Below are 57,671 nucleotides of genomic sequence, written 5' to 3'. Positions count from 1 at the left end.
GATGCGCCGTGTCGTCGTCGCCAGCCTCATCGGCGCCACCATCGAGTGGTACGACTTCTTTCTCTACGGGGTCGTCGCCGGCATCGTGTTCAACAAGCTGTACTTCCCCGGCAGCGATCCGTTGGTGTCGACCATGCTGGCGTATGGCACCTTCGCTGTCGGCTTCCTCAGCCGCCCGCTCGGTGGCGTGATCTTCGGGCACTTCGGCGACAAGCTCGGGCGCAAGAGCATGCTCGTCATGACGCTCACGATCATGGGCGTGGCGACGATGCTCATCGGCATGGTGCCCACCTACGCACAGATCGGTTTATGGGCGCCGGTGTTGTTGCTTGCCCTGCGCGTGCTGCAAGGCATCGGCCTGGGCGGCGAGTGGGGCGGCGCAGTCCTCATGGCGTTCGAATACGCGCCGAAAGAGAAGCGCGGTTATTACGCCAGCATTCCTCAGGTGGGTCTCGCCCTCGGCCTGTGTCTGGCCTCGGGCGTGGTAGCGCTGCTCTCGTACGTGCTCACCAGTGCGCAGTTCCTCGCGTGGGGCTGGCGCGTGGCCTTCTTCCTCTCGGTCGGGCTCGTCGCCATCGGCATGTACATTCGACTCAATGTCATGGAAACGCCGGAGTTCTCGAAGATCAAGAAGGCCGGCGCCGAGATCAAGATTCCGATTGCGGAAGTTCTGACGAAAAGCCCGGGCAACGTGCTCGCGGGCATGGGGGCGCGCTTCATCGACGGCGTGTTCTTCAACATCTTCGGTGTGTTCTCCATCGCGTATCTCACGCAAACGCTCAAGCTGTCGCAGACCGAAGCGCTCACCGGGGTGATGGCCGCCGCGTTCGTGATGATCTTTACGATTCCGTTCTTCGGCAAGTTGTCCGATCGAATCGGCCGCACGCGCATCTACTTCTGGGGGTCGCTCGCCACGGGATTGTCTTCCTTCGCCGGCTTCTGGCTGATGAAGGCCAGCGGCGGCAACGTGATGCTCGTGTGGCTGTCCATCGTGATTCCGCTCGGCGTGATCTACGCCTCGGTCTACGGTCCGGAAGCTGCCCTCTTCTCGGAACTGTTCGACGCGAAGGTGCGTTACACCGGCATCTCCTTCGTCTATCAGTTCTCGGGCATCTTCGCGAGCGGCCTGAGCCCGATCATCGCCACGTATCTGTTGCAGAAAAACGGCGGCGAGCCCTGGATGATCTGCATCTACGTGCTCATTGCCGGTCTCGTGAGTGCGCTATCCGCTGCGTGGATCGGCAGTCGCAAGCGCCGCCAGCACGTGTGGCACGGCGCGGGCGTGACGGAGCATTGAGCCGGCGCCGAGCCTGCGCTAGCGGGGACGCTGCGGCAGGGAAATCGGTGATCGGTGATCGGGGATCGGGGATCGGGGATCGGCGGCACGATCCGGGTCATCGCACGCCGTAGCCATCGCAGCCATCGCAAGGGCGTGTCCGTCATCGGGCACGCCCTTCGTTATTTCGCGCAACGCGTTCGCCATGACCATGGTCAGTACGCCTGAAGGTCATCTCGTGCGATGATGAAGGCTCGCGCAAGCCGCCTGCCTCCCACGACAGGCTGACAGGCTTTGCCCCGACTCTCTGGCCCGCGAGATCACAAACACGAATGCAGCGAGATCCGTCGCCCGATACCGCTATTGCCGAAGACGAACCCGACCGTCCGGGTCCGTTGTCCGAAGCTTCCCTGCTGGGCGCGCCTTCGACGCCGCCCGGCCCCGCGCCAGCGGACGCCGTCCCGCTGCCGATCAGCGTCTATCCCGCACTCATGGGCATCTTGCTGGGCTACGGCGTGCTCGTGGTCGGCAATGGCCTGTTCGTCACCGCGGTACCCTTTCACGCACTGAAGTACGGCGCCTCGACGTTCACCATCGGCGTGATCCAGTCGTGCTACTACGCGGGCTTCCTGCTCGGCGCGTTCTACAACCGCTCGCTCATCGAGCGCATCGGTCAGCATCGCGCGTTCGTGGCTTTCACGGCGCTCGCGGCGCTGTTCGTCATGGGCTTCGCCGTGAGCGAGTCCATGCTCCTGCTGTGCCTGTTCCGGGTGGGCACCGGCCTCGCGCTCATGGGCATGTACACCACCGTGGAGAGCTGGCTCAACGGCTCGGTGCCGAACACCATGCGCGGTCGGGTCTTCGGTTCTTACCTCACCATCAACTATCTGGCAGTCAGTGCCGGGCAGTTCCTGCTCAATATCGGCGAGGCGGGCAGCGAGGGACAGTTGCTGCTCGTGGCGGGTTTGTTCGTCGCGGCGATTCTGCCGATCACGCTCATGCAGGGCTGGCCCACGCGCGTGGCAGACGAGCGTCTCGTCAAACAACCGGCGATGAGTCTGTTCGACAGCATCACGGAGATGGCGCGCGCGACCCCGATCGCCATTCCCGGGTGCATTCTTGCGGGCTTTCTGTATAGCGCCTTCTACGCAATGATGCCCGTCTATCTGACGCGCATCGGATTTTCCATCGGCAGTCTCTCGACGTTGATGGGCGTGGCGCTGTTCGGCGCGCTGCTCATGCAATGGCCGGTCGGCCGTCTCTCGGACCGAATGGATCGGCGTACCGTGTCGCAGCGTCTGGCTGTGGTGTCTGCCGTGTGCTGTGCGCCGTTGATCTTCATTCAGGCGCACTGGCTCGTCTTCGCGCTGATGTTCCTGTTCTCCGCGGTCAATTTCACGCAGTACGGCCTGATCGTCTCGCACGTGAACGATCGCACGGAACCGGAACGGCGTATCGGTGTGAGCGCAACCTTGCTCATCCTCTTCTCGGTGGGCGGCCTGCTCGGGCCGATGGTCGCCTCCGTGGTCGTGACGGTGCTCGGTCCGGGCGGTCTGCATGTCTTCAACGTCGTGTGTGCGCTCGCGCTCGCCCGGGTGGCGCGTCGGGCACAGGTGCTCGCTCCCTGAGCGGATTGGGTTGGCCCGCCTCGACACCGCATTTACGCCCCATTTTGGTGCGACGACGACACGCTCTGGTGCGACGCGTCACAAGACAGGCGGAAATCGGCGGAAAAATCGGGGACAATAGCGCGCGCCTTTGAGCACGCTTCTTGCTCTCCTATTCTGTACATATCCTTGCCGCCGCGCCTGTCACGACCATGACCATGCTTGATCTCGACGCCCCCGGACTCTTGCCGCCCCGACTGACGGCGACCGACGATGGCCGGCGCATCGTCATTTACGGCGACTTCACGATATCCAGCGTGTTTCAGCCCGTGTTCTCGGTCTCGCACCGGCGCGCCATCGGCTACCACGCCTCGCTGCGCGCGCACGACCCGCAGGCACGCCACGTGCCCTCGCACGAGGTCTTCACCATGGCGGCGCGTCATGGCGACATGCTGGAGCTGGGCCGGCTCGCCGAGTCGCTGCATCTGGGGAATTTCCACGAATTCGACAGCCGCGACGCGTGGCTTTTCCTGAATCTGCACCCAGCGGCGCTGATGGACACGGTCTACGGCGACGCGCTCATCGCCACGCTCAAGGCCACCGGCCTGTCGCCGCAACGCGTGGTGCTCGAAGTCCCGGAGCAAGCCGGCGGCGACACGCCGCGCTTCGGCGCAATCGTCGGCAGTCTGCGCAAGGCGGGGTTCCTGATCGCGCTGGGCGGTTTCGGCGCGAAACACTCGAACATCGATCGGGTATGGGATCTGCGCCCGGATATCGTGGTGCTCGATCGCGGCATTCTGGCGCAGGCGACGGAGCAATCGCACCTGGCGCGCGTGCTGCCGGGGCTCGTGTCGCTGCTGCACGAGTCGGGACAACTGGTGATGATGGGCGGCCTGACAACCGATCGCGAAGCGCTCATTGCGCTGGAGTGCAACGTCGACTTCGTGCAAGGGCAATACTTCGCGGCGCCGGACTTCGACCCCGTTCCGCCGAAGGTCGCTGCCGAACGTATGGATGCGCTGTCGGCGGCATTGCGCACCCAGCTCGTGGAACGCGAGCGCGCGCAGCATGCGCGGCTGGCGCCGTATGTCGCGGGCATCGAATCGGCTGCCGCGCGTCTGGCGCAGGGTCAGGACATTCGTCAGGCAACCCACGACCTGCTCGCCCTGCCCGACGCGGCGCGCTGCTTCCTGCTCGACGCGGCCGGACGCCAGATCGGCGACAACGTCTTGCCGCACAGCCACTCGTCGCAACGGGCCAAGCGCTTCCGTCCGTTGCTGCATTCCGAAGGCGCGAACTGGGCGCGGCGTCCGTACTTCATCGAAGCCATGCGCGCACCGGGCGAGGTGCACTTCACACCGCCCTATCTCTCGATCAACGAAGCGCACCTGTGCGTGACGGCGTCCATCGCCTCGCCCGCCAAACAGGGGCTGCACGTGCTGTGTGTCGACATCAACTGGTGACAGCGGACGACAAGGTCGCATTCATGCGTGGCGACAGGTAGCTCGGGAGCGGGAATAAAGCGGGAATGAAGCAGCGGGAATGAAGCAAACATGACGCGGGGTCTGCATTACTGCCCCGCGCCATGCTTGTGTAAGACTCACCAATCGATCGGCGTTGCTGGCCCGACGGTGTCACCGTTGCCCGGACTCAACAATGTCATTGAGCTTCCAGGACTTGTCGAACCACGCTTGCAGCGGCCCATACAGGCGGAAGATGGTGAACCAGCTCTTGCCCGGAAGGGTTTGAATCCAGTTGGCTTCCTTGCCAGCGGGCGCTTTGGGACCAAAATACACGTCGTATGATCCGTCCGCGTTCTGGACCATGTTCCGCTGACTGGAAACGCTCGGGAATTGCTGGTCGGTCTGAAGCATCGATCGCGTTTGCGTGTCGTACACCACCACTGACCAGAAGTCTTTTACCGGCACCTTGGGCGGAACGTGCAACACATAGTTCTTGCCGCCATCGAACGGTTTTCCGGCGCTGTCCAGATTGACCGACGCATACTGCGATCCTATGCCGGGCATCGCTACCGCCATGGCGGGCGTGTCGACCGTTGCGGCGTAGAAGAACATGGTGCGTGCGTCGAAATTGCGAGCGCCGTTGTCTAACCACTGATAGCTACCGCCGATGAATGGCGTGTTCCATTGCCGGTCCGGATAGATGCGCGCCGCGGGGTCACGATTCGCAAAATCGAAGGCGCGTGCCGTGGCATTGCCGACCGCCACGGCGTCGGTGAGGATGCGTTTCATGCGTGCATCAGGCGCAAACGGCTTTCCTTTCTCGATACCGATGGCACGAAAAACACCCGTCATGTCGGGACCGTAGGCGCCCGCTGGCTCCTCCTGAACGATCTGGTTGACCTCGTCGTAGAAACTCAGGTCGTTCGCATGAATGGTATTGATCGGCACCCCGGACGAGTTCACGAAATTCGTCTTGGGGGGATTGTTTCTGGCGGCATAGGGATAAATGCGCAGCCGGGCCTTGATGCTGGCGACCGTCGGGGCCGGAGAACCGTTTTTCAGGAAGCCCCGACCAACCAGCAGGTTTCCATACGTTTCGGACTTCACGATGTAGTAACCGCTTTTCGGCAGTTCGCCCTTATAGCCGGGGGGCACCACCAGATACTTCCCCCCCTTGCCCTTATCCGGACCGGCGTTACCGAAGTCCGCGACGTAACGGAACCAGAAGTCGTCAATGACCCCCAGGACGTCGGGAGGCCCTTCAACAACGATAGGCCCGTCCTTCAGGTCGAGCCAGGCGAAGAAGTAGACGGATTCCGTGTTGGCGGTCAGCAGCAGCGTACGGGAATCGGACAGTGTCTCCGCGATGGCAACGGTGCTGTTGGAGGGACCGAATGCGCGCATTCCTGCGCGCATGGCCACAAGCGAAGCGCCGGGAATGCCGTTCAGGAACGCTTCGATGCCGCGCTGAAAGTCCAGATTGTCGTAGACGAGTTGTGCGGTTGCGGGCGTGGGCACGCCATCGACGTATTCCAGCTTGCCGATTCGCGTCTCCACCGACGCCGGCGTCAGGATTTGCGGAGGCAGCGGCGTTGTCATCTTGTACTGGGTCTGAGCGCTGGCGAGCGAGACGAAGTACGGAGAAGCTGCCAGCGCGGCCAAGACGATCTTGTGCATCATCGACGACGATTTCATTGTTTTCCCCTTATGCGGCGAAATCGAAACGTTTAACTCGGCAAAGGCAAAACCATCTGGCCGATGCGTAAATTCGGCAAGAAAAGCGAATACAAGAGTGCAAATAAGAAGAAGCCAGCGTTGACCCTGCAAGGTCATGCCAGCGTGCCGGGCGCATGCAGAGTGGGATTGGCCAGCCACTGGATTACAGCACTTGCGCGCGAAATAGCGCAACAATCGGATGAGGCTTCGTGCAATTTGGTAATTTTTATTACTAACAAATTGCTCGCGAATGTCAGCTGTCCGTCGCCTTCCTGTCGGATTCAAGCGACAGATCCACCAACGAGCGAAGGGTATTTCGGTCCGCTCACAAGACAAAACGCCCCCGGCGTCTTCCGACGTCCGGGGGCGTTGTCTTTGCGGCGACATTCAGCGCAAGTGCGCGCCGCTGCACGCACGCGCCGGCTTATGCAGCGCGCGGCGCGTGATAACGTTCGAGCCAGTGCGCGTACGGGGCGGGCAACACCCACGTCGGGCGCTTTTCATCGAGATCGCGCGCCGCGAAGTACGGCCAGTGCGGATTTGCCAGATGCGCGCGACCGACCATCACGAGATCCAGTTGGCCGTCGGCCACGACGCGGTTGGCGACCTGCGGGTCATCGATGCCCCACGCCGACGCCACGGCAATGTCGGCTTCGTTCCTGACGCGCTGCGCGATCGGTGCGAGAAAAGCCGAGCCCCAGGGAACCTTGGCGTCGGGGGTCGAGAAGCCCACGCTCACGCTGAGCAAATCGAGGCCGCCTTCGCGCATCTGGCGCGTCAACGCGATGGACTCGGTAAGCGTCTCTTCGTCACGACCGTCATATTCGAGAACGCCGAAACGCGCCGTGAGCGGCAGGTGCTCGGGCCACACTTCGCGCACGGCGGCGAACGTTTCCAGCAGGAAGCGGCTACGACCGGCGAGGTCGCCGCCGTAGGCGTCTTCACGATGATTGGCATGCAGCGAGAAGAAGCTCTGTGCCAGATAGCCATGCGCGAAATGCAGTTCCAGCCATTCGAAACCGGCGGCCAGCGCACGGCGGGCCGCCGCCACGAAATCGGCTTTCACGCGCGCGATGTCGTCGAGCGTCATGGCCTTGGGCACCTTGCCGAGATGACCCCCGAACGCCACCGCAGACGGCGAAATCGTCGGCCAGCCTCGCGGGTCGTCTTCACCGATGTGGTCGTCGCCCTCCCACGGACGGTTCGCGCTGGCCTTGCGACCGGCATGCCCGATCTGGATGCCGGGCACGGCGCCGTGCGACTTGATGGCTGCCGCAATCCGCGCCATGCCCGTCGTCTGCTCGTCGTTCCACAAGCCGGTGCACCCCGGCGTGATACGGCCTTCCGGCGAGACGGCGGTCGCCTCGACGATCACCAGGCCGGCACCGCCGCGCGCCAGACTGGCGTAATGGGCGAGGTGCCAATCGTTGGTCACGCCGTCAACGGCGCTGTACTGACACATGGGCGGCACCGCGATGCGGTTGCGCAGCTTCACGCTTTTGAGTTCGAACGGGGAAAACAGGGCAGACATGAGAATTCTCTTTACGGGGGGGTAGGTTTCGACCTTCATCGGTCGACGTCAGTCATGGTAGCCCCACCAAGCTATAATGGAAACCATCTGCAAATTATCGATTTGATAACAGTTCATTATGGTCAATCCCCAGTGGCTCAAATCCTTCGCCACGCTCGCCGAGCTTGGCAACTTCACGCGCACCGCGGATCGGCTGGGGCTGACGCAGGCCGCTGTGAGCCAGCACATCAAGCATCTCGAAGAGGAATTCGGGACGTTGCTGGTGCGGCGCCCGCGCGCCATTGAACTCACCCCTGCCGGGCAGGCGCTGCTCACCTATTGCGATCAGGTCGAGTGCGCCGCCCGACATTTGCGCTCCAGCCTGGAAGACGCCAACGAGGAATGCGGCAACATCACGCTCATCACGCCGGGCAGCATTGGGCTCTACCTGTGTCCGATCCTGCTGGACATGCAGCAGGCCAATCCGGCGATGGCGGTGCGCCACCGTTTCGCGCCGGACCGCGAGGTGCTGGAAGGGGTGCTGCAGAACCACTTCGAACTGGGACTGGTGACCTTGCGTCCCGACGACCCGCGCCTGAGCGCAACGCCGTTCACGCAGGAACCGCTCGAACTCGTCGTGCCTGCCGGGGAGGATGTCCACACATGGGACGACCTCAAGCGCATCGGCTTCATCGAGCATCCGGATGGCGAGGCGATGTCCACGCGCCTGCTCAGCCGCCGCTTCCCCGGCAACCCAGGGGTGCAAAGCCTGCCGAGCAAGGGCTGCACGAACCAGATCAGTCTGATTCTCGAGTATGTCGCCCGTGGCCTGGGATTCACGGTGATACCGCAATACGCGCGACAGGCGTTCCCGTTGCAGGACGCCATTCGTGTGGTCGATTGCGGCCCGCCTGTGGTCGATACGCTCTGGCTGATCCATCGCGCCGAATGGCCGCTCTCGGCCCGCGCGCAGCGCGCCGTAGCACTGTTGCGCGAGCGTGTCGATGCGCCACGTCCGCGAGCGTTCGGCGGCGAGAAGGTGCGAGAGGGTGCTGCAACGCGCAGCCGCGTGACGGCTTGATGCCTTGATGCCTTGATGGACTGACGGCGCGAGCGACGGTCGCCCTCCCCGTCGTGCCCGTTGTTTCGTGCCGGCACAATCTGCGGCATCACTGTCATTGCGATCTGTCGGCGCGAGCCGGTACGCTGCGGAATTCTCTTTCGCCCGGCCTTAGCACCACTTGCCACTCGCCGCCCGCCACATCATGCGTTTTCGTTCCTCGCTGCTCGCCGTCCTGCTTGGCCTCTGTCTTGTCGTTCCCCGTATGGCGCTTGCGACGCAAGACGCAGCGACGCAGGCCCGGCGCGAGCTGCTCGACGCCCTTGCGTCGCGCCCACGCCAGCCGGTCGTTGCCGTCATCGCTTCAAACGAGGGTACCGAGACGACCGACTTCCTGGTGCCCTACGCCGTGCTCAGGCGCGCCGGCATCGCGCAGGTGGAAGCCGTGGCAGTCGAGCCCGGCGAGGTCACGTTGATGCCAGCGCTACGCATCGCACCCGACACGTCGCTGGCGGACTTCGACGCGCGTCATCCGAACGGGGCCGACATCGTGATCGTGCCGGCGATGCATGTCGACGATGACGCTCGCGTGCTGGCGTGGCTGCGTCGTCAGGCGTCGCAAGGCGCACTGATCGTGGGCATCTGTTCCGGCGCCAAAGTGCTCAGTCACGCCGGATTGCTTCAGCGCAAACGCTTTACCGGCCATTGGTATGACCGGGACGACCTTCGCAAAGCCAATCCGGAGGGGCGTTATGTGCCCGACGTTCGCTACCTGTATGACGACGGCGTTGTCACGACCACCGGCGTGAGCGCTTCGTTACCGGTGGCGCTCACTCTGGTCGAGGGCATTGCCGGCGAGTCGCGTGCGGCGCAGGTTGCACGTGTGTTCGGCGTCACCGATACGTCGGCGCGCCACGTGAGCGCCGGATTCCGGCTCGACGCCTCGCGGCGCTGGACGATTGCGCGCCACTGGATAGCCTTCTGGCAACACGAGACCTTCGCCATTCCCGTTCGGGACGGTGTCGACGACGTGTCGCTCGCGCTGGTGTCCGACGCCTGGTCCCGAACGTGGCGCAGTCAAGCCGTGGCAGTCAATGCAGGCGTCACGTCGGGGCGTATCACGATGGCCAGCGGACTCCAACTGATCCCGCAAACCGCACAACAAGGCGGGACGCGCGCACAGACGCTGCCGCTCTCCCCGGATGGCACCGCGATGACCCGCTTCACCACAGCGCTCGATGCCATCGAGCATCGCTATGGCATGGCAACGCGCGACATCGTCTCGTTGACGATGGAATACGTCGACACATCACGCTAGGGTCGCGCTCTGCGTTTGTGCCGCACGCCGGTATTGCGACATCGGTACCCCGAAGACCTCGCGGAATGCCCGCTGCAAGGCATCGACGCTGCGAAATCCGCTGCGTTGCGCGATGCGCTCCTGCGGCCACGCCGTCTGCCGAAGCAGGGAATTCGCGAAGTGCACCCGGGCGCGCGTGACATAACGGGCGGGCGATACACCGGTGTCGCGAGAAAAGGCGCGCGAGAAATTACGCGGGCTCATGCGAGCGACGGCGGCGAGCGCATCGACGCTCAGATCGGCATCGAGATGACTCTCGATCCACGCGATGACGTCGCGCACCGGCGACGTCGCACCTTGTTGCAAGGTCAGCGAACGGCTCACCTGCGATTCCGCCCCGCCGCGCAACACGAACAACGCCAGATCGCGTGCGATGTCCATCGCGAGCGCGCGCCCGTGGTCTGCTTCGATCATCCCCAGCGCCATGTCGATGCCGGTGGTGACGCCACCGGAAGTCCAGACCTTGCCGTCGCGCACGAATACCCGGTCGTGCTGCACGTCGGTCGCGGCGCACATCGACGCGAGCAAGTCGCACGCGCGCCAGTGCGTGGTCGACTCACGCGCGTCGAGCAGGCCCGCCGCCATCAGCACGAACGCCCCCGTGCAGACGCTGGCCACGCGCCGCACGCGGGGCGCAATCGCGGCGACCCACTGCGCAGCACCGTCCTCCAGCACGGCGCGGCGTAACGCGTCTTCTTCGCCCCCGGCCACGATGACGGTATCGATGTCGTCAACGTGGCGACCGAAGGAACTGACCAGCGAATTTAGCGGTGTGGTATCGGCGATGGCGAGCCCGGCGCTGGTGCGAACGTTGCCCCCTTGCGGCGACGCCACCGTGAGACGGTAAGCGCCCGGCACGGCAAGCGAGGCTTTGGCGAAGGTACTGGCAGGGCCGGTGACGTCGATGGCCTCGACGCCATCGAAAGCCACGATGACGATGTGACGACGGGTGACGCTCGCGTCGAAAGATGGATCACTGGATGACACGCCAATTTCCCTGAGTCGACAGGACAAGGGACGGGCCACGCTGCCCGCCGGGTGGCGAGCATTGTAGCCCTGAGCGGTAATCCGGCGTGAAAGTGCGGGCTCTGCGAAATGCCTTATCGGGCCTTATTGGGCCTTATCGTGCCTTAACGCGCCGCCTGAGTGAACTTGTTGAACGACGTATCGAACAGACCGCGCACATCGAAACCCTTGGTCAGCGTGCCGGTCTTCACGAAGTCGTCGACGCTCTTTTGCGCTTCGGCGATGGCGCCGTCCGTGAGCGGCTCGTAGCGAATGCGCGACGTGCTGAACCATTGATGCGCGAGCTTGGGATCGACACGCGACTTCGCCGCCCACACGTCGGCATAACGTTCGATGTGACGCGGGTCCGCCAGCGACCACTCACGCGCACGCTGATAACGCTGAACGAAGTCGCCCAACAGCTCTCGTTTGCTGTCGATGACCTTCTGCGTCGTCGACAGATAGCTCTGTGCGGCGATCAGTCCACGCGCGGTGACCACGGTCTTGGCCCCTGCCTGACGCAAGCGTGTGACGTACGGCTCCCACGTCGCCGTCGCATCGACCTTGCCCGCCTGGAGGGCCGCGGCCGAATCGACGGACGCCAGATACGAGTACTTCACCGAATCGAGCGGCAGCCCGGCAGACGTGAGCGCCGCCTGCACCAATTGCTGGGACCATCCGCCTCGTGTCACTGCGACCGTCTTGCCCTTCAGGTCGGCAACCGTCTTGATCTGCGTGTGCGGCCCCGCGAGCAACACCACACTGTCGGGACTGTCGCGATAGATGCCGATTACCTTGACGGGCGCGCCCTGCGCGGCGAGGAACAGCACCGGGCCATCCCCCTGCAGGCCGATGTCCAGTGCGCCGGCGTTGACGGCTTCGATCACCGGCGTGCCTGCGGGAAACTGTTTCCACGAAACGGTGTACGGCGCGTCCTGCAATGCGCCGGACGCTTCGAAAAGGCTCTGGGCGTTGTACGCCTGATCGCCTACCACCAGCACCGGTTTGTCCGCCGCCTTGCTGGCGAATGGCAGAATGGCCGCCACGCTGAGCGCCGCGGCAGCGCCACGTCGCAGGCGGGCGCGCCAGGTCGGCCACTGTTCGCGGGCACGCGAGCGCAGGTCGCGCTTTGCAGCGCGTGCGAGCGTCGCACGCACCATCGCCGCACGCGACGGCGGCGAGACGTACAGACCGAGCGCGATGGCGGAGGCTGCAATGAATGCGTCGAGCACCGGGTTGTCCTGTGCAGCGGCATGGGAGGCAGATGTCGTCATGTCATGTCGCCACGCACGAACGCGGCCGAAAGAGTGGAGGATGTGCCAGTCTAGACACGCGCCACCGCATCCCCAACCATCGATTGATGCGATCCATAGCGCGCACTTCACGCGTTTGCTTATGTGCGTTTGCTTATGTTGGTTTGCTTATGTTGGTTTGCTTATGGAGTTTCGTTGTTTGCCGTGCGACGAATGGCTCGCTTATCGTGATCGTCTACCGAAATCGAACGAGAGCAAGCTCATGAGCCAACCTGCCCGCACGCTCCGGCTGGGCGCCTACATGTCGGGTTCCGGCGTGCAGGGCGACAGCTGGCGTCATCCCGACGCCGACACCGACGCCTATTCGCAATTCGCGCGCTACCGTCACTACGCTCAGGAACTCGAGCGCGGCCTGTTCGACGCGTTGTTCTTCTTCGACACCCCCTTTGTCTCGACAGACCCCGTCGCCCTGGCCCACAGCCCCGGCGCGCCGCGGTGGGACCCCGTGGTGCTGCTCGCAGGTCTGGCCGGTGCCACCGAGCACATCGGTCTGGTCGCCTCCGTGAGCACGACATACAGCGAACCGTACAACGTGGCACGCGCGTTTGCATCGCTCGACCATCTGTCGGGCGGCCGCGCCGGGTGGAATCTGGTCACCTCGACGGGCGGCGGTCAGAACTTCAACCGCGACGACCACGTCGACCATGCGGTGCGCTACGAGCGTGCCAACGAGTTCTACGACGTCGTGACCGGCCTCTGGGACAGTCATGCCGACGACGCCTTCCCGCGCAACAAGGCCACAGGCCAGTGGGCCGACCCGTCGCGCATCCGCACGCTCGACCATCGGGGCAAGCACTTTCAGGTGCGCGGGCCACTAAATGCGCCACGCCCCGTTCAGGGCTGGCCGGTGATCGCGCAGGCCGGGTCGAGCGAAGCGGGACGCGAACTGGCCGCGCGCGCGGGCGAGTTACTCTACACGGCCGCGCAGGATATCGAGGAGGCCCGCGCCTTCTATACCGACGTGAAAACACGCGCGCTGAAGTATGGCCGCAAGCCGGAACACATCTTCATTCTGCCGGGGGTGTCGCCCATCGTCGGGCGCACGCAATCCGAAGCGGAGGACATTTACGACAGCCTGCTGTCGCATCGCGATCCCGCCGTGGTGCTCAATGCACTGACCAACTATGCGAGCCTGGGCATCGACCTGGCGAGCCTGCCCTTCGACGCGAAGGTCCCGCTGCCCGACCATGTCCCGGAGACGAACTCGCACAAGAGCCGTCAGAAGTTGCTGGTGGACTGGATTCGACGAGAAGAGCCGACCGTACGGCAGCTCTACACGCGATTTACCGGCGGGGGGCACCGCGTACTGGTCGGCACGCCGGCATCGATCGCCGACGACTTCCAGCACTGGTTCGAGACGGGCGCGGCAGACGGTTTCAGCATCATGTTTCCGAGCGCGCCCGTGGGTATCACGTCGTTCGTGGATCTCGTGGTGCCGGAATTGCAGCGGCGCGGCCTGTTCCGCACGCGGTACGAGGGTCGCACGTTCCGCGAGAATCTTGGCGTGCCGCCGGTGCCCAATCGCTACTTCGACGACCACCCGCCGCACGACATTGCATCGCCCGCGGGTGCAGCGCCAGGGACATCGGCCGATCAGCCTGCCGAGACCACTGCCGCAATCGCCTGACCCACTTCGGTCGTGTTCGCGCGCCCGCCCATGTCGCCGGTGCGCGGACCGTCCTTGATCACCTGCGTGATGGCCGCCAGGATCGCATCGTGGGCGTCACGCGTGCGCGAGTCGCCGCGACCGATGAAATCGAGCATCATTGCGGCGGTCCAGATCATGCCGATCGGGTTAGCGATGTTCTTGCCCGCGATGTCGGGCGCAGAGCCATGTACCGGTTCGAACAGCGACGGGAACTTGCCTTCCGGGTTCAGATTGCCCGACGGCGCAATGCCGATCGTGCCGGTACATGCCGGGCCCAGGTCGGACAGAATGTCGCCGAACAGATTCGATGCGACGACCACGTCGAAACGATTCGGATTCAGCACGAAACGCGCGCACAGAATGTCGATGTGCTGCTTGTCCCACGTAATGTCGGGATACTTCGCGGCCGTCTCGGCAGCGCGCTTGTCCCACCAGGGCATCGAGATCGAGATGCCATTGCTCTTGGTCGCGACCGTCACATGCTTGCGCTGACGTTGCTGCGCCAGATCGAACGCGAACTTCAGCACGCGCTCGGTGCCGTGGCGGGTGAATACCGACTCCTGCACCACGAACTCACGCTCCGTGCCTTCGAACATCACGCCGCCGACGGACGAATATTCGCCTTCGGTGTTCTCGCGCACGATCATGAAATCGATGTCGCCCGCCTTGCGGTTCGCCAGCGGTGAAGGCACGCCATCGAACAAACGCGCCGGGCGCAGATTGATGTACTGGTCGAACTCGCGACGGAATTTGAGCAGCGAGCCCCAGAGCGAGATGTGATCGGGCACCGTGTCGGGCCAGCCCACCGCACCGAAGAGAATGGCGTCCACACCCGCGAGCTGCTCCTTCCAGTCGTCCGGCATCATCTGACCGTGCGCGGCGTAGTAATCGCAACTTGCCCACTCGATGTGCTGATACTCGACGGGAATGCCGAAGCGCTTGCTGGCGGCGTCGAGCACGCGCAGGCCTTCGGGCATCACTTCCTTGCCGATGCCATCGCCCGGGATCACGGCGATCCGGAACGGACGCTGGGCGCGTTGGGACGATTCGGTCATGGTCTGTCTCCTGAACGTTTGACGAATGTGCGTTAGGTTATTCCATTCCAACGCGGATAAAATCCCCCAATCGGTTAATCCACTATCCACGAATCGTGAATAAACCCCTGCCTGTCAATCCGAATCTTGACGACCTGCGCGTGTTCTGCCAGGTCGCCCGCCGCGCCAGCTTCTCGGCGGCCGCCGAAGCGCTGGGCGTCTCACCGGCCTATGTCAGCAAACGTGTGGGCATGCTCGAAGCGGACCTCGGCACGCGGTTGCTGCACCGCTCGACACGGCGCGTGGCGATTACCGACACGGGCGAGCGGGTCTACGCATGGGCAGAAAAGATCCTCGACGATGTGAATCATCTGATGGAGGACGTATCGAGCACGCGGCAGGTCCCGCGCGGCACGCTGCGGGTGTCGAGCAGCTTCGGCTTCGGACGTCACGTGGTCGCACCGGCGATGTCCCGACTGCGCGCGCTGCACCCCCAGTTGAACGTGCGCCTCGATCTGTTCGACCGGATCGTGGACGTCGCGGCCGAAGGCTACGACCTCGACGTGCGTATCGGCGACGACATTGCGCCGCATCTGATCGCCCGCAAGCTCGCCGACAACCATCGCGTGTTATGCGCCTCGGCCGCGTATCTGGAGACGCACGGCACACCGCGTCAGCTGAGCGATCTGGCCGGACACGCCTGCATCGTCATCAAGGAGCGGGACCATCCGTTCGGCGTATGGCGGCTACAGCAGCGCGGCGAATCCGTCTCGCTCAAGGTCACGGGGCCGCTCTCGACGAATCACGGGGAAGTCGCGGTGCAATGGGCGCTCGACGCGCAGGGCATCGTGCTGCGCTCGATGTGGGACGTGGGGGCGCTCATTGCGCGCGGGGATCTGGTACAGGTGCTGCCGGAAGTCACGCAACCGGCCAATGTGTGGGCGGTGTATCCGTCGCGCGTGGCATCGTCAGCGAAGGTGCGCGCCTGCGTCGAATTCCTTGCCGGGGAATTTCAGACGCAGGCATGAGCGCCAGGAGGCACTAGGAAGCGCTAGAAAGCGCGCTTAATGAAGGGTAAATGTCGCCTGTTCGACGTGCTGCGAATCGAGGCCGATCTGGACGTTGAATTCGCCCGGCTCCGCCACGTATTGCAGCTTCGCGTTGTAGAACTTCAGCAGGCTGGCGTCGATGGCGAAGTGCACCGTGCGCGACTCGCCCGGCTTCAGACTCACCTTCTGGAAGCCCTTCAGTTCCTTTATCGGACGCACGATCGAAGCGGCCACGTCCTGCAAGTACAACTGCACGACGGTCTCCCCTTCACGCTTTCCGGTGTTACGCACAGTGACGCTCGCGTCGAGCTTGCCGCTGGCCGTCATCGTCTTCGACGAGAGCTTGACCGGGGACACCTCGAACGTGGTGTAGCTCAGGCCATAGCCGAATGCGTACAGCGGACCGGCGTCTTCCTCGAAGTATTGCGACGTATAGTTCGCAGGCTTGCCCGGCGTAAACGGTCGGCCGATGCGCAACTGGTTGTAGTACGTCGGAATCTGACCGATCGAGCGCGGAAACGAGATCGGCAGCTTGCCCGACGGGTTGTAGTCGCCGAACAGCACGTCGGCAATCGCATGACCGCCCTCGGTCCCGGCGTACCAGGTCTCGAGCATGGCGTCGGCGTTGACGTTAGCCCAGTTCAGGTCCAGCGGGCGACCGTTCATCAGCACGACCACGAGCGGCTTGCCCGTGGCCTTGAGCGCCTGTAACAGCGCAAGCTGGCTGCCCGGGAGCATCAGGCTCGTGCGGCTCGATGCCTCGTGCGACATGCCGCGCGATTCGCCCACGGCAACGATCAGCGTGTCGGCATTGCGCGCGACCTGCACGGCTTCGTCGATCATCTGCTGCGGCGTGCGCTTGTCCTGCACGACTTCCGGATTGTCCCAGTCGAGGAAGTTGAGATATTCGACCACCCGCGAGTCGTCGGTGATGTTCGCGCCGCGCGCATAGGCGACCTGAGCGTTCGTGCCAAGCACGTCGCGCACGCCCTGGAGCAGCGACACGGCCTGCGCGTGTTTGCCTGCGGCCGACCAACTGCCCATCATGTCGAGCTTCGAGTCCGCGAGCGGTCCGATCACAGCGACCCTGCCGGCCTTCTTGAGCGGCAGCGTGTCATGCCGGTTCTCCAGCAGCACGATCGACTTGCGCGCGACATCGCGCGCTGCGTCGCGGTGCAGGCGGCTTTCGGCATTCACGTCCTTCGGATCGTTCTCGGCGCGGCCGATACGGCGATACGGATCGGCAAAGAGGCCCATGTCGTATTTCGCCCCGAGCACTTCGCGCACGGCGTTGTCGATATAGCGAATCGGCACGTCGCCCGACTTCACCAGGTCCGGCAACTGCTTGAGGTACTGCTGATCGGCCATGCTCATGTCGACACCGGCTTCGATGGCGAGCCTGGCGGCCTCACGGCCGTCCTTCGCCACGCCGTGACGCATCAGTTCCTCGATCGCGCCATGATCGCTGACCGTCACGCCCTTGAAACCCCACTCACCACGCAGCAGGTCTTGCAACAGCCACTTGTTCGACGTGGCGGGCGTGCCGTTGACCGAATTCAGCGCAATCATCACGCCGCCCGCACCCGCGTCGATCCCGGCGCGATACGGCGGCAGATAGTCCTGATACATGCGCATCGGGCTCATGTCGACGACGTTGTAGTCCCGTCCGCCCTCGACCGCGCCGTACAACGCGAAGTGCTTCACGAACGCCATCAGGCTATCGGGGTTGGCGGGCGACGTGCCCTGAAAGCCCTGCACGCTCGCACGTGCGCTTTGCGAGACCAGATAGGGATCCTCGCCGAAGCCTTCCGAGGTACGGCCCCAGCGCGGGTCGCGCGAGATGTCCACCATGGGCGCGAAAGTGGCGTCGAGGCCGTCGGCACTCGCTTCGACGGCGGACACGCGCGCCGCCTGGCGAACGACCGACATATCCCAGCTCGACGCCAGGCCGAGGCTGATCGGAAACACGGTGCGGTGGCCGTGCACGATGTCGTAGGCGAAGAAGATCGGAATCTTCAGGCGGCTTTGTTTGACGGCGGCGTCCTGCAACGGGCGGTTCTCGCTCGGGGTCACCGAGTTGAACGTGCCGCCAACACGGCCCGCGGCGATTTCCTTGATGAGTTGCGGCTGCGGCATCTCCGCGCCGATGCTGATCAGGCGCAACTGGCCGATTTTCTCGTCAAGCGTCATGCGCGCGAGGAGATCATCGACAAACTTTTGTTTGGCGGACGCCGAAGGCATTGCAACGGATGCAACGGGAACGTCGCGCTTGTCGGCGTTGTCGGAGGCTTGAGCGGCGCTGGCAAAGGCCGGCGCCACCACGAGACCGGCTGCGAGAGCCAGTGCGCGGAGCATTTGCATGTGATGGCGATCCAATTGAGTGCGACGCACGGCACGCGCAGCAAGGTCGCGAGCCCGGGCGTCCGGGTCGTCGTATCGGCAGGCGTCACGAGCCGAGCCAGGGCAAACTCGCGACACGAAGTGCGATACTTTGCCACAATTGGCGTTCTTTGAAAGAATTCCGTGCCTCGATGCGGTAATGCGCTGCCCGAAGTCAGCGCCGAGGCGAACTGCCCTTTCACTTCAGGAGCGACTTTTGGTTTTGTTTTCTCAGACCCCGTTCTGGCGCCGATACGCGTCGCGGCTCGTCGTCGGCGCCGCCCTGGTGGGCGCCGCGCATGCCCATGCGTTTTCCCTCGACGACGTGACCGCCCGCGCCAAGGCGCTCTCCGACAAGCCCTATGCGGCCCCGGTAAGCAACCTTACGCCGGCCTTCGCGAAAATGCAGTTCGGCGACTACATCAAGATTCAGCCGCGCCGCGAAGCGTTCGAATGGAACGATCAGCCCACGGCGTTCAAGCTCGGCTTTTACCATCAGGGCATGCAGTTCAGCACGCCGGTGAAGATCAACGAAATCGTCGGCAGCGGCGCCAACGCGAAGATCGACGAGATCAAGTACGACAGCAACCGCTTCGACTTCGGTGACCTCAAGCTCGACCGCAGCGCGACTCACAATCTGGGATATGCAGGCTTTCGCGTGCTCTATCCCATCAACGAACCGGGCAAGCTCGACGAGATCATGAGCGTGCTGGGCGCGAGCTATTTCCGCGTCATCGGCAAGGGCCAGATTTACGGATTGTCGGCACGCGGCCTCGCCATCGACACCGGTCTGCCCATCGCCGAAGAATTCCCGGCGTTTCGCGAATTCTGGATCGAGCGTCCCAATGCGGGCGACAAGCACCTCGTTTTTTACGCGCTGCTCGATTCCAAGCGCGCCACCGGCGCTTACCGTTTCGACCTGACGCCGGGCGAGGATTCCGTGCTCAAGGTGCAGGCCCGCGTGTTCATGCGCGACAAGGTGACGAAGCTGGGCATCGCGCCGCTCACGAGCATGTTCCTGTTCGGGCCTAACCAGCAGCGCGACCCTTACAACTTCCGTCCGGCCCTGCATGACTCGAACGGGCTGGCGATTCACGCGGGCAACGGCGAATGGATCTGGCGCCCGCTGAACAATCCGCGCAACCTCGCCATCAGCCAGTTCCAGGTGACGAACCCGCGCGGCTTCGGTCTGCTCCAGCGCGGGCGCGATTTCTCGCAGTACGAAGACCTGAAAGATCGCTACGACCTGCGCCCGAGCGCCTGGGTCGAGCCGCAGGGCGACTGGGGCAAGGGTCACGTTGAACTCGTCGAAATTCCGTCGCCGGACGAAACCAACGACAACATCGGCGCGTTCTGGACTCCCGACCAGTTGCCGCCCAAGGGGCAACCGTTACAGGCCGACTACACCATTCGCTGGACGATGAACGAGCGCGGCATCATCGACCGCAATCTGGCGTGGGTGAAGCAGACGCTTCGCACGGCCGGCGAGATCACACAGGCCAACCTGATTCGTCACTTCGACGGCAGCACCGGCCTGATCGTGGACTTTGACGGCGGCCCGCTCGCCACGTTGCCCGCCGCGTCGGTCACGCCGCAGGTCAGCGTCAGCGATAACGCCACCATCATCGAGCAAACGCTGCAACCGAATCCGGCCACACGCGGCATGCGCCTGAACCTGCGGGTCATGGTCAAAGACCCGGCCAAGGTGGTCGAGCTGCGTGCAGCGCTCGTCTCGGGGGGCCGTGCGATCAGCGAGACATGGAGCTATCAGCTCCCGCCCTTTTCGGTCGCGAAGCAATAAGTTGCATTAAATCAGTTCGTGCGGCGGCTACTCGCCGCCGCACCTCCCCTCCCGCCAGCCTCCTCTCTGCCCCGCAATTAAACAGGCACTTACGAGGGGTGTTTTCTCATGTAAAACCCTAGCCATCGCAAATTTGCCTTGCAGTCGAACGCCATTTCGCGTTTACTGCATGCACAATATTGCATAAATAACCACCCGTCGTTCATAGAGGTGGTTGGCGAAGCCCGGCCTCGATGCCGCTTGCGTCGGTCATAAACAATCCCAAAGAACTCTCCGCGTTTCGACGGAGGGCGGATTCGTTATGGAGACACCGCATGCGACATATCGACGTACATCATCTCGCCGACGAAGCGCGCTTCAACGGCTATCACGGGCGCATTCTGCTCTGGTGCGCACTCATCATCATCTTCGACGGCTACGATCTCGCGGTCGCGGGCATTGCCCTGCCGTCGATCATGAAGGCCATGAATGTCGACGCGACCAGCGCCGGTTTCATGGTCAGCGCTGCCCTCTTCGGCATGATGTTCGGCGCGATCGTCATGGGCATGGTGGCCGACAGCCTCGGGCGTCGCAAGGCAATCGCCATTTGTGTGCTGATGTTCTCTCTGTTCACTGCGGCTGCCGGCCTCACGCACGAGCCCATCAGCTTTTCCGTGACCCGCTTTCTCGCGGGCGTGGGCATCGGCGGCGTGATGCCTATCGTCGTCGCACAGATGACCGAATATTCGCCGCGCCGCCTGCGTGGCACGCTCGTCACGCTGATGTTCTCCGGCTACTCGGTCGGCGGCATGCTTGCCGCATTGCTCGGCAAGGGGCTGATCGAGTCCTATGGCTGGCAGTCCGTATTTCTCGCCGCGAGCCTGCCCGCCCTGCTCGTGCCTTTCGCCATGAGAGCGCTGCCGGAATCGATGCCGTTTCTGATTCGCACAGGACGCCTCGACACGCTCCGACAAGTGCTCGGCCGTCTGTCGCCCACGTATGTTGCGCAGCCGTCCGATCAATTCGATCTGCCCAATACCGACCGCAAGCAGGCGGCGCCGCTCTCGCGTCTGTTTCAGGATGGCCGTGGCTTCAGCACGGTGATGCTTTGGGTCGCGTTCTTCATGTGCCTGTTCATGGTGTACGCGCTCAGTTCGTGGCTCGCGAAGCTCATGGCAAGCGCCGGATACAGCCTCGGTTCCGCGCTCACGTTCGTACTCGTGCTCAACTTCGGCGCGATGCTAGGCGCCATCGGCGGCGGCTGGCTCGCCGATCGCTTCAACATCAAGTACGTGCTCGTGGGGATGTACGCGCTTGCCGCCGTCTCGATCACGCTGCTGGGCGTGAAGGTGCCCACACCAGTGCTGTTCGTGCTCGTGGGCCTGGCGGGCGCCTCGACCATCGGCACGCAGATCGTGACGTACGCCTACGCGGGTCAGTTCTATCCGATGGCCGCGCGCGGCACGGGCATCGGATGGGCGTCCGGTGTGGGACGCAGCGGCGCCATTCTCGCGCCCATCGTGATTGGCGTGCTCGTGAGCATGTCGTTGCCGTTGCAGCAAAACTTTATGGCAATCGCGATTCCTGCCGTCATCGCCGTGATCGCCGTGTTGCTCATCGACCACAAGAAATCGGCATCGGTGCAGCAACAAGCGGCAGCCCAATCGAGAAACAATTCGGCAGGATTGGCGAACGGCGCGGGAGAACCTGCGTAATCTCGCGCGTCAAGCTGGGTTCGGGGACGAAACGATGCCATTCGCATGACGGCACAGCCGTTTGCCGTCATGCGAGAATTCGCGCCGCAGCGGTCACGGGAACGACTGCGGCTTTCGGTGAAGCGCGCGCCGGTGCAGGGGCACAGCAACAATTGCCCGACGCAAAGCGCGACACGCGAAACATCATTCAACCCGAGCGCCTCAGGCGCCGTTATCCAGATATCCGTCCCAACGGACACTCTGGGGAAGACCAACATGCCGCGTCTCACTTTGCTGAGTTCTTTGGTGCTGGCCGCCGCCGCTGTCGTTCACGTTCCGGCCTTTGCTGCTCCCTCCGACGACGCCAATGTCGTCCAGCTCTCCACCCGCCAGACCCTTACGGGCGACGCCGTCTTCAGCGGTCAGTCAGCCGCTGTCGCCACGCTTGGCGCCGACGCGCTGCGCGACGCGCACGGCAACTTCGGCGTGAACGCCGCCGCGGGCGCGCTCAACGCACAATCGAATCAGATCGTGCTCGCCAAGGCGGCTCACATTTTGGTCGATACGCAACAGACGATCCGCAACGCGGCCGCCGTCACGGGCGCCATTACGGGCGCGATGCATGCGTCGCTCGGCGATCGGGCGCTGATGGGGGCATCGGGCAACATCGGCGTGAACGTGGTGGCCGGTGCCGCCAATGCACAAGCCAACGCGCTCGCGATTCACTGACCGTCGGCAGGGAAACGTTTTTGCAGATTGCCGAGCCAACGCGCCACGACGCGTAACTCCGCTTCGGAAAAGTCGTCGTGCAGCAGGTCGTTGAGCTCGGCAAGCACCTCGCGCGCACGCGCGATGGCCTTGTGACCGGCAGCGCTCACGCGCAAACGCGTGGCGCGACCGTCGGTGGCGTCGGCACGCCGGGTGAGCAACCCAGCGCTCACCATGCGATTGGCAAGTCCCGTCATCGACGACGGCGACAGTTGCAGCGCCGCTCCCACTTCGCCCACGAGGGCGTCGTCGTGATGCAGCAGATAGAAAAGGACACCCGCTTGCGCGGCGCTCACACCGGCGCTGTCGACCGAGCGCGCGTCGATCCACTGCTGCACGCGCCGTTGGCCGACGTTGAGCAGGAATAGCAAGCGACGGTCGGTGGCTTGCGCTGCGTCCGTGTTACCCGGTGTCGTTCCGGGCGTTTTCTTTGAGGCCTTCGCAGCAAGGGACGCTTGGCGTTTCGGCATGCCGTGATCAGTCTGAAGGATGGGATGTGGATGGCGCGGCGTGCGCTGCGGCGGTGTACGTCGACACGCTCGCCGTGCGTTCCCCGCTCGCGGGATTGCCCGCGCCCGTCGACAACAGCCAGTCGACGGTCTCCGGCCAGAGAAACGCGCCGGAGCGTTGGCGAAAGTATCCCATATGCCCGATCGCGCCGGTGTCCGAACGACTCGCCGGAATTTCACGTCGTGTCACGGGGGCGTGACGAAACCGGGATACGAGCATGTCGATGCCCAGACGCGTGGCCCACAGGTCGTCGTCAAATCCCAGAGAAAGAACGGGAGTACGAACCCGGGCGAAGCGTGCCCCGGCATCGAGCGTCGGATCATCGAAGAAATAGTTTGGCAAACGCGTCCAGTCGCTCCATTCGAGCAGCACATCCCTCGGAAGGTCCTCGCCGATGCCCAGACGACTGCCCGGCATGTATCCCGTCACGCGTGCCAGCGGCGGCGCGATCCAGTGCATGAGCAAGGTGATTCTGGCGCGTTCGCGACGGTTCGTGACGACGCGCATGGCCCCCGCATGGGAAGCGACCTGAACGGCGGCATGCAGCAGGTTCGAACTCTCGCACAACCCGATGGCATGTCCGCCAAAACTATGGCCGACGGCGTACAAGGGCAACGTGGGGTAATGCGTCGATGCCCAGCGGGTAACGCCCTCCACATCCAGATCGGCCCAGTCGCGCATTGTTGCCCTGAAGCCTCGCAACGATCCGCGGCGCGACCCGTCGACCCCACGATAACTGTATGTGACGGCGATCAGCCCACGCTGCGCAATGTATTGCGCGAACGCAAAATACAGCCGCTCCGGCACCGCCGTTGCCGGATGCACCAGCACGATGCCCTTCGCCGGCAAATCGGCGGGATACCACACGTGGGCGCCGAGCGGATAACCGTCCACGGCGGGAATTTCGACGGAAAGCGACGACATGGCATGACTCCCCGGCGCTCGCCAGCCCGAGGGGTACGGCGCCATTCAATTCAACGCATCGACCCATCGATGTCGACTATCCGACTCGATGGGATATTTAGTTCGTATGCGAAGTATATTGAGAATTTTATTTCGTACACGAACTAAATTAGAGAGAGTTTACGAGCGGAAGACGATGAGTGCGTTGCCGTGACGAAACGTTAGCGCGTCACGACCGGCGGAGGGCCGCAGTCCGATCTTCCGGATACGCGGAACGACACAGGTCCAGTACTTCCGCACGAAACCAGCGCTGCGCGGGATCGTGGTCGAGGCGCGGATGCCAGATCGCCGAGATCGTGAACTCGGGCACTGCGACTGGCAGTTCGAACCACTGCACGCCATGCGCGCCCAAAGGGTCCGGCACGAACACATTGCCAAGGCAGGAGCGCGGGATGACGGCCAACAATTCGGAATGGCGTACCAGTTGGACCGCGCTCGAATAGGACGGCACGACGATGGGAAGCTTGCGCTCGACGCCTGAAGCAGCCAGCGACACATCGACCGGATTTTCGGCGTCCCCCGAACGGGAGACCATGATGTGATCGTATGCCGCCCAATGCTCGACGCTCAGACGGCGCTTGCGCAACACGGGATGTCCCTTGGCACACACGCCGACATAGCGGTCACGAAACAGCACACGGGTGCGCACCTCCGGGGCCGACGCCTTGACGACACCGATCTCCAGATCGATCGTTCCGTCCCTGAGCGGTTGCGTGCTCCAGTCCGCCTTCGGAATGAAACGCAACTGAACGCTGGGGGCCGAGCGACGGATTCGCGACAGCAAGGCCGCACCGAGCACGTCGAGAAAGCCCTCGCCTGCGCGTAACGTGAAGCGTTGTTCGAGCGTGGCGGCATCGAATCGATATTCGGCTCGCCCCAGCGCCGCCGTGACGTCGCGGGTCAGTGCCGGAACACGCTCGCTCAGTGCTTGTGCGTAAGGCGTGAGCACCAGGGAGCGCCCCGCTTGCAGGAGCAACCGATCTCCGGTCGCCACACGCAGCCGGGCGAGCGTCCGGCTCATGGCCGAGACGCTGACGTTCAGACGTTGCGCCGCGCCGGTCACGCTACGTTCGCTTAGCAGGGCGTCCAGCGCCGTCAGAAGATTGAGGTCGATGCGCGACATGTGCGCAGCATAAACGAAATATGCCACCCATGGCGTCCGGTGCAACTGAGGATTGCATCCAAGGCGTCTGGTGCAAATGCATGGCCAGTTCGACAATTCAAGGACTGAATCGGCAAAACGGAAACCCTCATGGCTCACTTACCCACCGTCCTTCTCATTGGCGCGTCGCGCGGTCTCGGTTACGCAATGGCAGCGGAATTCATCGAACGGGGCTGGAACGTCGTAGGCACCGTGCGTGCCGCGAGCGGCAGGACGCTACTGCACGCATTGGCCGACGCACATCCCGACCGTGTCGAGATCGAAATCCTCGACATTACCCAGACCGATCAACTCGCGGCGCTGCATGCCCGCCTCGGGCACCGACGCTTCGACATGCTGTTCGTCAATGCCGGCACAACGAATCCCGATCCGACACAGACCATCGGCGAGGTGCCGACGCAGGATTTCGTCAATCTCATGATCACGAACGCCCTGAGTCCGATGCGGGTTGTCGAGCGATTTTGCGAGCTGGTGTCCGAGACGGGCCTGATCGGCGTCATGTCGTCGGGACAGGGCAGCGTCGCCGACAACGAGTCCGGCCAGCGCGAGGTGTATCGCGGCAGCAAAGCCGCACTCAACCAGTTCATGCGCAGCTTCGCTGCGCGTCAGGCACAGACATCGCGCGCGATGGCGCTGATCGCGCCAGGCTGGGTGCGCACCGATCTGGGCGGCCCGGAGGGAAGGCTCTCGGTCGAGGAAAGCGTGCCCGGTGTCGTGAGCGTGCTGCTTGGCAAAATGGCGCGACCGGGACTCGAATATCTCGACTATCGCGGCAGAACGGTCCGATGGTGAGCGTCGAGCGTCGCGCGTCGAGCGGACCGAACGCTACCCTCGCACCACACTGCGAAACGCGGCCGAGAGTGCGGCCAGCGCATCGTACGCGCGGCCGTCTCTGACGCGCGTATGCAGCAGGACTGGCAAGCGCGGTATCTCGGGCAGCCCGAGCCTGGCGCCGACATCCACGGCGCCGAACGGCAGCATTCGCGGCGCCAGTGCCGCAACGCCGAGACCGGCCATCACGGCAGCGGCCACCGACGGCACACCGCCGCCGACGAAGACCTCCCGCCACGGTACCGCCGCCGCGTCCAGCAGTCGGCCTGCAAGCACACGAACCCCGCACGGCTCCGCAAGCGTGGCGACCGGTAGCGGTTCGTCCGCACGATGTTGCCAATGCGGCGCAGCGAACCACCCGAGGGTCTCTTCGGCGAGCAGTTCGCCATCGCCGCGTCCGGCATGCAGGCGAACGATCACGGCATCCAGCTCGCGCCGGTCGAAGCTTTGCAGCAGATCCCCCGACGACGCAATCCGCACTTCGATCAGCAACTCCGGATCTTGCGCGTTCATTCTCGCGATCAGCGCGGGAAGCTCAGGCCCGGCAACGTGATCGCTAACCCCGAGACTCAGCCGCTGCCGCGCGCCGACGAACGCGCCAAGCGCCCGGTCGTGCGCATCGAGCAGTTCGCGCGCACGCTCAAGGAACGTCACGCCGTTGGCGGAAAGCTCCACATATCGGGGCGTTCGCTCGACGAGCCGCAGTCCCAGCCGGTCTTCGAGCCGTTTCAACTTCAGGCTGATGGCCGCCTGCGTCGTCTGCATGGCTTCAGCGGCGCGCGTGAAGCTACCAAGCTCGGCAACGCTGACAAACGCCTTAACGGCGTCGAGGTCGAGAGGGCGCACTGTCATTTCGAATTCTTATCTTTGAAATAAACGTCAATAAGAAAATAGAATAGTTAAGATGAAACGAGTCCACAAGAGGGAGATCCCACCATGCCACTCGTTCACATCGCATTGCGCGCAGGAAAGCCCGAGGTCTATCGTCAGGCCATCTTCGACGGCGTCTACGACGCCATGCGCGAGACGTTCAACGTGCCGGAAGACGACCAGTTCATGGCGATGACCGAGCATGACGCGGCGAATTTCCGCTACGGCGCGTCGTATCTCGACGTGAGTCGAAGCGATGATCTGGTGTTCATTCAAATCACGGCCAACAACACGCGTACGGTCGATCAAAAGAAAGCGCTGTTCCGACGCATTGCGCAGTTGCTCAGCGAACGCCCCGGCCTGCGCAAGGAAGACGTGTTCGTGAGTCTCGTGGAGGTGGAGAAAGAAAACTGGTCGCTGGGTAACGGGATTGCGCAATACGCCTGATGCACCGCACGTGGCGCCGCTTCAGGCATCGCATCAGGCATCTCATGAGGCATCCCACTACTGCGCCATGCCTTGCGTCGTCTTGACCGACTCTGTCCGGAAGGAAGTCCCGCCGCCCACGGCATCCGGCGTGAAGATCATGTCGACGTCGACCATCTTGCCGCAAACGCGAAACGTCCAGGTTTCTTTCCAGACGCCCCTGAAGGTCGTGCCGCCCTCGACGACGTCGTGCGGCGGCTGCTTCGCGCGCATGTCGAACGCTTCCACTTTCCGACACCCCGACTGCCCGGATTTGGCGATCGCCGTGCTCACGGCGACCATCATCGCGTCCTGAACCAGCACGGGGCCGCCGCGCGTGTTGCCCGGATAGAACGGTGTCGGCTTCGGATTGCCGCCCTCGGCGTCAGCGACGAAGACCGCGTTGTAGATCTTCGCGTCGCCGCAGCGTTCCAGTTGGTAGCGCGTGAGCCAGGCGCCCGACTTCGGGTTGCCTCCGCCGTCGGGAATCGTCATCGGTTTGAGCACTACCGCGCCAAGCGGACGGACCTGATACTTCGACTTGCAGTCCGTTTGCAGATTGAATCGCTTGTCTTCCTCGACACCGAGCTGGTACATCACGAGCATGGCCCTCTCGGAAAAGACGTACTGCATCGCGGGCTGACTTCTGACCAGTTCTTCGGTCGAGCCGACCGTCGTATCGGCGTGGGCCGATGGGACGACGCCGATAACACCGATAACGCCGATAAGGCCCGCAATGCACGACGTGGCAGCGGCTGACATGATTCGAATCATTTTCTGCATCGCTGACTCCCCCTTCCCGTGTGTGTTTTACTTCACGCCCTCCAGACAGCTCGGCGAGAGCGATGTCTTCACTCGCTGCGCAAACGTCGACCATTTGCAAGACTTCGCGTCCGGCCCTTCGGTGCAGTCGGCCATGGCCAGCGTTTCCCGTTTGGCAGGCTCGTCGAGCGAGAGCGCCGTGAGATGGCGCAACTGGTGCATCGACTGATACACGAACTCGACGCGAACGTACGGCTCACCGGCCGGATTGCGCCAGAGCGAGAAGACGAGCGCGCCGTCCGGTGGCGTGTTGTCCGGCTGATCGCTCAGGCGCCAGTCGAGCTTGAGCATGCCCGCGAGATTGGCGATGTTCGTGTCGTGGCCGGTGAGCACGTAAACGCGATTTCCCACGGGCACCACCGGGCCGCGCACCGATGCAGGCGGCGGCGCGCCCGTCGTCCCGGCGCGCGAGAGCGCATCGAGTACCGTCGCGAGCAGGGGCGTGCCGTTGGTCGTCGCGAGATAGGGAGTCTTGTTGAGCAGGTCACGCTGCGCGTTGTGCGCGTCGAGCAGCAACGCCCAATCCTTTTCGTCACGGATGCGTCCCCACGCGACCTGACTATCGGGCAAGCCTTCCCCGTACTGCAGCAGAAAAACTTCCGATGCCTTGGCCGCGCTGCCCAACGCGCCACGCAAGGTCACGCCGCTGCCATCGCCTTCCACGCGCAGACGCGTCGGCTCGTCCTCCAGCTTGCAGCCGCCGGGGGCGCCGCAGGCAGGGCTGTGCGCATAGTCGAGCACCTCGCCCACGCGGGCGATCGATGCGGAATAGCGCTTGTTCAGCCCGGCGACGCCGTCCGGCGCGAGACGCGCCTCGATGGCGCCACGCGCGGCTCCCGGGTCGAGCGGACAGTCGCCGGCAGCGACCGGCTGGAAGACGGCGTCGTAGGTCGTGAGATCGGCCTGATGCGACGTGCGCATCTCGCAGTCCGGTGCAATGCCTTGCAGCAGGGCGTTGCCCGACTCGCGCGTACGTTGATCGATGTCCGCCCAGCCATACACGGTGCCGGGCGACGGGCATGCATTGTCAGGCAATACGCGGCGTGCGCGCAGCCAGTCCCCGTAATAACGCCCCATGCGCTCCGCAAGCGAGCCGCCGCGTGCGGTCAGATAACCGGCGGGCACGGGCCAGCCGGGCCACGCGTCAGGGCTCAGTTTGTCCAGCGGGGGATGGGCGTGCGTGGGAGAGCGCACACCATGTCTGCTGACGATCACGGTCGCGACGAGCGTCCAGTCTGCGGGCATCCCGTCGATGCGGGCCGCCGATTCCGGTGGCTTTGCGGGGCCGGGTTGCGGCGCGCCGGGTGTCGTGCAACCGCTTAGCACGACCATGGCGACGATGGCAGCCATAGCGGCCACCGCTGTCATCGTCGCGAAGGACGCCCGCCGCCCTCGCCCCCCATGGCGCCCACCCTCGGCGTCACGTTGACGATTAGTTAGAACTTCGAGAGATCGAACGGGATCACGAGTCATCACGCGGGGCATGGCGGCAGTCATGGCAGCAGGTCGGGGTGACGGGGACAGCGTTGACGCTCATCTTACCGTGCGTATCCGGCATCACCTAAGCCCGATGGCGAGCGTGGCGGAAATACGTCGCTTCAGCCGCGGCGCCGGCCTGCGGGTCCGGCCGCGTCCGCTTGCGCCCAAGTCCGCCCGAGCCCCCCCCCCCGGGGCCGCTAATCCCCTCGCCCCACCGCGCCGAACCGCCACGACAGGCGACGCGCGGCGGCGCGCAAGGCTTGCGACGGCCCGGCGTCGAACGACGTCTCGAAGCTGCCCGTCGAGCCCATCAGTGCAAGCACCAACGTCACCTCGCCCGTATGGTCGAACACCGGTACGGAGATCGTGTCGATGCCGGGCACCGGATTGCTCAGCGCCGTATCGAAGCGCCGCTCACGAACGGCGGCCAGACGCGTGGCGTAATCGCTCGGCGGTTTCGCCGCGCGCCCCTCCACGCCCAGGCCCGCCATGCGCACCGGCTCTTGCGCGAGCAGACCGTCGAGCACGGCTTCGGGCAGGAATGCCGCAAACGTGCGTCCGATCGCGGTATTCACCAACGAAAGCACCGTGCCGATGCGCAGGCTCACGTGCTGCGGACGCATGGCTTCCTCCAGGCGCACGACCGTCGGCCCCACGGGACCGAGCACGGCCATGGCTGCCGAGAGTCCCGTCGCATGCGCCAGCGCGAGAATTTCCGGCTCGGCTTCGCCGGTCGGCGAGAGTCGCTGCAACGCCATTAGCCCCAGTTCGAGACTCAGGCCGCCCGCTTCGAAGTTGCCGTTCGCGTCGCGCGAGAGCAATCCAGCACGCTGCAAACTGACCAGATGCGGGTGAGCTTTTGCCGGCGCCATGCCAGCCTCGCGCGCCAGGGCGTTCAACGGCAACGGACGACCGGCCGCCACCAGCGCTTCGAGCAGAACACCTGTGCTCTCGAGCGCCTGAATGCCGCGCTGCGGCTTCGCGGTGGTGTCTGCGCCACTGCCGACGCCCGCACCGTCCATGCCGTGCCCGCCAACCACCCCTTCCTCGCCTGGGTTTCGCTTTGCCCTCATACCGGTGACTCCCTGTCGTGCGCCGATGCATCGATCTGCGCCGCAATATCGCGCGCGGTGGCGCGCAAGGCGTTTGCCGCCGCGCCCTCCCACGCCACGTCGAGCGCCGCCGTCGGGCCGATGGCCGTGAGGGCCAGACGCAGCCGCCCGCCGGCGTCCAGTACCGGGGCACACAGACTGCTGACCGACGGACTCGGCGTGTTCACGCTGCGCGACATCCCGTGCTCGCGGGTTTCGTCGAGCAACGCCTCGAAGTGCTTTCGCTCGGCGGCCACGCCGGGCATCTGTTCCTGCCACGCCGCCGGCCAGAGATCGGCGGGCGTGAACGCGCAAAACGCGCGCCCGGTCGACGTGGTCGTGAGCGACATCACGGAGCCCACGTGCAGGTTCACATGCAACGGGAATGCGGCACGCTCGAAATGCACGACGACGGGTCCCTGCGGCGCATGCGTGGAGATCGCCACGCAAAAGCCGGTCTCGCGGGCGAACGTCACGACACGGGGCACCGCCGCGCGATACGCCGGATCGTTCTCGAGATGCAACAGGGCAAGACGCAGCGTCATGGGCCCGGGCGCGTAGTCGCCCGACATCGGATCGCGTTTGAGCAACCCGAGTCGCGTAAGAGATACGAGATACGGATGCGCCTGCGCCGGCGGCAGCCCCGCGAGCGTCGCGAGATCACCCGGCCCCAGCGGTCGGCGCGCCTGCGCCACGGCCTGAAGCACGCGCGCCGCGACATCCACGCTTTGCACACCGCGCGAGGCGCGGCCGGGTTTACCTCGCTCACCGCTCACATCGGCCGTGCCGTCCATCGGAATTCGGTTCATGCAGTCTTGGGAGACGGGCTCCCTCGGAAAAATGGCCTAGATTTTAAACAAGTCATCGCGCGAATTTCGGATTCCCGCGCCCATTTATCAGGGTTAACCCGCGTCGAAAACTCGCCTCGATAGCGCTCGCCGCAACATTAGCAAATAACAATCAGATTTGTCATTGACAAATATTCTGAGCGTTTCGTAAGATGCCCTCATCGAGCAGCACCCTCCCCGCAGACGAGATAAGAGAGAGACAAGCATGGCCAAAGCATTCGCCTCGCAAGCCGACCTGGAAGCCAAGAAGGTCACGTTCACCCAACTGTCGGAAAACGCCTGGGCCTATACGGCCGAGGGCGACCCGAACTCCGGCGTCATCATCGGCGACGATGGCGTGATGATCGTCGACACCACGGCCACGCCCGCCATGGCGCAGGACCTGATCGCCAAGATCCGCACGATCACCGACAAGCCGATCAAGTATGTCGTGCTCTCGCACTATCACGCCGTGCGCGTGCTCGGTGCCTCGGCTTACTTTGCCGAAGGCGCACAGCAGGTCATTGCCAGCCGCGGCACGTACGAGATGATCGTCGAGCGCGGCGAAGCCGACATGAAGTCCGAAATCGAGCGCTTCCCGCGTCTGTTCGCGGGCGTTGAGACGGTGCCGGGCCTCACGTGGCCGACGCTCGTCTTCGAGAAGGAAATGACGCTGTTCCTCGGCAAGCTCGAAGTGAAGATTGCGCATCTGGGTTCGGGCCACACGAAGGGCGACACGGTGGTGTGGCTGCCGTCGCAAAAGGTGCTCTTCTCCGGCGATCTGGTCGAGTACGACGCGGCCTGCTACACGGGCGACGCACAACTCGCCGAGTGGCCCGCCACGCTCGACGCCCTCGCCGCGCTCGGTGCGGAGAAGCTCGTTCCGGGTCGCGGCCCGGCGCTGACCACGCCGGATGACGTCGCCAAGGGCCTCGCGTACACCAAGGATTTCGTAACGACGCTGTTCGAAGCCGGCAAGCAAGCCGTCGAACAGAAGCTCGATCTGAAGGGCGCCATGGCGCTCACGCGCAGCAAAATGGATCCGAAGTTCGGCCACGTCTTCATCTACGAACACTGCCTGCCGTTCGACGTGACACGCGCCTTCGACGAAGCCGCCGGCATCACGCACCCGCGTATCTGGACGGCACAGCGCGACAAGGAAATGTGGGCTGCGCTCCAGGACTGACCTCCAGCACCAGGAAGGGCGCAAGTTAGCAAGACCGTCGGCGCGACCGGAGCACAACGGCTCATCGCGTCGGCAACGCCAAGCAATACCGGGCAATACAGGGCAGCACCAAGCAAAACCAGAAGTAGAAAAACGTCACCCGCCGCAGCGCATGCGTCGGCGCGGTGTCGACGATGGAGACTTTGCATGAGCAGCATCGATTACCAGCGCCTGACGTTCGATTACCAGCCGTGTGCCGAACAGTCCGGCGACGCGGGCAGCGCAACGCCCGCAACCGCACCCGCAACGCATCCGGTCATCGTGGTCGGCGCCGGCCCGATCGGGCTGGCCACCGCGATCGACCTCGCGCAGCAAGGCGTGCGCGTCGTCGTGCTCGACGACGACTGCACGCTCTCGAGCGGTTCGCGCGCCATCTGTTTCGCCAAGCGCACGCTCGATATCTTCGACCGTCTGGGCTGCGGCGAGCGCATGGTGGAAAAAGGCGTGCGCTGGAACGTGGGTCGGGTATTCCTGCGCGATCAGGAAGTCTACAACTTCGACCTGCTGCCCGAAGCCGGGCACCATCGTCCGGCCTTCATCAACCTTCAGCAGTATTACGTCGAAGGCTATTTGTTCGAGCGTGCCCGCGAGCTGCCGAACATCGAGATTCGCTGGAAAAACAAGGTCGTCGGACTCACGCAACAGGGCACCCCCGGCTCGGCGGATGCGAGCGTCACGCTCACGGTCGAAACTCCGGACGGCGAATACCGCACGAGCGCTCGCTACGTCGTGGCCGCCGACGGCTCGCGCAGCCCGGTGCGCAAGCTCATCGGCGTCGACAGTCATGGCCGCACCTTCAAGGATCGGTTCCTAATTGCCGACGTGAAGATGACCGCGGACTTCCCGGCCGAGCGCTGGTTCTGGTTCGATCCGCCGTTCCATCCGAATCAGTCGGTGCTGCTCCATCGCCAGCCCGATGATGTCTGGCGCATCGATTTCCAGTTGGGATGGGACGCAGATCCCGTGGCCGAAAAAGCGCCCGAACGCGTCATCCCACGCGTGCAGGCGTTGCTCGGGCCCGACGCCAAGTTCACGCTGGAATGGGTCAGCGTCTACACGTTCTCGTGCCTGCGCATGGACGACTTCCGTCACGGCCATGTGCTGTTCGCCGGGGACGCCGCGCACGGGGTGTCGCCGTTCGGCGCACGCGGCGCGAACAGCGGCGTGCAGGATGCGGAAAACCTCGCGTGGAAACTCGCGTTGGTGTTGGCGGGTCAGGCCCCCGACGCACTGCTCGACACGTACGCCCGCGAACGCGAATACGCGGCCGACGAGAATATCCGCAACTCCACGCGATCCACCGATTTCATCACGCCGAAGAGCCCAGTCTCACGCGTGTTCCGCGACGCCGTGCTCACGCTCGCCCGCGATCATGCGTTTGCGCGTCAGCTGGTCAACAGCGGGCGTCTGTCCGTGCCCGCCGTTTTGCACGAATCGACGTTGAACACGGCCGATACCGACACCTTCGAGGGACGCATGACGCCCGGTGCCGCCTGTGTCGACGCCCCGCTCTCGCGTCACGCGCAGGCGGGTTGGCTGCTGCCGCGTCTGGGGGGACGCTTCGTCGCACTAGTGTTCGGCGCGCCGTCGTCGCTCGACGCCGCGACACTGGCTTCGCTCGAAGCAATGGCGAACGACGCCGTGCCCGTCATGCCGGTGTTCGTCTCACCGGACGCCGAAGCTGCACTCGACGCCCATGACACGCATAGCGTCTGGCACGACGCCGAGGGTCTGGCCGCACAGCGTTATGACGCCTCGCCCGGCACGGTATATCTGATTCGCCCGGATCAGCACGTCTGCGCTCGCTGGCGTGCCATCGACGTCAAGGCCATTGCCGCCGCACGCGAACGCGCGTTGGGCCGCACGGCGCCCGAAGTCGCGCCACTGCAATGCGCGGCCTGACGAGGCACGATGGACCAAGCGCGATAGACCAGGCACGACGCACCGGCATCGCGCCTCACCAGAACGGATTACGCAGCAAGGAGACACTGCATGGCACTCGATACACAGCCGCGTCTGACGCGCCCCGACGACTTCTACGAAGCGCTGATCGACATGCACCGCGATCTCGACGAAGCGCAGAGTCAGGCCGCCAACGCGCAACTGATTCTGCTGCTCGCGAATCAGGTCGGCGATCACGACACGCTGCTCTCGGCGATTCGTCTCGCGCGCGCGGGCGCACTGGGCAACGCGGCGGCACACTGATCGTTTGCGTGGTCGGCATTGCTGTCGCCGTTGCCATCGACGCCGCCATCGCCCCCACCCACGTAAAAAGGGGCGCTCGAAACCCGAGCGCCCCTGCGTCGTCTGCGGCAATCTACGCGACGTCGTGCCAACGGCGCGACGTCATCGACGTCATCGACGCCTCACACCACCACCATCTGTGAAATCTTCTGCGCCGCCTGTTGGAGCGGTGCGAGAAATTTCGCCTCCATTTCGGCCGCCGACGTTCGGTTCGCCTGTCCGCTGACATTCATTGCGGCAATTACCTGGCCGGCGCGATTGCGTATCGGCGCGGCAATCGAAATCAGCCCCTCTTCCAGCTCCTGATCGACGAGCGCCCACCCTTTGGCGCGCACGTCGAGAATGCGCGCGCGTAGCGTGTCGAGGTCGGTGATCGTGCGCCCCGTGTGTGCGCGCAGATCCGCACGGCGCAATACGGCGTCGAGGTCGGCATCGGGCAGCGCCGAGAGCATCACGCGTCCCATCGACGTGCACCATGCCGGCAGGCGACTGCCGATCGACAGATTGATCGACATGACCTTGCGCACAGGCACGCGCAACACGTACACGATGTCGTCGCCATCGAGCACCGACGCCGAACTGCTTTCCTGCACCTGCTGCACCAGGGCCTCCATGAACGGCTCGGCCAGATTCCAGAGCGGCATGGACGTCAGATACGAGAAGCCGAGATCGAGAATGCGCGGCGTGAGGCGGAATAGCCGGCCCTCGCTGCGCACGTAACCCAACGCTTCGAGCGTGAGCAGAATGCGACGTGCGCCGGCACGTGTCAGCCCGGACGCCTGCGCCACTTCCGAGAGCGTTTGCGCCGGGCGCGCGGCATTGAACGCCTTGACCACGGCCAGCCCACGCGCAAACGACTGCACGTAGGAGTCGCCGGGCTTCTTGTCGGTCGGTTCGGTCGCGTCGTTCGTCACTGGGGTCATGTATCGATGAGTTGGCAATCGGGCGTGAGCCGCAAGCGTACTGGATTTGCGGCCCCTGTTCTACCACGTGGCTACTGTGTGACTTCCGCGTGAGACGCCCGATCCCACAGATACATTCTCGGCAAATCTTCGGGACGCCCCTCGCTTGACGGCCGACGAGGTAACGCTTACGCTGTTCTTATAGCGAATATTTGTTCGCTATAAGAACATTGTGAACCAGACGATGCCGCCTGACAAGACGCCATCGCCGGGAGACAGCCCAGAAGGGCACGGGCACACCGCCCGACGGCCCGAGGATTTGATGGAAATGCCCAGGAGGCACGTGTGATCAACAAGATTTACGACTCGCTCGCCAGCGCGGTCGCGGACGTTCACGACGGCGCGACGATCATGATTGGCGGCTTTGGCAACGCCGGCATGCCCTCGGCGCTCATCGATGCCCTGATCGAACAGGGCGCGCGCGATCTGACCATCGTCAACAACAACGCCGGCAACGGCGAGACGGGTCTCGCGGCGCTGCTCAAGGCCGGACGCGTGCGCAAGATCATCTGCTCGTTCCCGCGTCAGACCGACTCGCAGGTGTTCGACGGCCTGTATCGTGCGGGCAAGATCGAACTGGAACTGGTGCCGCAGGGCAACCTTGCCGAGCGCATTCGCGCGGCGGGCGCCGGTATCGGCGGCTTCTTCACGCCGACCGGCTTCGGCACGCTGCTTGCCGAAGGCAAGGAAACGCGCGTGATCGACGGCAAGTCGTACGTGCTGGAGTCCCCCATCCACGCCGACTTCGCGCTCATCAAGGCGCTCAAGGGCGATCGCTGGGGCAACCTCGTGTACCGCAAGACCGCCCGCAACTTCGGCCCGATCATGGCTACGGCGGCGAAGTGCGCGATCGTTCAGGTGGACGAAGTCGTCGAACTCGGCGACCTCGATCCGGAAGCCGTGGTCACGCCCGGCATCTTCGTCCAACGTGTCGTCGCGGTGCCCGCCGCCCCGCGCGCCTGACCCCCATCTGACCGGAGCAAGACATGAACCGACTGACCCGCGACCAGATGGCCGCCCGCGTCGCCCAGGACATTCCTGACGGCGCCTATGTGAACCTTGGCATCGGCCTGCCGACCGCTGTCGCCAATCACCTGCCCGCCGAGAAGGAGATCATTCTCCAGAGCGAGAACGGTGTCATCGGCATGGGCCCTGCGCCCGCCAAGGGCGAAGAGGACGACGATCTCATCAACGCCGGCAAACAGCCCGTCACGCTCAAGCCGGGCGGCGCGTTCTTCCATCACGCCGACTCGTTCGCGATGATGCGCGGCGGCCACCTCGACTTCTGCGTACTGGGCGCCTTCCAGGTCTCGAAGACCGGCGACCTCGCCAACTGGCACACGGGCGCCCCCGATGCGATCCCGGCCGTGGGCGGCGCGATGGACCTCGCAAGCGGCGCGAAGCAGGTGTTCGTGATGATGGAGCACCAGACCAAACAGGGCGAGAGCAAGATCGTCGATCAGTGCACGTATCCGCTCACCGGTGTGGGCTGCGTTACGCGCATTTACACGGATCTCGCCGTGATCGATGTGACGCCCGAAGGGTTGCGCGTGATCGACATGGTCGAGGGCCTGTCGTTCGACGAACTACAACGCCTGACCGGTGTGACGCTGCTGCCTTCACCGGCCGTTGCCTGACACCACGCTGAACACCTTCGCCGGGACATGCCAGATGTCACCGGCGATTTTTTTGATTTGGTGATGTTGAATTCGACGAGGTACCCAAATGAGTGAAGTCTTTATCTGCGACGCGATCCGCACCCCCATCGGTCGCTACGGCGGCGCACTGTCGTCGGTGCGTGCCGACGATCTCGGCGCCATCCCCCTCAAGGCGCTCATGGCGCGCAACGCCAATGTCGACTGGACGCAAGTCGCCGATGTCATCTACGGCTGCGCCAATCAGGCGGGCGAAGACAACCGCAACGTGGCGCGCATGTCGTCGCTGCTCGCCGGTCTGCCGCAAGATGTGCCGGGCGCGACGATCAACCGTCTGTGCGGCTCGGGCATGGACGCCATCGGCACTGCGGCACGTGCCATCAAGGCAGGCGAAGCCGGTCTGATGATTGCGGGCGGCGTGGAGAGCATGAGCCGTGCCCCATTTGTGATGGGCAAGGCGGCGAGCGCATTTTCGCGCCAGGCGGAGATTTACGACACGACCATCGGCTGGCGTTTCGTCAATGCGCTGATGAAGGCGCAGTACGGTGTGGATTCGATGCCCGAGACGGGCGAGAACGTGGCGACGGACTTCGGCATCAGCCGCGAAGATCAGGATCGCTTCGCAGTGCGCTCGCAGGAAAAGGCGGCGCGCGCGCAAGCGGACGGCACGCTGGCCGAGGAAATCACGCCGGTGTCGATCGCCCAGAAGAAGGGCGAGGCGATCGTCGTGGATCGCGACGAACACCCGCGTGCGACGAGCATGGAAGCGCTCGCCAGACTCAAGGGCGTGGTACGCCCTGATGGCACCGTGACCGCCGGTAACGCTTCTGGCGTCAACGACGGCGCCTGCGCTCTGCTGCTGGCAGACGAGGCGAGTGCGGCCCGTTATGGCCTGACGCCGCGTGCCCGTGTATTGGGCATGGCGACGGCAGGCGTGGCACCGCGCATCATGGGCATCGGTCCGGCTCCCGCAACGCAAAAACTGCTCGCGCGGCTCGGTATGTCGCTCGATCAGTTCGACGTCATCGAACTCAACGAAGCGTTTGCGAGCCAGGGCCTGGCCGTGTTGCGGCAACTTGGCGTGGCCGACGACGATCTGCGCGTCAATCCGAACGGCGGCGCGATTGCGCTGGGCCACCCGCTCGGCATGAGCGGCGCACGTCTGGTCACGACGGCGATGTACCAACTGAAGCGAACGGGTGGACGCTTCGCGCTGTGTACGATGTGCATTGGGGTCGGCCAAGGCATCGCTATCGCCATCGAAGCGGTGTAAGACAACTACCCCGCCGAGGTTTGAGGGCCGGGAGCGCGTGCAGAACCGGTCAGTCCCGACTCGCCGCTCCCGAAATCCCGTGCGCACGATCAGTGCCGCGCGGGATTCGTCTGCCCAGGGTTGCTTCTGTCTCCTTCCATGCTTCCCACTGTCCTGCTGTCTTGCGGCGCTCGAACGGCTCAGACGGCTTTCGCCACGTCGCGCATCACGGCGTCGAAGAACGTGCCCTGCGCCTGCGCATCGCTGCGCTCGTAAGCGCGATTGATACCGCTGATGACTGCGCGAATCGATGCCGTCGTCAGATTGGCGTCGATCCCCACCCCGAACGCGCTACCCACGATCGTGTCACCCGCCATTTCGGCGATCGCGATCGCACGGGCATCCGCGCCTTGCGTCAGCGCGCGCTCCTCGTAGTGCTGCACGCGAACCGGCGTACGCATGGCGTTCATCAACGCATCGAGCGGACCGTTACCCGCACCCGAGACCGTCGTGCGCTGGCCGTGAATGTCCACGGTCACCGCAATGTGCTGACGCCCGTCGCGCTCGGAGAGCGAGTGACCGACATAGGCGAGCGGCGCCGTCGAGGCCACGTATTCCTTTTGGAACAGTTGCCAGATTTGCGATGCGGTGACTTCTGCGCCGGTCTCGTCCGTGTAACGCTGGACGGCCGAGCTGAAATCGACTTGCAGGCGACGCGGCATCTGCACGCCGTATGCCTGCTCCAGCAGGTACGCGATACCGCCCTTGCCCGACTGGCTGTTCACGCGAATGATCGAATCGTACGTGCGGCCCAGATCGCTCGGATCGATCGGGAGATACGGCACTTCCCAGATCGTGTCCGGCTTCTGCGCGGCGAAGCCCTTCTTGATGGCGTCCTGATGCGAGCCGGAGAATGCGGTGAAGACGAGATCGCCGACATACGGGTGACGCGGGTGCACCGGCAACTGCGTGCATTCTTCCGAGGTGCGGGCGACTTCGTTGATGTTCGAGAAGTCGAGGCCCGGATCCACCCCTTGCGTGTACAGGTTCAGGGCGAGCGTGACGAGGTCGACATTGCCGGTGCGCTCGCCGTTGCCGAAGAGGCAGCCCTCGATACGATCGGCGCCCGCCATCACGGCCAGTTCGGCGGCAGCCACGGCGGTGCCGCGGTCGTTGTGCGGGTGCACCGAGAGAATCAGCGAGTCGCGACGCGCGAGGTTGCGGTGCATCCACTCGATCTGGTCGGCGTAGTAATTGGGCGTACCGATTTCGACGGTGGCCGGCAAGTTGACGATGCTCTTGCGCTCAGGCGTCGGCTGCCATACGTCGAATACGGCGTCGCAGACTTCCTTCGCAAATTCGAGCTCGGTGCCCGTGAACGTTTCCGGGCTGTACTGCAACGTCCATTGCGTTTGCGGCGCGGCGTCGGCACAGCGCTTGATCGTCTTCGCGGCGGACACGGCCAGCGCCTTCACCCCCGGCTGATCGAGATTGAAGACGATGCGGCGGAATTCCGGCGCGGTTGCGTTGTAGAGATGGACGATGGCGCGAGGGGCGCCCTTGAGGGCCGCGAAGGTGCGTTCGATGAGGTCGTCGCGCGCCTGCGTGAGCACTTCGATGGTGACGTCGTCGGGGATATGCCCGCCTTCGATCAGCTCGCGCACGAAGTTGAAATCGGTGTCGGAGGCGGACGGGAACGCCACTTCGATTTCCTTGAAACCGATGGCGACGAGTGTCTTGAACATGCGCATCTTGCGCTGGGCGTCCATCGGCTCGAAGAGCGCCTGATTGCCGTCGCGCAAATCGGTGCTCATCCAGATCGGTGCGCGCGTGATGGTGCGGCTGGGCCACTGTCGGTCGGGAATGTTGACCGGGGTGAACGGGCGGTACTTCGTAGCAGGGTTCTTCAACATGGCGGTGTCTCGATTGTCAGCAAAGGTGTCAACCGGACGACGCACAGACGCAGATAAGCTACGACCTCCGGTTGGATGAACCGGGGCTCAGGTCGGCGTAACTGGGGAAAATCAGCGGTGCTTCAGTGAGGAATTCAGACGATGCACGCGCGCAGCAACGGACCAAGCCCGGTGGAGCGGGCTAGTAGTCGTAGCGAGAGGGAGAATTGCGCGGTGATCATGTGGCACATGAAATCACAGAATTTTGGCCCCTGTCAACCATGATGTGTCGCCTCGCGACATTTTTGCGTTGCCTGCGATCTCCCGCCCCAGGCGCGCATGCCATTACGTTTGCAGCGGCACGGCCGAGGTGCACTTGATCTCGTCGAGACAAACGCTCGACTTCACCGCACTCACGCCCGGAATGCGCATCAGCGTATCGAGCAGGAAATCCGACAACGCCTTGAGATCGCGCGCCACGACTTTGAGCACGTAATCGATGTCGCCTGTCACGGAGAAACACTCCTGAATCTGCGCCAGTTCCGCGACCAGCCCCTTGAAGTTCGACAGGTCGCGAATGTGACCGCGCTCCATCGTCACATGGACGAAGGCGACGACGCTGAATCCCAGGCGCTGCGCGTCCAGCCGGGTGTCGTAGCCCTTGATCACGCCCATCTCTTCGAGACGACGGTGACGCCTGAGCGTCTGCGCGGGCGACAGCTTGATCGCTTCGGCCAGTTCCAGGTTCGAAATTCGCCCGTGGGACTGCAAGATCCCCAGCAAGCGTACGTCAATCCGGTCGATCTCAATGTTTTGCACTTTAATTTCCAACCAGGTAATTTTTAAGAAATATTAGTGCATAACCTAGGGTTTCCCTAGCACTGTTACGAAATCCTATTTTGTCTCACCGCCCTTACACTGCCCCTCATGAAATGACGCAAATTCGCATGCTCGGCTTGCCATGACGAAGGTTCCACGGGTCGGAACACAGTGCGCACGATTTCCCGACCCACCGGTCCGATGAGCACAATTTTGTTTCGCTTATCGGGAAATCCTGTGCCGAGACGACGACAACGTCCGGGCAGCGTCTGCGTCAAAACGATTTGTCATCCTCCACATCACCTCACCCAGCCGAGACGATCATGGCCGACCTGTTTGAAAATCCGATGCAACTCATGGGCTTCGAATTCGTGGAATTCGCTTCGCCCACGCCGAACGTCCTCGAACCCATTTTCGAACAGATGGGCTTCACGCTCGTGGCGCGTCACCGTTCGAAGGACGTGCTGCTGTACCGTCAGGGCGACGTCAACTTCATCGTGAACCGCGAGCCGAACAGCGAAGCGGCTTACTTCGCCGCCGAGCACGGCCCGAGCGCCTGCGGCATGGCCTTTCGCGTGAAGGATTCGCACAAGGCCTACGCCCGCGCGCTCGAACTTGGCGCACAACCCGTCGAGATCGAAACCGGTCCGATGGAACTGCGTCTGCCGGCGATCAAGGGCATCGGCGGCGCGCCGCTGTATCTGATCGACCGCTTCGAAGAAGGCAAGTCGATCTATGACATCGACTTCGAGTACATCGAAGGCGTCGACCGTCACCCGGTCGGTCACGGCCTGCGCCTGATCGATCACCTCACGCACAACGTCTATCGCGGTCGCATGGCCTACTGGGCCAACTTCTACGAGAAGCTGTTCAACTTCCGCGAGATTCGCTACTTCGACATCTCCGGCGAGTACACGGGTCTGACCTCCAAGGCCATGACGGCCCCCGATGGTAAAATCCGCATTCCCCTGAACGAGGAATCGGCCAAGGGCAGCGGCCAGATCGAGGAATTCCTGATGGCCTTCAATGGCGAAGGGATTCAGCACATCGCCTTCCTCACGGACAATCTGATCCAGGTCATCGACAACCTGCAAATGGCAGGCGTCGAACTCATGACCGCGCCGAACGACTTCTATTACCAGGGTCTCGAGACCCGTCTTCCGGGTCATGGTCAGCCGGTGGGCGAACTGAAGTCGCGTGGCATTCTGGTGGATGGCACGACCGAAGGCGGCAAGCCGCGCCTGCTGTTGCAAATCTTCTCGAAGACGTTGCTCGGCCCGGTGTTCTTCGAGTTTATCCAGCGTGAAGGTGACGACGGCTTCGGCGAAGGCAACTTCAAGGCGCTGTTCGAATCGCTGGAGCGCGACCAGATCGAGCGCGGCACGCTCAAGGTCTGAGTCCGGGGGAGACACGATCGTCCGCTCGCACGGACGATCCCAAAGGACACGGCGACGGCGCCAAAAGCGCCGCGCCGTGGCGGCTCAACGGTTCCGGTTCGTTCCCATCGAACGAAAACAGAGAAGCGCGCCGCGTGGCAATAAAGGCAGGGTAAGGAAACAACATGTCCACCAATGCAGCACAAGACGGCTCGCTCCACCGCGGCCTGAAGAATCGTCACATCCAATTGATCGCGCTGGGTGGCGCGATCGGAACCGGCCTGTTTCTGGGCATCGCACAAACCATCAAGACCGCTGGCCCGTCCGTTTTGCTGGGCTACGCCATTGCCGGCATCGTCGCGTTCTTCATCATGCGACAGCTCGGTGAAATGGTCGTCGACGAACCTGTCGCCGGCTCCTTCAGCTACTTCGCCAACAAATATTGCGGTCAGTTCGCCGGATTCGTCTCCGGCTGGAATTACTGGGTGCTCTACGTGCTCGTCTCGATGGCGGAGCTCTCCGCCGTGGGCATCTACGTGCAGTACTGGTGGCCTGCGATCCCGACGTGGGTCTCGGCGCTCGTGTGCTTCGGCCTGATCAACGCCGTCAATCTTTCCAGCGTGAAGTCGTATGGCGAGATGGAGTTCTGGTTCGCCATCGTGAAGGTCGCCGCCATCGTCGGCATGATCGGATTCGGCGGCTACCTGCTCTTCTCAGGCAACGCCGGGCCTGAGGCCAGCGTCGCCAACCTGTGGCAACACGGCGGCTTCTTCCCGAATGGCGTGTCCGGACTCGTGATGGCGATGGCCGTCATCATGTTTTCCTTCGGCGGACTGGAGCTGGTCGGCATTACCGCTGCGGAGGCGGACGACCCGTCGCGTACCATTCCGCGCGCAACCAATCAGGTGATCTACCGCATTCTGATTTTCTACGTTGGCGCGCTGGGCGTGCTGCTCTCGCTGTATCCGTGGGAGAAGGTCGTGACCGGCGGCAGCCCGTTCGTGCTGATCTTCCATGAGCTCAACAGCAACTTCGTTGCGCACGTGCTCAACGCCGTGGTGCTGACCGCCGCGTTGTCGGTCTACAACAGCTGCGTGTATTGCAACAGCCGCATGCTCTACGGTCTGGCCGGTCAGGGCAACGCGCCGCGTGCGCTGCTCAAGGTCAATTCGCGCGGCATCCCGCTCGCGGCGCTCGGCGTGTCGGCTGCGGCGACTGCGGTGTGTGTGGTGATCAACTACTTCATGCCGGGCAAGGCGTTCGAACTGCTGATGGGACTGGTCGTGTCGGCACTGATCATCAACTGGGCGATGATCAGCGTGATTCACCTGGCTTTTCGCCGAGCGAAGGCGCGGGCCGGTCAGAGCACGCTTTTCAAGAGTCTCGGCTATCCACTGACGAACTACCTCTGCCTCGCGTTCCTTGCCGGCATTCTGGTCGTCATGTACCTGATTCCGGACCTGCGCATTTCCGTCTACCTGATTCCGGTGTGGCTGGTCGTGCTGGGTATCGGCTATCGCCTGCGCCAGAAAAACAGCGCCGCCGGGGTTCCGGCGAGTGCAACGCGGTAACGGTACGGCGGTTATCGACAGCTATCGTCAGCTATCGACGGCAGGCGACGCGTTACCTCACGAAGCGCCGGGCGTTCTGCGTCCGGCGTTCACCCCGGGGCGCCGCACTAGCGGTATCATCAGATGTTTATGACGTTGCGCCGGCGGTCCGCGCGAACGGTGTCCGGCACGATCACTGCGCCGATCACACGGACAACCACACAGCCGACCGTACGGCCGATAGTGCGGCCGATGGATGCAGCGTCGCACGGACGTAACCCCACATAACGCGGCGATACACCACCGACTTTCTTTTGTTTTTCAGGAACTGCCATGTTCGAACATATCGATGCCTATCCCGGTGACCCGATCCTCTCGCTGAACGAGAATTTCGCGAAGGACCCGCGCGCCAACAAGGTCAACCTGAGCATCGGCATCTATTACGACGACGCTGGCCGTTTGCCGGTCATGAACGCTGTGCGCCAGGCCGAAGCCTTGCTGCTCGCCGAGGTGGGTCCGAAGCCGTATCTGCCGATGGCCGGTTTCGCCAACTATCGCGACGCCGTTCAAGGCCTCGTGTTCGGCGAAGACTCTCCCGCACGCAAGAACGGCAGCATCGCCACCGTGCAGACACTCGGCGGTTCGGGCGCACTCAAGGTCGGCGCGGACTTCATCAAGCGCTACTTCCCCGACGCACAGGTGTGGGTGAGCGACCCGACGTGGGACAACCATCGCTTCATCTTCGAGCGTGCCGGGTTCACCGTAAATACGTACCCGTATTACGACGAAGCCACGGGCGGCCTGCAATTCGAAGCGATGGTCGACGCCATCGACAAGTTGCCGGCACGCAGCGTCGTGCTGCTGCACGCCTGCTGCCACAACCCGACCGGTGTGGATCTGAACGATGCGCAGTGGGTGCAGTTGATCGAAGTGCTCAAGCAGCGCGAACTGCTGCCTTTCGTCGACATGGCCTATCAGGGTTTCGGCTCGGGTATCGACGCCGACGCCTTCGTGATCCGCGAACTGGCACGCCAGGGCCTGCCGGCGTTCGTCGCCAATTCGTTCTCGAAGAACTTCTCGCTGTATGGCGAGCGTTGCGGCGGCCTGTCGGTCATCTGCGAATCGTCGGAAGCGGCCGAGCGCGTGCTGGGCCAGCTCACCAGTGCCGTGCGCTCGAACTACAGCAACCCGCCGACGCATGGCGCGAAGATCGTGGCCAAGGTGCTTAGCACGCCGGCGTTGCGCAAGTCGTGGGAAGACGAACTCACGACCATGTGCCAGCGCATTACGCGCATGCGCGGCGCGATCCACGAAGGTCTGCGCACTCGCGTGCCGGACAACATGCTCTCGCGCTATCTGGAACAGCGCGGCATGTTCACGTACACGGGCCTCACGGCAGCGCAGGTCGACGTGCTGCGTGAGGCGCACGGCGTCTATCTGATCCGCTCGGGCCGTATGTGCGTGGCGGGTCTGAACGAAAGCAACGTCGCCGTAGTGGCCGACAGCATCGCCAAGGTGATTCAGGGCTGAGGCTGAGCACGGATCGGCACTGCCCGCCCGAACGTTCACCAGCAAAGAGGGACGGCATCCGCCGTCCCTTTTTTCATACACGAAGATGCATTACGACGCCTTGCGCAGGAACTCCAGCAAGTCGGCGTTCACCTTGTCAGCCTCCACGGTACACATGCCGTGCGAGCCGCCAGGATAGACCTTCAGCGTGCCGTTCTTGACGATTTTCGCCGTGAGCTTGCCGGAATCGTCGATGGGCACGATCTGATCGTCGTCGCCGTGCAGCACGAGCACCGGCACGTCGATCTTCTTCAGATCCTCGGTGTAGTCGACCTCGGAGAACTCCTTCACGCACAGGTACTGCCCAAGGTGCGAACCCCACATGCCCTGCAACCAGAACGCATCGATGACCCCTTGCGACTGCTTGGCGCTTGGGCGGTTGTAGCCGTAGAACGGCACGGCCAGATCCCGGTAGAACTGCGAACGATTGGCCGCCACATTCGCCCGAATTTCGTCGAACACGGCGATCGGCAGGCCGTTCGGATTCTTTTCCGACTTCACCATGACGGGCGGAACCGCCCCGATCAGCACGGCTTGCGCGGCACGCGACGTACCGTGGCGACCGAGGTAGTGAGCGACCTCGCCGCCGCCGGTCGAATGGCCCACGAACGTAGCGTCCTTCAAATCGAGATGCTCGACGAGCGCGGCGAGATCGTCGGCGTACGTATCCATGTCGTTGCCGGTGCCGGGTTGATCCGAGCGACCATGGCCACGGCGATCATGGGCCACGACACGAAAACCGTGCTGCACCAGGAACAACATTTGTGCGTCCCAGGCGTCGGCGCACAGCGGCCAGCCGTGGGAAAACACGACCGGGCGCCCCTTGCCCCAGTCCTTGTAGAAAATCGAGGTGCCATCCTTCGTCTTGAACGTGCTCATGGTGTCATCCTTGCGCAGTGCGCGATGGGGGCCTAAGAACGGTAGTGAGGACGTCGTAATGTGGCGCCGCCGACGCTCGCTTGCGATCGCTTATGATCACTTCGCGTCGCTTACGACATGACGGCGGGAGATGCCACGTCACGACACAACTGACGGCGCGGCGGAATAAAAATTATGCTCCGCCCGGCGTGAGGAGACTTCGTGCGCCGGGAACTGTCGACGCGAACGAAGGCTTTCAATTTAAGGCGTCGATGAGCGCTGTTGCAAGGTGAGTTTTTTTGACGGGCAAGTGAGCGACATTCATGAAACCTGTCCCACCCGTGTCATGAAAGGTCGCCTGACATTTCGGGCACACTCGCGGGCACACTGGCGGGCACGCTGGCGAGCGCGCGAACGGCAGGGATTGTCGATGTGTTCGCCAGCACGTCGGCGCGCTTGGCGTTATATTGGGCGTCCCGCGGCGCTCGAAGGCCGCTCAACCACCCATGCGTCGATCCCCATGTCTGCTCCGACCGTCGATTTGTCCCAGTTCCCGATCACACGCAAGTGGCCCGCTGCGCATCCGGAACGTCTGCAACTGTATTCGCTGCCCACGCCCAACGGCGTGAAGGTATCGATCATGCTCGAAGAGATCGGGCTGCCCTACGAAGTTCATCTCGTCAGTTTCCAGACCGACGACCAGTTCTCGCCCGAATTTCTGTCGCTGAATCCGAACAACAAGATTCCGGCGATCCTGGATCCGAACGGTCCCGGTGGCAAGCCGCTGCCGTTGTTCGAATCGGGTGCGATCCTCTGGTATCTCGCCGAGAAGACGGGCAAGCTGCTGCCCGTCGACCCGGCGGCGCGCTACGAAACCCTGCAATGGGTGATGTTCCAGATGGGCGGTGTCGGCCCGATGTTCGGGCAGCTCGGCTTCTTCCACAAGTTCGCCGGTAAGGAGTACGAAGACAAGCGTCCGCGCGACCGTTATGTAGCGGAATCCAAGCGGCTGCTCGGCGTGCTCGACGCGCGTCTGGCCGATCATCAATGGATCATGGGCGATGAGTACACCATTGCGGATATCGCCACATTCCCGTGGATTCGCAATCTCGTCGGTTTTTATGAGGCGGGGGAACTGGTCGGCTTCGATCAGTTCAAGCATGTGCGGCGCGCGCTTGCCGCGTTCGTCGCGCGCCCCGCAGTGATTCGCGGGCTGGACATTCCGAAACGCCCGGCCTGACGGGGCGCCAGTACGGTATCGCGAAAACAGGGTTGGCGCACCGTCGTGGTGCCGATGCGTGGACTTCGCTTTAGAAATTACGCGGGCAACGCAGGCGCACGCGCCGAGAGGTGCCAGCACGCCGCCGTGAAGCGAACTTCGTCGTTCTGGATGAAGGGGGCGTAAGCCTCGACAAGCGTATCGACGATGCGCGCTCGCTCCGCCGGCGTGCGTTGCGCCAACGCGAGTCCCACCGGACCCAGTCGCGTGGCGTACTCGCGCAAGTCGGCCAGCGCGAAGGTGCAGTCGAACTGCACCGGCGCGAGCGACACGTCTGTCCAACCACTCGACGTGAGGATGTCTTCGACACGTTCGCGATCGGCAAAGCCGAACTGTCCCGGGGCACCGGGCACTCGGCGCGCAAGGTCGGGCAGTAACGGCTGGGCCGCACGCTCCGCGACGGTCATGAACGGATTCTCTGCTGCGCCACGCCACGCGAGCATGTGCAACCACGCCCCCGGTCGTGACGCACGGCGCAAGTTGACGAATGCGGCCACCGGATCGTCAAAGAACATCACGCCCAGACGCGAGACGATGAGATCGAACGGTTCGCCGGTGAACGCGTGGGTTTGCACGTCGGCGCAGACATATTCGACCGGGCGTCGCGCATGCGCCGCGCGCGTGCGGGCTTCGGCAATCATCGGCGCGGAGATGTCGGCCCCCGTCAGCGACCAGTGCGCACCAAGCGCCTGGGACAATGCGAGCGTGGCGCCGCCCGTGCCGCATCCAACGTCGAGCAATCGGCCGACGGGCGCGCGTTGTGCGACATCGCGGGCACGGTCGATCAGAAATCTGGCGAGCGGCACGAACATCTGGTCGAGCACCGCTCGATTGTCCACCCATGCGGCGCCCGAGCGCCCGTTCCATAGCGCAGACTGGTCGTGATTGGCGATTTCGGTCATCGGAAAACCTCGTGTGAAGTCAAGGGAAGCGCGCGCCGAACTCACGTCTGTCGATCCCCACGATGTCGGTCGGTTCGAACGGCAATGCGCTTGTCGACCAGTTTGCCAATTCAAGTGGACTTTAGGTCAAGCGCATTTTTACGGCAGCAGCGCATCGAGCGCGACGGAATATCCCCGGACCGCGCCAACGACGTCACCCACACTACGCCCACACGGTACCATCGCGGTACCATCACGGCGCCCACTACTGCCCCTAACGACTGCGCCCCCCCCCCCCGCGCCCCACTACTGCGCCGAAGCAGGTGCAGGCGTCGGGATTGGCGTCGGATTCTGTGGCAAGACCGGCGGCGTCATTGGCGAGGGCATGACGTTCCCGGTAGCAGGCGGCGGTGCCGCTGCACCGGACGGCGCCCCACCCGGCCCGTTCCACTCGCCCGGCACCCCCGGAATCGTGGTGCCATGCGGCGCGGGCGCGCTGGCTCCCGACGGATCATCGGGCTGCGCCAGCACCGCCGAGGCGACTGGCACGGGCAGCGGCAACGGGCCGCTGTCGCTCGCAGCATCGGGTGCGGGTGCCGGGACGGGCGCTGCCGGGCGTTTCACAGGCGCCTTGGGCTTCGGCGGCTCAGGCTTTTTCGCGAAGAGACTGCTCACCCAATCCGACGCACGCGTCCATAGATCGCTATACCAGTGGTGATCGTCCGGCGCCTCGAACCTGACGTTCCCGTCGATGACCTTGGCGCGCAATGCACGCGAGAACACGTCGCCGACGATCGGCAATGCGCTGTGCGCGCCCTGCCCCCAATAATCGCTGCGCAGCGTAACGCGACTGTCGTTGAAACCCACCCAGGCCCCCGCCACCAATTGCGGCTGCATCAGAATGAACCAGCCGTCAGTGTTGTTTTGCGTGGTGCCGGTCTTGCCCGCGACATCGGCGCGAATGCCGAAACGGGTGCGAATCGCGTTGCCCGTGCCCCGATTGATGACGCCACGCATCGTATCGAGCAGCGTGTAATCGTCATGCTCGGACAGCGCTCGCTCGGCACGCGCGGGCGAGAATGTTGCCAGCACTTCTCCTTCGCCATTGGTGATTTGGGTGACCATGGTCGGTTCGCGATACTCGCCGCCGTCCGCAATCGTGCCGTACGCGGTGACCATCTCTTTGAGCGAGACGGGGCTCGTACCCAAGGCTAACGACGGCACCGGGTCCAGCTTGCTCTCCCGCACCCCCATAGCGCGCGCAAGTCCGACAACGCGCGACGGCCCCACGTCCTGCATCAACTGCGCCGTCACGGTATTGCGCGATTGGGCCAGCGCATCGCTCAGTTTCATTGGCTTGTTCGTGGGCGCCGTATCGTCGCTGGGACGCCAGATCTCGCCGCCCGCGAGCGGAATTTCGACCGGCTGATCGATGATGGTGTCATCGGGCTTGCGTCCCTTGACGAACGCAGCACCGTAGACGAAAGGCTTGAACGTCGAACCGGGCTGACGACGCGCTTGCTGCACATGATCGAAAGGATCCGTCGTGAAATCGCGACTTCCGACCCACGCGCGAATCTCTCCCGTTCGTGGATCGATGGCGAAGAAGCTCGCCTGCAGGCGAGTCTTCGTCGCCCGCAGGTTTTGCATGAATGCCTTGTCTGCCAACAAACGCTTCATGGCGGCCTCCGGCGCTTCCCCACCCGTGATCGCGCTGCGGTATTCGGCCGATTCGCGCACAAAAGCTTGCACCAGCGCCGTGCTGTCGCGCCAGCCACCACGCGCCGACCAGTTCGCGTCGGCGATCCCTTGGAGTTGGTTCGCCTGACGTGTGAGCGCCTGCGTCGCCATCGTCTGCAAACGCGAGTCAATGGTGGTGTGCACCACCAGACCATCGGAATAAATGTTGTAGCCGTTGCGATCCGCCCAGCCGATGAGCCACTTGCGCAATTGCTGCGCAAAGTGCGGTGCGGGCCCGGGCTCCTCCGTCTGACGCTCGAAATCGATGCGCAGCGGACGCTTTTGCAACGCCGCGAGCTTCGATGCATCGAGATCGCCGAACTTGACCATCTGTGCGAGCACCGTGTTGCGACGTTGCAGCGCGCGCTCGGGATTGATCACCGGGTTGTAGTAGCTGTTTCCCTTGAGCATGCCGACGAGCGTCGCGGCTTCCACGACATCCAACTGGTCCGCAGACTTGTCGAAATACGTGCGCGCCGCCATTTCAATGCCATAGGCGTTATAGAGAAACGGCACGGTATTCAGATACGTCTCGAGAATCTCGGGCTTGGTATAGAGCGCCTCGATCTTGAGCGCTGTGATGGCTTCCTTGAGCTTGCGCGTGAGCGTCGGCGCACGACCGATATCGTCGGGATACAGGTTGCGCGCCAGCTGTTGGGTAATGGTCGAGCCGCCCTGGCGGTCGCCTGAAAACGTCCGCAGTGCCGCGCCTGCCGTACGCTTCAGGTCGATGCCGTGATGTTCGTAAAAGCGGTGGTCTTCCGTCGACACCAGTGCCTTGACGACATTCGGCGACACATCCTTGAGCGATACCCATTCGCGATTCGACGGCCGGAATTCCGCAAGCAGTTTGCCGTCGACGGACAACACTTGCGCAGGTTGATCGACTTTCGCACGGCGGATATCGCGAATGCCCGGCGTGAACGGAATGAGGATGAGCGTGTAGGCGAGGAGCAGACACGGCAACGCGGCAATGGCGATCAATACCCCGCGGCGCGTGGGATGACGCAGGTGATACCAGCCTCGCATTGCGTAGGGCTGCAGCCATTGCAACAGCCGCAGACCATGCCGGCCCGCCTGAGCGGAGGCATTCAACAGCCAGGAAACCAGCGACGAAAATAGCGACGAAATCGGGCGCTTCACGATGAGGGGCAGCGTGGCAAAGTCCGCATCCTACCAAAACCGGGAGGCTGGCCGGACGATGCCTGGCGGCGTGCACGTCGCGCGGACAACCTCCCATGGGTCGCAGAAGTCGTCAGGCGTCTCAACGCTCGAGAAGCCCGTGCAACACGCCTCACATCGACACACCGAAGCATTGCTGCGTTCGCGACAGTTTGTCGCAGGCGTCGCGCGTGATCTCCTGCGCTTGACGCGCGTCAAATTCGCTGCGGCGACCTGCTTCTACCATCGGACGTGCTCATTCACGACTTTGGAAAACATCATGAAGCCCGCCTTCGGCGCCGCGGCCATCGCAGCCGCATTGATTACCGGTGCCGCCTTCTGCAGCGCATCTGCCAACGCACAAAACGCCTCGCACACGTCCGCCACCTCGGCGCCCGATACGCCGCAGACCACCAGGACCTTCGGCTTTATCAAGGAAAGCTCGCAGGGCATCTACGCGGGGGACATTCTGGCGCGCGTGCGTGCCATCGGCATCATGCCGGACTCTCATGCAAGCGGTAGCGTGTTGCCCTCGCTCGGTGTCACGGTCAACAACGCCATCGTTCCCGAGCTCGATTTCACGTACATGATTCTGGACAACGTGGGCGTCGAGCTGATTCTCGGGATGTCTCGTCATCAACTGACATCGAGCATCGGCCACCTCGGCGGCGTGAACGTGCTGCCGCCCACACTGCTGTTGCAATACCACTTCAACCACGCAGGCAAAATTCGTCCGTACGTGGGTGCAGGCATCAACTACACCCGCTTCTGGAACAGCAATCTCAACGCGGGCGGCACGCCCATCGAGATCAAGAACCACAGCGTCGGTCCGGCACTGCAAGCCGGTGTGGACATTCAGATGACGAAAAATCTGTTCTTCAACATCGACATCAAGAAGATCTGGATGAAGACGGATACCTCGCTGGCCGGCACGGATCTCGGAACGCTGCACATCGATCCGCTGATCGTCGGTGTCGGTGTGGGCATGAAGTTCTAGCAGCCGGCAAGGATCGCCACGCACCGGGGAGCGTGGCGCAACTCTCCTCGCGTCGAAGATGGGAGCGATGCGTCAAATTGTCGCGTCTTCCCTACATGAGAACGCAAAGCATTTACGCCGCGCGACGACAGCACCTACAATGGCTGGTTCCCTGAGGGACGCCGTTATCCGAATATGTCATGAAGATATTCGCCCATGACGCGTTGGCCTCAACCTTCCATTACCCGGTCAAGTCATGCGCAAGCTCCGTCAGCATCGCGTCGCCATCGGGATCGCCTTGCTTGCGATCCTGCTGGCAGCGCTCATGCCGGCGATCGCGCAGTGGCGCGCTGCCACCCAGCAGGACCCGTTCGCGGTCTACTGCACCGTGCAAGGCACGCAAGCCGCGCTGGGTGCGAACACCACCCCGCGCGCGCAGGCGCTGCGCGAGCCCGCCCATGACGGCCACAGCGGGCACGACGACGCGCAGGCGCCTCCCGCGCATGCGCAGCCTGCAGGCCTGCAAAGCAGCCATGCCGGCACCGATCACTCGCTAGCCTCCGCGGACCATTGGGAGAAGTGCGGCTACTGTGCGCTGTGGGCGCACCAACCGCTCGTCACCACCGAGTTCCATACCCCCCCGCCCGCCGCACGAGGCGGCATCGACGTCGCCCCCCGGGCGTTGGTGTCGTACTTCCCACGCGTGCGTTTCGCCGATGCCCTGGCGCGAGCGCCGCCGTCTCTCCCCGCCTGATCCCTCGACCGCCAGGCCTTGATGCCAGGCGGATTTCGTCGAACGCGCCGCACTTTCCCAACGCGCCGAGCTTCGCTCGCGTGCGCCGTCTTCGCGCATGTTGCACGGATATCTGACTGTCTTCCGTGCCTTGCGCGGCCTCGTCGCGTTCACCACATTACGATCGATCAACGAGCGACCGTCGCACGGTCGCGAGAGAGACTTTCATGTCACGTCCCATGACGCAGAAGCCGTTGCAAACGGCCATCGCGCTCGCCCTTGCCTCGCTGGGCGGCACCGCACACGCACTCACTAACGATCCGGCGGCGACCGGCCTGAGTCTCACCGTCGACGCCACGCATGCAGCAACTCACGCTGGCCAGCACGCCAGCGCGCATACGAACGAACTGACAGCAAGCACGGCCACACCGGCACCGGCATGGCAACTGGCGCAGACCGCCGTCCCCGCTGCGGCACAAGGCAGCGGCGCGCCGGCAGCCACGCTGCCGACCACAACGGTTACCGCGCCGGCGGAATCACTCACCTCACCGAGTGTCGACGAGCAGAAAGCCAATCTCTTCCAGACGGCAGGGTCGGTTGGCTTTGTCGATGCCGATGCGTATCAGAACACTTACGCGTTCAACTTGCGCGACGTGCTCAAAGACAGTCCCGGCGTGTTCGTTCAAAATCGATACGGTCAGGAGCTTCGCCTGTCGATTCGTGGCTCGGGCATTGCACGCGGCTATCACGTACGGGGATTGGAAATTCTCCAGGACGGTATTCCGACCAACTCGGCAGACGGTAGCGGCGACTACTACCAGATCGACCCGATGGGCCTGCGCTCCACCGAAATCTACAAGGGCGGGAACGGCCTGACCTACGGTTCAACCACGCTGGGCGGCGCCCTGAATTTCGTCACGCCCACGGCCTACACCGCAGACGCGCCCAATCAGTTCCGAGTGGAAGGCGGCAGTTTCGGCACCGTGCGCGCGAGTGGTCAGATGTCGCGCATCTTTGGCCCGCTCGATGCGCTGGCCACTGTCACACTCAATCGCTCCGACGGTTACCGCGATCACGCCAAGGGCAATTACGCCCAAATCAATGCGAACGTCGGGTACAAGTTTTCACCGCGGGTTGAAACGCGATTCTTCTTCGGCGCTTACATCGTCGATCAGAAACTGCCCGGTACGCTCTCGCTCTTCGACGCACTCAACAATCCTACGAAAGCCGCAGCGTCGGCCGTCTTCGGCGATCAGGCGCGCAATACGCGTACCGAGCGACTGGGCAACCTGACGACCATCCGCTTCGATGTCGGTCAACTCGACATTGCGTCATGGGTCATTCACAAGAGTCTCTATCACCCGATCTTTCAGGTCATCGATCAGGACGGTTGGACCTACGGCGTCGCGCCGCGATACACGGCAAACCTGACACTTGCGGGCATGCGCAACGACCTGATCGTCGGTGCGCGCTTCTTCGGCGGCAATACCAAGGCCGATCAATATGTCAACGTGAACGGCAACCGAGGCGCGCAAACGCTCGACTCCCGCCAGAGCGCGTACAACTACGAAGCGTATTTCGAGAACCGCCTGTTCTTCCTGCCGACACTGGGGCTGATGGTCGGCGCAAAGGCCTATCGCGACGTACGTCAGTACATCGACTACGGCGGTCTGCCCGGCGACGCCAACTATCGCTCGACCAGCGCGGCCTACTCCGGTGTGAATCCGAAGATCGGTCTTATCTGGGAACCGCGCAAGGACATCCAGGCGTTCATCGATGTCACGCGCAGTGCCGATGTACCCGACTTCACCGACCTGTCGCAAACCTTCGGCGCGACGTCCCGCTTCGTGCCGCTCGCGTCGCAGCATGCCTGGACCCTCGAAGTCGGCACGCGCGGCAAGCTCGATCGGGTGGCATGGGACCTTACGGCCTACCGTTCGCTCGTGCGCGATCAGTTGCTGCAATACACGACGAATCCCGATGTGCCGGCGTCCACGTTCAATGCGAACAAGACGGTGCTGCAAGGTCTTGAAGTTGGCGCTTCAGTCGATTTGTTAAAGAACGTGGTGGCGACGGGCGATCGCGTAACGCTGTCGCAGATCTGGAACTACAGCGACTTCCGCTTCCAGAATGACCCTCAATACGGAAACAATCGTATTGCCGGCGTGCCGACGCACGTTCTGCGCACGACGCTCGGCTACGCCCTGACGAATCGCTTGCAAGTCTCGGCATCGCTCGACTGGGTGCCCACCGGCGCCTGGGTCGACTATGCGAATACGATGCGCGTGCCCGGTTACACACTCATTGGTTTGCAGGCGTCGTATCGGCTTGAGCGCGGCGTGACGTTTTACGTCGATGCCCGTAACCTGACCGACAAGCGCTATGTCTCCGACTTCAGCACGGTGACGGACGCCCGAACCGCGAACACTGCCGTGTTCTACCCGGGTGATGGGCGCAGCGTGTTCGCTGGCGTGCGGATGGCGTTCTGAGCGCGCACGCGTCGCTTCTGCGAGGGCAACCCGCGATGCGGCGCATTGGCACGCTTGCGATGCGCTTGCGATGCGCGACGTCAATCAGGCGCCGCGCGTCCCGTCATCGCGTCATCTCGTCACTGTCGCCGCGACACGCTGCGTCGTATCAAACGATGCGACGCAGCGTGTCGTCGCGACGGAAGTAGTGGTGCCACAGGGCAGCCAGCGCATGCAGCCCGATGACCCAGTAAAACGCGCTTCCCAGCGTTTCGTGGATGCCCTTGATCGACCCGCGCAACTCGTCATCCTTTCCGATGAACTGCGGGAGCGCGAGATCGAGCCCCGGAATCGTCAGCACATGTCCGCCGGCGTTGAGCGTGAGATACCCCAGCACCGGCTGCGCAAATAGAAATACGTACAGCAGCAAGTGCACGACCGACGATCCGAAACGCACGAGCCTTCCCTGACCGGGTAATGCGCCCGGCGCCCCCTTGATCAGTCGCCACAACAGGCGCGGAACGGCCAGAACCAGCACCGCAATGCCAGCCCATTCGTGAATGGTCATGGACAGCGCGCGTGGCGCACTCCCCTTCGGCAGATATCCCTTCGTAATCACGGCCGCATACGCGATCACGATCAGCAAGGCGACGGCCCAGTGAAAAAAGATCGCCGGTGGTGCATAGCGTTCGATCGGCGAGAGCGACGAGCCGAGTGAATGGAACTTGATCGCTTTGGCCATCTCGGGGGGACTCCTCTGCTGTTTTGGGTGTCCACATTATCGCGTTCGCGTCCTGTCACGAAAAGGTCGCAAATCGTCACATTTTGTTACTCGATCTTCCTTGCGACATTCGGATTCCTCCTCCTCATCGGTTGCACAGCATTGCCGACAATGTGTCTGCGGCGCGAACACATCCTCAATTCCCGTCCGACCGTTGAACCTCCTTGGCCGACGCAAGCCCGGTCGGCCTTTAAAGCCCCCTTCGCGGGGCTTTCTTTTTCCGCTTCATTTCTGTCTCGCAGCAATCCCTTTCTCTGCCCGGAACCACGCACCGATGCACATCGCTGGAGCCTTCACCGAGCCGTCTCGCTGCGGAGCAACATTCGCAATGTGCATCGGTGAGACCAGCGTATCGCCGCACGATGGCACCGTGGTTGTGAACTATCCGAGAGATTGGCGGTACGAATGCAAAAGCGGATATCTCTGCACCATGTCTAGGACGAATCCGAAGCAAAAGATAGGACGCCGCCTCGAAGTGTTGCGTGAAGCCCTCACCGCTCTGGTCATCGTTCGACTTGCAGGCAGATAATGGTCATCAAAATCGGTCACAGAAATCCAGGAGGACAGATCA

General features: G+C 63.5%; 48 protein-coding genes (2 of these 48 running past the window's edge). 26 read left to right on the top strand and 22 right to left on the bottom strand.

All coding sequences use genetic code 11. The features are described from left to right. The 3 genes from PCA31118_RS09880 to PCA31118_RS09870 all read left to right on the top strand — a co-directional run. A protein-coding gene (locus PCA31118_RS09880) for an MFS transporter (protein WP_044454094.1) crosses the window boundary here: on the top strand, positions 1-1,297 show its 3' portion. The gene continues 32 nt to the left of window position 1, outside the view; only the last 1,297 of its 1,329 coding nucleotides appear in the window; its start codon lies beyond the left edge, outside the window; it ends in the stop codon at positions 1,295-1,297. 311 nt (positions 1,298-1,608) lie between these two features. Continuing rightward, complete coding sequence (locus PCA31118_RS09875) at positions 1,609-2,904, top strand: MFS transporter (protein ID WP_150625022.1); 1,296 nt, start codon at positions 1,609-1,611, stop codon at positions 2,902-2,904. Between the two features lie 191 nt (positions 2,905-3,095). Beyond that, the gene (locus PCA31118_RS09870) at positions 3,096-4,346 is read left to right on the top strand and encodes a sensor domain-containing phosphodiesterase (RefSeq protein WP_150625021.1); all 1,251 of its coding nucleotides are present in this window, start codon (positions 3,096-3,098) and stop codon (positions 4,344-4,346) included. A gap of 171 nt (positions 4,347-4,517) precedes the next feature. On the opposite strand, the gene PCA31118_RS09865 is transcribed toward PCA31118_RS09870, so the two are convergent. Both PCA31118_RS09865 and PCA31118_RS09860 read right to left on the bottom strand, forming a co-directional pair. After that, positions 4,518-6,179, bottom strand: a complete 1,662-nt coding sequence (locus PCA31118_RS09865; RefSeq protein ID WP_246190154.1) for a DUF1254 domain-containing protein — start codon at positions 6,177-6,179, stop codon at positions 4,518-4,520. A gap of 307 nt (positions 6,180-6,486) precedes the next feature. Then, a complete protein-coding gene (locus PCA31118_RS09860) occupies positions 6,487-7,593 on the bottom strand; it encodes an NADH:flavin oxidoreductase/NADH oxidase (RefSeq protein WP_150625020.1) in 1,107 nt (368 codons plus the stop codon). 118 nt (positions 7,594-7,711) lie between these two features. On the opposite strand from PCA31118_RS09860, the gene PCA31118_RS09855 reads away from it, so the two are divergent. Further along, positions 7,712-8,653, top strand: coding sequence for a LysR family transcriptional regulator (locus PCA31118_RS09855; RefSeq protein ID WP_150625019.1), 942 nt, complete (start codon positions 7,712-7,714; stop codon positions 8,651-8,653). 184 nt (positions 8,654-8,837) lie between these two features. Beyond that, on the top strand, positions 8,838-9,950 hold the full coding sequence (locus PCA31118_RS09850; RefSeq protein ID WP_150625018.1) for a DJ-1/PfpI family protein: 1,113 nt from the start codon (positions 8,838-8,840) through the stop codon (positions 9,948-9,950). Here PCA31118_RS09850 and PCA31118_RS09845 read toward each other — a convergent pair. Next, positions 9,942-10,976 carry a GlxA family transcriptional regulator gene (locus PCA31118_RS09845; protein ID WP_150625017.1) on the bottom strand — a complete coding sequence of 345 codons (1,035 nt, stop codon included), beginning with the start codon at positions 10,974-10,976 and terminating at the stop codon, positions 9,942-9,944. The genes PCA31118_RS09850 and PCA31118_RS09845 overlap by 9 nt on opposite strands. Before the next feature lie 143 nt (positions 10,977-11,119). Then, positions 11,120-12,268, bottom strand: a complete 1,149-nt coding sequence (locus tag PCA31118_RS09840) for an ABC transporter substrate-binding protein (protein WP_150625016.1) — start codon at positions 12,266-12,268, stop codon at positions 11,120-11,122. Positions 12,269-12,509: 241 nt separating this feature from the next. On the opposite strand from PCA31118_RS09840, the gene PCA31118_RS09835 reads away from it, so the two are divergent. Continuing rightward, positions 12,510-13,934 (top strand): LLM class flavin-dependent oxidoreductase, encoded by a 1,425-nt coding sequence (locus PCA31118_RS09835; protein ID WP_150625015.1) that lies wholly within the window; start codon positions 12,510-12,512, stop codon positions 13,932-13,934. Here PCA31118_RS09835 and PCA31118_RS09830 read toward each other — a convergent pair. Next, a complete protein-coding gene (locus tag PCA31118_RS09830) occupies positions 13,901-15,010 on the bottom strand; it encodes a tartrate dehydrogenase (RefSeq protein ID WP_150625014.1) in 1,110 nt (369 codons plus the stop codon). The genes PCA31118_RS09835 and PCA31118_RS09830 overlap by 34 nt on opposite strands. Before the next feature lie 107 nt (positions 15,011-15,117). Here PCA31118_RS09830 and PCA31118_RS09825 point away from each other — a divergent pair, with 107 nt between their 5' ends. Next, positions 15,118-16,017 (top strand): LysR family transcriptional regulator, encoded by a 900-nt coding sequence (locus PCA31118_RS09825; RefSeq protein WP_150625204.1) that lies wholly within the window; start codon positions 15,118-15,120, stop codon positions 16,015-16,017. A 36-nt stretch (positions 16,018-16,053) separates the two neighbouring features. Here PCA31118_RS09825 and bglX read toward each other — a convergent pair whose 3' ends face one another. Beyond that, positions 16,054-18,393: a beta-glucosidase BglX gene (bglX, locus tag PCA31118_RS09820; RefSeq protein ID WP_150625203.1), complete on the bottom strand. Its 2,340-nt coding sequence runs from the start codon at positions 18,391-18,393 to the stop codon at positions 16,054-16,056. Between the two features lie 247 nt (positions 18,394-18,640). On the opposite strand from bglX, the gene PCA31118_RS09815 reads away from it, so the two are divergent. The 3 genes from PCA31118_RS09815 (at position 18,641) to PCA31118_RS09805 (ending at position 22,620) form a co-directional block, all read left to right on the top strand. Beyond that, positions 18,641-20,218: a glucan biosynthesis protein G gene (locus PCA31118_RS09815; RefSeq protein WP_174990422.1), complete on the top strand. Its 1,578-nt coding sequence runs from the start codon at positions 18,641-18,643 to the stop codon at positions 20,216-20,218. Between the two features lie 314 nt (positions 20,219-20,532). Continuing rightward, the gene (locus PCA31118_RS09810) at positions 20,533-21,912 is read left to right on the top strand and encodes an MFS transporter (protein ID WP_150625013.1); all 1,380 of its coding nucleotides are present in this window, start codon (positions 20,533-20,535) and stop codon (positions 21,910-21,912) included. 255 nt (positions 21,913-22,167) lie between these two features. Then, positions 22,168-22,620 (top strand): hypothetical protein, encoded by a 453-nt coding sequence (locus tag PCA31118_RS09805; RefSeq protein WP_150625012.1) that lies wholly within the window; start codon positions 22,168-22,170, stop codon positions 22,618-22,620. On the opposite strand, the gene PCA31118_RS09800 is transcribed toward PCA31118_RS09805, so the two are convergent. The 3 genes from PCA31118_RS09800 to PCA31118_RS09790 all read right to left on the bottom strand — a co-directional run bounded on the left by PCA31118_RS09800 (position 22,614) and on the right by PCA31118_RS09790 (position 25,255). Then, the gene (locus PCA31118_RS09800; RefSeq protein ID WP_237165306.1) at positions 22,614-23,021 is read right to left on the bottom strand and encodes a MarR family winged helix-turn-helix transcriptional regulator; all 408 of its coding nucleotides are present in this window, start codon (positions 23,019-23,021) and stop codon (positions 22,614-22,616) included. The genes PCA31118_RS09805 and PCA31118_RS09800 overlap by 7 nt on opposite strands. 115 nt (positions 23,022-23,136) lie before the next feature. Then, complete coding sequence (locus PCA31118_RS09795) at positions 23,137-24,093, bottom strand: alpha/beta hydrolase family protein (RefSeq protein WP_150625010.1); 957 nt, start codon at positions 24,091-24,093, stop codon at positions 23,137-23,139. A 208-nt stretch (positions 24,094-24,301) separates the two neighbouring features. Next, complete coding sequence (locus PCA31118_RS09790; RefSeq protein WP_150625009.1) at positions 24,302-25,255, bottom strand: LysR family transcriptional regulator; 954 nt, start codon at positions 25,253-25,255, stop codon at positions 24,302-24,304. A gap of 129 nt (positions 25,256-25,384) precedes the next feature. Here PCA31118_RS09790 and PCA31118_RS09785 point away from each other — a divergent pair, with 129 nt between their 5' ends. Continuing rightward, on the top strand, positions 25,385-26,086 hold the full coding sequence (locus PCA31118_RS09785; protein WP_150625008.1) for an SDR family NAD(P)-dependent oxidoreductase: 702 nt from the start codon (positions 25,385-25,387) through the stop codon (positions 26,084-26,086). A 33-nt stretch (positions 26,087-26,119) separates the two neighbouring features. Here PCA31118_RS09785 and PCA31118_RS09780 read toward each other — a convergent pair whose 3' ends face one another. After that, complete coding sequence (locus PCA31118_RS09780; protein WP_150625007.1) at positions 26,120-26,977, bottom strand: LysR family transcriptional regulator; 858 nt, start codon at positions 26,975-26,977, stop codon at positions 26,120-26,122. Positions 26,978-27,061: 84 nt separating this feature from the next. Here PCA31118_RS09780 and PCA31118_RS09775 point away from each other — a divergent pair, with 84 nt between their 5' ends. Further along, positions 27,062-27,442, top strand: a complete 381-nt coding sequence (locus PCA31118_RS09775) for a tautomerase family protein (RefSeq protein ID WP_150625006.1) — start codon at positions 27,062-27,064, stop codon at positions 27,440-27,442. 57 nt (positions 27,443-27,499) lie between these two features. Here the strand turns inward: PCA31118_RS09775 and PCA31118_RS09770 are convergent, their stop codons facing one another. The 4 genes from PCA31118_RS09770 to PCA31118_RS09755 form a co-directional block, all read right to left on the bottom strand. After that, positions 27,500-28,222, bottom strand: a complete 723-nt coding sequence (locus tag PCA31118_RS09770; RefSeq protein WP_150625005.1) for a hypothetical protein — start codon at positions 28,220-28,222, stop codon at positions 27,500-27,502. Between the two features lie 48 nt (positions 28,223-28,270). Then, positions 28,271-29,632: a histidine-type phosphatase gene (locus PCA31118_RS09765; RefSeq protein ID WP_150625004.1), complete on the bottom strand. Its 1,362-nt coding sequence runs from the start codon at positions 29,630-29,632 to the stop codon at positions 28,271-28,273. 326 nt (positions 29,633-29,958) lie between these two features. Continuing rightward, positions 29,959-30,783 carry an IclR family transcriptional regulator gene (locus PCA31118_RS09760; protein WP_150625201.1) on the bottom strand — a complete coding sequence of 275 codons (825 nt, stop codon included), beginning with the start codon at positions 30,781-30,783 and terminating at the stop codon, positions 29,959-29,961. A gap of 47 nt (positions 30,784-30,830) precedes the next feature. Further along, entirely contained in the window at positions 30,831-31,661 is an 831-nt protein-coding gene (locus tag PCA31118_RS09755) for an IclR family transcriptional regulator (protein WP_246190153.1), read from the bottom strand. A 244-nt stretch (positions 31,662-31,905) separates the two neighbouring features. Between PCA31118_RS09755 and PCA31118_RS09750 the strand changes: the two genes are divergently transcribed. The 3 genes from PCA31118_RS09750 (at position 31,906) to PCA31118_RS09740 (ending at position 35,109) form a co-directional block, all read left to right on the top strand. After that, positions 31,906-32,865: an MBL fold metallo-hydrolase gene (locus PCA31118_RS09750; protein WP_150625003.1), complete on the top strand. Its 960-nt coding sequence runs from the start codon at positions 31,906-31,908 to the stop codon at positions 32,863-32,865. 186 nt (positions 32,866-33,051) lie between these two features. Then, positions 33,052-34,806: an FAD-dependent oxidoreductase gene (locus tag PCA31118_RS09745; RefSeq protein ID WP_150625002.1), complete on the top strand. Its 1,755-nt coding sequence runs from the start codon at positions 33,052-33,054 to the stop codon at positions 34,804-34,806. A 90-nt stretch (positions 34,807-34,896) separates the two neighbouring features. Continuing rightward, positions 34,897-35,109 carry a DUF2783 domain-containing protein gene (locus tag PCA31118_RS09740; protein ID WP_150625001.1) on the top strand — a complete coding sequence of 71 codons (213 nt, stop codon included), beginning with the start codon at positions 34,897-34,899 and terminating at the stop codon, positions 35,107-35,109. Between the two features lie 161 nt (positions 35,110-35,270). Here PCA31118_RS09740 and PCA31118_RS09735 read toward each other — a convergent pair whose 3' ends face one another. Then, the gene (locus tag PCA31118_RS09735) at positions 35,271-36,071 is read right to left on the bottom strand and encodes an IclR family transcriptional regulator (RefSeq protein WP_150625000.1); all 801 of its coding nucleotides are present in this window, start codon (positions 36,069-36,071) and stop codon (positions 35,271-35,273) included. 324 nt (positions 36,072-36,395) lie between these two features. Here PCA31118_RS09735 and PCA31118_RS09730 point away from each other — a divergent pair, with 324 nt between their 5' ends. From PCA31118_RS09730 to pcaF, 3 genes are all read left to right on the top strand, one after another. Continuing rightward, positions 36,396-37,073, top strand: a complete 678-nt coding sequence (locus tag PCA31118_RS09730; RefSeq protein WP_150624999.1) for a 3-oxoacid CoA-transferase subunit A — start codon at positions 36,396-36,398, stop codon at positions 37,071-37,073. Between the two features lie 23 nt (positions 37,074-37,096). Then, on the top strand, positions 37,097-37,747 hold the full coding sequence (locus PCA31118_RS09725) for a 3-oxoacid CoA-transferase subunit B (protein WP_044454070.1): 651 nt from the start codon (positions 37,097-37,099) through the stop codon (positions 37,745-37,747). An 88-nt stretch (positions 37,748-37,835) separates the two neighbouring features. Beyond that, entirely contained in the window at positions 37,836-39,038 is a 1,203-nt protein-coding gene (pcaF, locus tag PCA31118_RS09720) for a 3-oxoadipyl-CoA thiolase (protein ID WP_150624998.1), read from the top strand. A 179-nt stretch (positions 39,039-39,217) separates the two neighbouring features. Here the strand turns inward: pcaF and leuA are convergent, their stop codons facing one another. Continuing rightward, positions 39,218-40,930 (bottom strand): 2-isopropylmalate synthase, encoded by a 1,713-nt coding sequence (gene leuA, locus PCA31118_RS09715; RefSeq protein ID WP_150624997.1) that lies wholly within the window; start codon positions 40,928-40,930, stop codon positions 39,218-39,220. 324 nt (positions 40,931-41,254) lie between these two features. Next, a complete protein-coding gene (locus PCA31118_RS09710) occupies positions 41,255-41,728 on the bottom strand; it encodes an Lrp/AsnC family transcriptional regulator (RefSeq protein ID WP_044454064.1) in 474 nt (157 codons plus the stop codon). Positions 41,729-42,051: 323 nt separating this feature from the next. On the opposite strand from PCA31118_RS09710, the gene hppD reads away from it, so the two are divergent. After that, entirely contained in the window at positions 42,052-43,125 is a 1,074-nt protein-coding gene (gene hppD / locus PCA31118_RS09705) for a 4-hydroxyphenylpyruvate dioxygenase (protein WP_150624996.1), read from the top strand. Positions 43,126-43,289: 164 nt separating this feature from the next. Next, on the top strand, positions 43,290-44,675 hold the full coding sequence (locus tag PCA31118_RS09700; protein ID WP_150624995.1) for an amino acid permease: 1,386 nt from the start codon (positions 43,290-43,292) through the stop codon (positions 44,673-44,675). 119 nt (positions 44,676-44,794) lie between these two features. Here the strand turns inward: PCA31118_RS09700 and PCA31118_RS09695 are convergent, their stop codons facing one another. Further along, the gene (locus PCA31118_RS09695; protein WP_150624994.1) at positions 44,795-44,989 is read right to left on the bottom strand and encodes a hypothetical protein; all 195 of its coding nucleotides are present in this window, start codon (positions 44,987-44,989) and stop codon (positions 44,795-44,797) included. Here PCA31118_RS09695 and PCA31118_RS09690 point away from each other — a divergent pair. Continuing rightward, positions 44,988-46,184, top strand: coding sequence for an amino acid aminotransferase (locus tag PCA31118_RS09690; RefSeq protein ID WP_150624993.1), 1,197 nt, complete (start codon positions 44,988-44,990; stop codon positions 46,182-46,184). The genes PCA31118_RS09695 and PCA31118_RS09690 overlap by 2 nt on opposite strands. 90 nt (positions 46,185-46,274) lie before the next feature. On the opposite strand, the gene PCA31118_RS09685 is transcribed toward PCA31118_RS09690, so the two are convergent. Further along, complete coding sequence (locus tag PCA31118_RS09685) at positions 46,275-47,102, bottom strand: alpha/beta fold hydrolase (RefSeq protein WP_150624992.1); 828 nt, start codon at positions 47,100-47,102, stop codon at positions 46,275-46,277. Positions 47,103-47,601: 499 nt separating this feature from the next. On the opposite strand from PCA31118_RS09685, the gene PCA31118_RS09680 reads away from it, so the two are divergent. Next, positions 47,602-48,321: a glutathione S-transferase N-terminal domain-containing protein gene (locus PCA31118_RS09680; protein ID WP_150624991.1), complete on the top strand. Its 720-nt coding sequence runs from the start codon at positions 47,602-47,604 to the stop codon at positions 48,319-48,321. Positions 48,322-48,398: 77 nt separating this feature from the next. Here the strand turns inward: PCA31118_RS09680 and PCA31118_RS09675 are convergent, their stop codons facing one another. Together PCA31118_RS09675 and PCA31118_RS09670 are read right to left on the bottom strand one after the other, a co-directional pair. Beyond that, positions 48,399-49,262 (bottom strand): class I SAM-dependent methyltransferase, encoded by an 864-nt coding sequence (locus tag PCA31118_RS09675; protein ID WP_150624990.1) that lies wholly within the window; start codon positions 49,260-49,262, stop codon positions 48,399-48,401. Between the two features lie 285 nt (positions 49,263-49,547). Next, positions 49,548-52,127, bottom strand: coding sequence for a penicillin-binding protein 1A (locus tag PCA31118_RS09670; protein ID WP_425495341.1), 2,580 nt, complete (start codon positions 52,125-52,127; stop codon positions 49,548-49,550). A gap of 295 nt (positions 52,128-52,422) precedes the next feature. Here PCA31118_RS09670 and PCA31118_RS09665 point away from each other — a divergent pair, with 295 nt between their 5' ends. The 3 genes from PCA31118_RS09665 to PCA31118_RS09655 all read left to right on the top strand — a co-directional run bounded on the left by PCA31118_RS09665 (position 52,423) and on the right by PCA31118_RS09655 (position 56,340). After that, the gene (locus tag PCA31118_RS09665) at positions 52,423-53,139 is read left to right on the top strand and encodes an OmpW/AlkL family protein (protein WP_150624989.1); all 717 of its coding nucleotides are present in this window, start codon (positions 52,423-52,425) and stop codon (positions 53,137-53,139) included. A 235-nt stretch (positions 53,140-53,374) separates the two neighbouring features. Continuing rightward, positions 53,375-53,872, top strand: a complete 498-nt coding sequence (locus tag PCA31118_RS09660) for a DUF2946 family protein (RefSeq protein ID WP_150624988.1) — start codon at positions 53,375-53,377, stop codon at positions 53,870-53,872. A gap of 206 nt (positions 53,873-54,078) precedes the next feature. Next, a complete protein-coding gene (locus PCA31118_RS09655; protein ID WP_246190152.1) occupies positions 54,079-56,340 on the top strand; it encodes a TonB-dependent receptor family protein in 2,262 nt (753 codons plus the stop codon). A gap of 148 nt (positions 56,341-56,488) precedes the next feature. Here PCA31118_RS09655 and PCA31118_RS09650 read toward each other — a convergent pair whose 3' ends face one another. Next, positions 56,489-57,061, bottom strand: a complete 573-nt coding sequence (locus PCA31118_RS09650) for a cytochrome b (RefSeq protein ID WP_150624987.1) — start codon at positions 57,059-57,061, stop codon at positions 56,489-56,491. Positions 57,062-57,670: 609 nt separating this feature from the next. Between PCA31118_RS09650 and PCA31118_RS09645 the strand changes: the two genes are divergently transcribed. Continuing rightward, position 57,671: a 1-nt sliver of an aldo/keto reductase gene (locus PCA31118_RS09645; RefSeq protein ID WP_150624986.1), read on the top strand. Its footprint extends 833 nt past the window's final position; only 1 of the gene's 834 nt is visible here; its start codon straddles the right edge of the window (only 1 of its three bases is visible, at position 57,671); its stop codon lies beyond the right edge, outside the window.

Origin of the sequence: Pandoraea captiosa (assembly GCF_902459775.1) — a bacterium.
Taxonomy (GTDB): domain Bacteria; phylum Pseudomonadota; class Gammaproteobacteria; order Burkholderiales; family Burkholderiaceae; genus Pandoraea; species Pandoraea captiosa.
Note: the sequence above shows the minus strand (reverse complement) of the source record. Positions and strands in the feature narration are given on the sequence as shown.

Coding starts and splice junctions, on each gene's coding strand:
- PCA31118_RS09745 (WP_150625002.1), top strand. CDS start 33,052: ATGAGCAGCATCGATTACCAGCGCCTGACGTTCGATTACCAGCCGTGT.
- PCA31118_RS09860 (WP_150625020.1), bottom strand. CDS start 7,593: ATGTCTGCCCTGTTTTCCCCGTTCGAACTCAAAAGCGTGAAGCTGCGC.
- leuA (WP_150624997.1), bottom strand. CDS start 40,930: ATGTTGAAGAACCCTGCTACGAAGTACCGCCCGTTCACCCCGGTCAAC.
- PCA31118_RS09650 (WP_150624987.1), bottom strand. CDS start 57,061: ATGGCCAAAGCGATCAAGTTCCATTCACTCGGCTCGTCGCTCTCGCCG.
- PCA31118_RS09850 (WP_150625018.1), top strand. CDS start 8,838: ATGCGTTTTCGTTCCTCGCTGCTCGCCGTCCTGCTTGGCCTCTGTCTT.
- PCA31118_RS09840 (WP_150625016.1), bottom strand. CDS start 12,268: ATGACGACATCTGCCTCCCATGCCGCTGCACAGGACAACCCGGTGCTC.
- PCA31118_RS09780 (WP_150625007.1), bottom strand. CDS start 26,977: ATGACAGTGCGCCCTCTCGACCTCGACGCCGTTAAGGCGTTTGTCAGC.
- PCA31118_RS09765 (WP_150625004.1), bottom strand. CDS start 29,632: ATGGCTGCCATCGTCGCCATGGTCGTGCTAAGCGGTTGCACGACACCC.
- PCA31118_RS09810 (WP_150625013.1), top strand. CDS start 20,533: ATGCGACATATCGACGTACATCATCTCGCCGACGAAGCGCGCTTCAAC.
- PCA31118_RS09830 (WP_150625014.1), bottom strand. CDS start 15,010: ATGACCGAATCGTCCCAACGCGCCCAGCGTCCGTTCCGGATCGCCGTG.
- PCA31118_RS09690 (WP_150624993.1), top strand. CDS start 44,988: ATGTTCGAACATATCGATGCCTATCCCGGTGACCCGATCCTCTCGCTG.
- PCA31118_RS09695 (WP_150624994.1), bottom strand. CDS start 44,989: ATGGCAGTTCCTGAAAAACAAAAGAAAGTCGGTGGTGTATCGCCGCGT.
- PCA31118_RS09740 (WP_150625001.1), top strand. CDS start 34,897: ATGGCACTCGATACACAGCCGCGTCTGACGCGCCCCGACGACTTCTAC.
- PCA31118_RS09725 (WP_044454070.1), top strand. CDS start 37,097: ATGAACCGACTGACCCGCGACCAGATGGCCGCCCGCGTCGCCCAGGAC.
- pcaF (WP_150624998.1), top strand. CDS start 37,836: ATGAGTGAAGTCTTTATCTGCGACGCGATCCGCACCCCCATCGGTCGC.
- PCA31118_RS09660 (WP_150624988.1), top strand. CDS start 53,375: ATGCGCAAGCTCCGTCAGCATCGCGTCGCCATCGGGATCGCCTTGCTT.
- PCA31118_RS09735 (WP_150625000.1), bottom strand. CDS start 36,071: ATGACCCCAGTGACGAACGACGCGACCGAACCGACCGACAAGAAGCCC.
- PCA31118_RS09655 (WP_246190152.1), top strand. CDS start 54,079: ATGTCACGTCCCATGACGCAGAAGCCGTTGCAAACGGCCATCGCGCTC.
- PCA31118_RS09865 (WP_246190154.1), bottom strand. CDS start 6,179: ATGACCTTGCAGGGTCAACGCTGGCTTCTTCTTATTTGCACTCTTGTA.
- PCA31118_RS09795 (WP_150625010.1), bottom strand. CDS start 24,093: ATGTCGTCGCTTTCCGTCGAAATTCCCGCCGTGGACGGTTATCCGCTC.
- PCA31118_RS09750 (WP_150625003.1), top strand. CDS start 31,906: ATGGCCAAAGCATTCGCCTCGCAAGCCGACCTGGAAGCCAAGAAGGTC.
- PCA31118_RS09785 (WP_150625008.1), top strand. CDS start 25,385: ATGGCTCACTTACCCACCGTCCTTCTCATTGGCGCGTCGCGCGGTCTC.
- hppD (WP_150624996.1), top strand. CDS start 42,052: ATGGCCGACCTGTTTGAAAATCCGATGCAACTCATGGGCTTCGAATTC.
- PCA31118_RS09770 (WP_150625005.1), bottom strand. CDS start 28,222: ATGTCAGCCGCTGCCACGTCGTGCATTGCGGGCCTTATCGGCGTTATC.
- PCA31118_RS09855 (WP_150625019.1), top strand. CDS start 7,712: ATGGTCAATCCCCAGTGGCTCAAATCCTTCGCCACGCTCGCCGAGCTT.
- PCA31118_RS09805 (WP_150625012.1), top strand. CDS start 22,168: ATGCCGCGTCTCACTTTGCTGAGTTCTTTGGTGCTGGCCGCCGCCGCT.
- bglX (WP_150625203.1), bottom strand. CDS start 18,393: ATGCTCCGCGCACTGGCTCTCGCAGCCGGTCTCGTGGTGGCGCCGGCC.
- PCA31118_RS09790 (WP_150625009.1), bottom strand. CDS start 25,255: ATGTCGCGCATCGACCTCAATCTTCTGACGGCGCTGGACGCCCTGCTA.
- PCA31118_RS09665 (WP_150624989.1), top strand. CDS start 52,423: ATGAAGCCCGCCTTCGGCGCCGCGGCCATCGCAGCCGCATTGATTACC.
- PCA31118_RS09875 (WP_150625022.1), top strand. CDS start 1,609: ATGCAGCGAGATCCGTCGCCCGATACCGCTATTGCCGAAGACGAACCC.
- PCA31118_RS09870 (WP_150625021.1), top strand. CDS start 3,096: ATGACCATGCTTGATCTCGACGCCCCCGGACTCTTGCCGCCCCGACTG.
- PCA31118_RS09835 (WP_150625015.1), top strand. CDS start 12,510: ATGAGCCAACCTGCCCGCACGCTCCGGCTGGGCGCCTACATGTCGGGT.
- PCA31118_RS09755 (WP_246190153.1), bottom strand. CDS start 31,661: ATGAACCGAATTCCGATGGACGGCACGGCCGATGTGAGCGGTGAGCGA.
- PCA31118_RS09685 (WP_150624992.1), bottom strand. CDS start 47,102: ATGAGCACGTTCAAGACGAAGGATGGCACCTCGATTTTCTACAAGGAC.
- PCA31118_RS09675 (WP_150624990.1), bottom strand. CDS start 49,262: ATGACCGAAATCGCCAATCACGACCAGTCTGCGCTATGGAACGGGCGC.
- PCA31118_RS09680 (WP_150624991.1), top strand. CDS start 47,602: ATGTCTGCTCCGACCGTCGATTTGTCCCAGTTCCCGATCACACGCAAG.
- PCA31118_RS09760 (WP_150625201.1), bottom strand. CDS start 30,783: ATGGACGGTGCGGGCGTCGGCAGTGGCGCAGACACCACCGCGAAGCCG.
- PCA31118_RS09775 (WP_150625006.1), top strand. CDS start 27,062: ATGCCACTCGTTCACATCGCATTGCGCGCAGGAAAGCCCGAGGTCTAT.
- PCA31118_RS09700 (WP_150624995.1), top strand. CDS start 43,290: ATGTCCACCAATGCAGCACAAGACGGCTCGCTCCACCGCGGCCTGAAG.